The 57,671-nt window shown below is 45.0% G+C and carries 52 protein-coding genes, 1 tRNA gene and 3 pseudogenes (2 of these 56 only partly in view); 21 read left to right on the forward strand and 35 right to left on the reverse strand.

All coding sequences use genetic code 11. The annotated features are described in order from the left end of the window. A protein-coding gene (locus tag ACYZ97_RS08590; RefSeq protein ID WP_473298154.1) for a hypothetical protein crosses the window boundary here: on the forward strand, positions 1–1,041 show its 3' portion. 144 nt of this gene lie to the left of the window's left edge; 1,041 of the gene's 1,185 nt are visible here — the last part of the coding sequence; the start codon falls outside the window, past its left edge; the stop codon is at positions 1,039–1,041. 92 nt (positions 1,042–1,133) lie between these two features. Here ACYZ97_RS08590 and ACYZ97_RS08595 read toward each other — a convergent pair whose 3' ends face one another. The 6 genes from ACYZ97_RS08595 to ACYZ97_RS08620 all read right to left on the reverse strand — a co-directional run bounded on the left by ACYZ97_RS08595 (position 1,134) and on the right by ACYZ97_RS08620 (position 9,989). Further along, complete coding sequence (locus ACYZ97_RS08595; RefSeq protein WP_473298155.1) at positions 1,134–1,895, reverse strand: pyrroline-5-carboxylate reductase; 762 nt, start codon at positions 1,893–1,895, stop codon at positions 1,134–1,136. After that, complete coding sequence (locus ACYZ97_RS08600) at positions 1,895–3,376, reverse strand: SMI1/KNR4 family protein (RefSeq protein WP_473298156.1); 1,482 nt, start codon at positions 3,374–3,376, stop codon at positions 1,895–1,897. The genes ACYZ97_RS08595 and ACYZ97_RS08600 overlap by 1 nt, the downstream gene beginning before the upstream one ends. Positions 3,377–3,385: 9 nt before the next feature. Next, positions 3,386–7,123: a methionine synthase gene (metH, locus tag ACYZ97_RS08605; RefSeq protein WP_473300669.1), complete on the reverse strand. Its 3,738-nt coding sequence runs from the start codon at positions 7,121–7,123 to the stop codon at positions 3,386–3,388. A gap of 126 nt (positions 7,124–7,249) precedes the next feature. Beyond that, entirely contained in the window at positions 7,250–7,495 is a 246-nt protein-coding gene (locus ACYZ97_RS08610; protein WP_473298157.1) for a hypothetical protein, read from the reverse strand. Between the two features lie 195 nt (positions 7,496–7,690). Further along, on the reverse strand, positions 7,691–8,596 hold the full coding sequence (locus ACYZ97_RS08615) for a hydroxymethylglutaryl-CoA lyase (protein WP_473298158.1): 906 nt from the start codon (positions 8,594–8,596) through the stop codon (positions 7,691–7,693). 16 nt (positions 8,597–8,612) lie between these two features. Further along, positions 8,613–9,989 carry an aminotransferase-like domain-containing protein gene (locus ACYZ97_RS08620; protein WP_473298160.1) on the reverse strand — a complete coding sequence of 459 codons (1,377 nt, stop codon included), beginning with the start codon at positions 9,987–9,989 and terminating at the stop codon, positions 8,613–8,615. A 111-nt stretch (positions 9,990–10,100) separates the two neighbouring features. On the opposite strand from ACYZ97_RS08620, the gene ACYZ97_RS08625 reads away from it, so the two are divergent. Genes ACYZ97_RS08625 through ACYZ97_RS08635 form a run of 3 tightly spaced genes read left to right on the forward strand, consistent with a single transcriptional unit; the run spans position 10,101 to position 13,283 of the window. Then, positions 10,101–11,405, forward strand: a complete 1,305-nt coding sequence (locus ACYZ97_RS08625; protein WP_473298161.1) for a hydroxymethylglutaryl-CoA reductase, degradative — start codon at positions 10,101–10,103, stop codon at positions 11,403–11,405. 18 nt (positions 11,406–11,423) lie between these two features. Then, on the forward strand, positions 11,424–11,897 hold the full coding sequence (locus ACYZ97_RS08630; protein ID WP_473298162.1) for a hypothetical protein: 474 nt from the start codon (positions 11,424–11,426) through the stop codon (positions 11,895–11,897). After that, the gene (locus ACYZ97_RS08635) at positions 11,898–13,283 is read left to right on the forward strand and encodes a tripartite tricarboxylate transporter permease (RefSeq protein ID WP_473298163.1); all 1,386 of its coding nucleotides are present in this window, start codon (positions 11,898–11,900) and stop codon (positions 13,281–13,283) included. It abuts the gene before it with no gap. 100 nt (positions 13,284–13,383) lie between these two features. Here ACYZ97_RS08635 and ACYZ97_RS08640 read toward each other — a convergent pair whose 3' ends face one another. The 12 genes from ACYZ97_RS08640 to ACYZ97_RS08695 form a co-directional block, all read right to left on the reverse strand. Continuing rightward, positions 13,384–13,890, reverse strand: a complete 507-nt coding sequence (locus tag ACYZ97_RS08640; RefSeq protein ID WP_473298164.1) for a DUF934 domain-containing protein — start codon at positions 13,888–13,890, stop codon at positions 13,384–13,386. 11 nt (positions 13,891–13,901) lie between these two features. Continuing rightward, entirely contained in the window at positions 13,902–15,572 is a 1,671-nt protein-coding gene (locus ACYZ97_RS08645) for a nitrite/sulfite reductase (protein ID WP_473298165.1), read from the reverse strand. Continuing rightward, positions 15,559–15,867, reverse strand: coding sequence for a DUF2849 domain-containing protein (locus tag ACYZ97_RS08650; protein WP_473298166.1), 309 nt, complete (start codon positions 15,865–15,867; stop codon positions 15,559–15,561). Before ACYZ97_RS08650 ends, ACYZ97_RS08645 begins: the two co-directional genes overlap by 14 nt. A gap of 11 nt (positions 15,868–15,878) precedes the next feature. Further along, positions 15,879–16,922: a siroheme synthase gene (locus tag ACYZ97_RS08655; RefSeq protein ID WP_473298167.1), complete on the reverse strand. Its 1,044-nt coding sequence runs from the start codon at positions 16,920–16,922 to the stop codon at positions 15,879–15,881. A gap of 127 nt (positions 16,923–17,049) precedes the next feature. Then, positions 17,050–17,427: a YraN family protein gene (locus tag ACYZ97_RS08660; RefSeq protein WP_473298169.1), complete on the reverse strand. Its 378-nt coding sequence runs from the start codon at positions 17,425–17,427 to the stop codon at positions 17,050–17,052. Continuing rightward, positions 17,420–18,319 carry a 16S rRNA (cytidine(1402)-2'-O)-methyltransferase gene (gene rsmI, locus ACYZ97_RS08665; RefSeq protein WP_473298171.1) on the reverse strand — a complete coding sequence of 300 codons (900 nt, stop codon included), beginning with the start codon at positions 18,317–18,319 and terminating at the stop codon, positions 17,420–17,422. The genes ACYZ97_RS08660 and rsmI overlap by 8 nt, the downstream gene beginning before the upstream one ends. A gap of 9 nt (positions 18,320–18,328) precedes the next feature. Further along, positions 18,329–19,819: an acetyl-CoA hydrolase/transferase family protein gene (locus tag ACYZ97_RS08670; protein WP_473298173.1), complete on the reverse strand. Its 1,491-nt coding sequence runs from the start codon at positions 19,817–19,819 to the stop codon at positions 18,329–18,331. A 68-nt stretch (positions 19,820–19,887) separates the two neighbouring features. Further along, positions 19,888–20,574 (reverse strand): orotidine-5'-phosphate decarboxylase, encoded by a 687-nt coding sequence (gene pyrF, locus ACYZ97_RS08675; protein ID WP_473300670.1) that lies wholly within the window; start codon positions 20,572–20,574, stop codon positions 19,888–19,890. A gap of 123 nt (positions 20,575–20,697) precedes the next feature. Continuing rightward, complete coding sequence (locus ACYZ97_RS08680) at positions 20,698–21,510, reverse strand: transglycosylase SLT domain-containing protein (RefSeq protein WP_473298175.1); 813 nt, start codon at positions 21,508–21,510, stop codon at positions 20,698–20,700. After that, positions 21,511–21,708, reverse strand: a complete 198-nt coding sequence (locus tag ACYZ97_RS08685; protein WP_473298177.1) for a hypothetical protein — start codon at positions 21,706–21,708, stop codon at positions 21,511–21,513. A gap of 76 nt (positions 21,709–21,784) precedes the next feature. Then, the gene (locus ACYZ97_RS08690; RefSeq protein ID WP_473298179.1) at positions 21,785–22,909 is read right to left on the reverse strand and encodes an Mrp/NBP35 family ATP-binding protein; all 1,125 of its coding nucleotides are present in this window, start codon (positions 22,907–22,909) and stop codon (positions 21,785–21,787) included. Between the two features lie 99 nt (positions 22,910–23,008). Continuing rightward, entirely contained in the window at positions 23,009–23,839 is an 831-nt protein-coding gene (locus ACYZ97_RS08695; RefSeq protein ID WP_473298181.1) for an alpha/beta hydrolase, read from the reverse strand. Between the two features lie 140 nt (positions 23,840–23,979). Between ACYZ97_RS08695 and ACYZ97_RS08700 the strand changes: the two genes are divergently transcribed. From ACYZ97_RS08700 to yihA, 5 genes are all read left to right on the forward strand, one after another. After that, positions 23,980–24,972, forward strand: a complete 993-nt coding sequence (locus ACYZ97_RS08700; protein WP_473298183.1) for an Lnb N-terminal periplasmic domain-containing protein — start codon at positions 23,980–23,982, stop codon at positions 24,970–24,972. Positions 24,973–25,132: 160 nt separating this feature from the next. Beyond that, positions 25,133–25,267 (forward strand): 50S ribosomal protein L34, encoded by a 135-nt coding sequence (gene rpmH / locus ACYZ97_RS08705; RefSeq protein ID WP_026501365.1) that lies wholly within the window; start codon positions 25,133–25,135, stop codon positions 25,265–25,267. Between the two features lie 63 nt (positions 25,268–25,330). Then, positions 25,331–25,714, forward strand: a complete 384-nt coding sequence (gene rnpA, locus ACYZ97_RS08710) for a ribonuclease P protein component (protein ID WP_473298185.1) — start codon at positions 25,331–25,333, stop codon at positions 25,712–25,714. After that, a complete protein-coding gene (gene yidC, locus ACYZ97_RS08715) occupies positions 25,714–27,564 on the forward strand; it encodes a membrane protein insertase YidC (RefSeq protein ID WP_473298186.1) in 1,851 nt (616 codons plus the stop codon). The genes rnpA and yidC overlap by 1 nt, the downstream gene beginning before the upstream one ends. After that, positions 27,565–28,212 (forward strand): ribosome biogenesis GTP-binding protein YihA/YsxC, encoded by a 648-nt coding sequence (gene yihA / locus ACYZ97_RS08720; protein WP_473298187.1) that lies wholly within the window; start codon positions 27,565–27,567, stop codon positions 28,210–28,212. Between the two features lie 4 nt (positions 28,213–28,216). Here the strand turns inward: yihA and ACYZ97_RS08725 are convergent, their stop codons facing one another. Further along, positions 28,217–28,942, reverse strand: a complete 726-nt coding sequence (locus tag ACYZ97_RS08725) for an acid phosphatase (protein WP_473298189.1) — start codon at positions 28,940–28,942, stop codon at positions 28,217–28,219. 59 nt (positions 28,943–29,001) lie between these two features. After that, entirely contained in the window at positions 29,002–29,808 is an 807-nt protein-coding gene (locus ACYZ97_RS08730) for an undecaprenyl-diphosphate phosphatase (protein ID WP_473298190.1), read from the reverse strand. A 140-nt stretch (positions 29,809–29,948) separates the two neighbouring features. Here ACYZ97_RS08730 and ACYZ97_RS08735 point away from each other — a divergent pair, with 140 nt between their 5' ends. The 7 genes from ACYZ97_RS08735 (at position 29,949) to ACYZ97_RS08765 (ending at position 35,268) form a co-directional block, all read left to right on the forward strand. After that, positions 29,949–30,641 carry a glutathione S-transferase family protein gene (locus tag ACYZ97_RS08735; RefSeq protein WP_473298191.1) on the forward strand — a complete coding sequence of 231 codons (693 nt, stop codon included), beginning with the start codon at positions 29,949–29,951 and terminating at the stop codon, positions 30,639–30,641. Next, a complete protein-coding gene (gene queG / locus ACYZ97_RS08740; RefSeq protein WP_473298192.1) occupies positions 30,622–31,758 on the forward strand; it encodes a tRNA epoxyqueuosine(34) reductase QueG in 1,137 nt (378 codons plus the stop codon). The genes ACYZ97_RS08735 and queG overlap by 20 nt, the downstream gene beginning before the upstream one ends. Beyond that, a complete protein-coding gene (locus ACYZ97_RS08745) occupies positions 31,755–32,609 on the forward strand; it encodes an SDR family oxidoreductase (RefSeq protein ID WP_473298194.1) in 855 nt (284 codons plus the stop codon). Before queG ends, ACYZ97_RS08745 begins: the two co-directional genes overlap by 4 nt. Positions 32,610–32,634: 25 nt before the next feature. Next, positions 32,635–33,522 (forward strand): penicillin-insensitive murein endopeptidase, encoded by an 888-nt coding sequence (gene mepA, locus ACYZ97_RS08750; protein ID WP_473298195.1) that lies wholly within the window; start codon positions 32,635–32,637, stop codon positions 33,520–33,522. An 87-nt stretch (positions 33,523–33,609) separates the two neighbouring features. Beyond that, complete coding sequence (gene dapB / locus ACYZ97_RS08755; protein ID WP_473298196.1) at positions 33,610–34,416, forward strand: 4-hydroxy-tetrahydrodipicolinate reductase; 807 nt, start codon at positions 33,610–33,612, stop codon at positions 34,414–34,416. A gap of 32 nt (positions 34,417–34,448) precedes the next feature. Then, complete coding sequence (locus tag ACYZ97_RS08760) at positions 34,449–35,069, forward strand: 2,3-bisphosphoglycerate-dependent phosphoglycerate mutase (RefSeq protein ID WP_473298197.1); 621 nt, start codon at positions 34,449–34,451, stop codon at positions 35,067–35,069. Positions 35,070–35,183: 114 nt separating this feature from the next. Continuing rightward, positions 35,184–35,268, forward strand: a tRNA-Leu gene (locus tag ACYZ97_RS08765). A 100-nt stretch (positions 35,269–35,368) separates the two neighbouring features. Here the strand turns inward: ACYZ97_RS08765 and ACYZ97_RS08770 are convergent. The 3 genes and pseudogenes from ACYZ97_RS08770 to ACYZ97_RS08780 form a co-directional block, all read right to left on the reverse strand. Further along, positions 35,369–35,551, reverse strand: a pseudogene (locus tag ACYZ97_RS08770) (hypothetical protein); the annotation flags it as partial. A gap of 213 nt (positions 35,552–35,764) precedes the next feature. Continuing rightward, positions 35,765–36,190: a hypothetical protein gene (locus tag ACYZ97_RS08775; protein WP_473298198.1), complete on the reverse strand. Its 426-nt coding sequence runs from the start codon at positions 36,188–36,190 to the stop codon at positions 35,765–35,767. Between the two features lie 82 nt (positions 36,191–36,272). After that, a pseudogene (locus ACYZ97_RS08780) lies at positions 36,273–36,866 on the reverse strand (IS3 family transposase); the annotation flags it as partial. Positions 36,867–36,919: 53 nt separating this feature from the next. On the opposite strand from ACYZ97_RS08780, the gene ACYZ97_RS08785 reads away from it, so the two are divergent. Continuing rightward, positions 36,920–38,076, forward strand: a protein-coding gene (locus tag ACYZ97_RS08785; RefSeq protein ID WP_473297831.1) for an IS3 family transposase whose coding sequence is annotated in 2 segments (ribosomal slippage) — positions 36,920–37,181 and positions 37,181–38,076 — 1,158 coding nt in all. Because the reading frame shifts where the segments join, the coding sequence is not laid out codon by codon here. Between the two features lie 101 nt (positions 38,077–38,177). On the opposite strand, the gene ACYZ97_RS08790 is transcribed toward ACYZ97_RS08785, so the two are convergent. Beyond that, on the reverse strand, positions 38,178–39,506 hold the full coding sequence (locus ACYZ97_RS08790) for an MFS transporter (RefSeq protein ID WP_473298200.1): 1,329 nt from the start codon (positions 39,504–39,506) through the stop codon (positions 38,178–38,180). A 100-nt stretch (positions 39,507–39,606) separates the two neighbouring features. On the opposite strand from ACYZ97_RS08790, the gene ACYZ97_RS08795 reads away from it, so the two are divergent. Then, a complete protein-coding gene (locus ACYZ97_RS08795) occupies positions 39,607–40,470 on the forward strand; it encodes a LysR family transcriptional regulator (protein ID WP_473298201.1) in 864 nt (287 codons plus the stop codon). Between the two features lie 239 nt (positions 40,471–40,709). Here ACYZ97_RS08795 and ACYZ97_RS08800 read toward each other — a convergent pair. Continuing rightward, positions 40,710–42,108: pseudogene (locus tag ACYZ97_RS08800) on the reverse strand (IS3 family transposase). Between the two features lie 166 nt (positions 42,109–42,274). On the opposite strand from ACYZ97_RS08800, the gene ACYZ97_RS08805 reads away from it, so the two are divergent. From ACYZ97_RS08805 to ACYZ97_RS08815, 3 genes are all read left to right on the forward strand, one after another. Beyond that, positions 42,275–43,705 carry an SLC13 family permease gene (locus ACYZ97_RS08805; RefSeq protein ID WP_473298203.1) on the forward strand — a complete coding sequence of 477 codons (1,431 nt, stop codon included), beginning with the start codon at positions 42,275–42,277 and terminating at the stop codon, positions 43,703–43,705. Positions 43,706–43,795: 90 nt separating this feature from the next. Then, a complete protein-coding gene (locus ACYZ97_RS08810; protein WP_473298204.1) occupies positions 43,796–44,485 on the forward strand; it encodes an RraA family protein in 690 nt (229 codons plus the stop codon). A 339-nt stretch (positions 44,486–44,824) separates the two neighbouring features. Beyond that, positions 44,825–45,757 carry a LysR family transcriptional regulator gene (locus ACYZ97_RS08815; protein ID WP_473298205.1) on the forward strand — a complete coding sequence of 311 codons (933 nt, stop codon included), beginning with the start codon at positions 44,825–44,827 and terminating at the stop codon, positions 45,755–45,757. 195 nt (positions 45,758–45,952) lie between these two features. Here ACYZ97_RS08815 and ACYZ97_RS08820 read toward each other — a convergent pair whose 3' ends face one another. The 10 genes from ACYZ97_RS08820 to ACYZ97_RS08865 form a co-directional block, all read right to left on the reverse strand. Beyond that, positions 45,953–47,611, reverse strand: coding sequence for an electron transfer flavoprotein-ubiquinone oxidoreductase (locus tag ACYZ97_RS08820; protein ID WP_473298206.1), 1,659 nt, complete (start codon positions 47,609–47,611; stop codon positions 45,953–45,955). 43 nt (positions 47,612–47,654) lie between these two features. Next, entirely contained in the window at positions 47,655–49,145 is a 1,491-nt protein-coding gene (locus tag ACYZ97_RS08825; protein WP_473298208.1) for an aldehyde dehydrogenase, read from the reverse strand. A gap of 54 nt (positions 49,146–49,199) precedes the next feature. Next, positions 49,200–50,129, reverse strand: a complete 930-nt coding sequence (locus ACYZ97_RS08830) for an electron transfer flavoprotein subunit alpha/FixB family protein (protein ID WP_473298209.1) — start codon at positions 50,127–50,129, stop codon at positions 49,200–49,202. Between the two features lie 12 nt (positions 50,130–50,141). Then, positions 50,142–50,891 carry an electron transfer flavoprotein subunit beta/FixA family protein gene (locus ACYZ97_RS08835; RefSeq protein ID WP_473298211.1) on the reverse strand — a complete coding sequence of 250 codons (750 nt, stop codon included), beginning with the start codon at positions 50,889–50,891 and terminating at the stop codon, positions 50,142–50,144. Positions 50,892–51,260: 369 nt separating this feature from the next. Further along, positions 51,261–52,886, reverse strand: a complete 1,626-nt coding sequence (locus tag ACYZ97_RS08840) for an amidohydrolase (protein WP_473298212.1) — start codon at positions 52,884–52,886, stop codon at positions 51,261–51,263. 47 nt (positions 52,887–52,933) lie between these two features. Further along, positions 52,934–53,971 carry an extracellular solute-binding protein gene (locus tag ACYZ97_RS08845; RefSeq protein ID WP_473298213.1) on the reverse strand — a complete coding sequence of 346 codons (1,038 nt, stop codon included), beginning with the start codon at positions 53,969–53,971 and terminating at the stop codon, positions 52,934–52,936. 2 nt (positions 53,972–53,973) lie between these two features. Beyond that, positions 53,974–54,798 (reverse strand): ABC transporter permease, encoded by an 825-nt coding sequence (locus tag ACYZ97_RS08850; protein ID WP_473298214.1) that lies wholly within the window; start codon positions 54,796–54,798, stop codon positions 53,974–53,976. Further along, the gene (locus ACYZ97_RS08855; protein ID WP_473298215.1) at positions 54,798–55,712 is read right to left on the reverse strand and encodes an ABC transporter permease; all 915 of its coding nucleotides are present in this window, start codon (positions 55,710–55,712) and stop codon (positions 54,798–54,800) included. Before ACYZ97_RS08855 ends, ACYZ97_RS08850 begins: the two co-directional genes overlap by 1 nt. Positions 55,713–55,714: 2 nt before the next feature. Continuing rightward, complete coding sequence (locus ACYZ97_RS08860; protein WP_473298216.1) at positions 55,715–56,809, reverse strand: ABC transporter ATP-binding protein; 1,095 nt, start codon at positions 56,807–56,809, stop codon at positions 55,715–55,717. An 89-nt stretch (positions 56,810–56,898) separates the two neighbouring features. Next, a protein-coding gene (locus ACYZ97_RS08865; protein ID WP_473298217.1) for an oxidoreductase crosses the window boundary here: on the reverse strand, positions 56,899–57,671 show its end. 1,294 nt of this gene lie beyond the right edge of the window; 773 of the gene's 2,067 nt are visible here — the last part of the coding sequence; its start codon lies beyond the right edge, outside the window; it ends in the stop codon at positions 56,899–56,901.

Consider the following 57,671-nt stretch of genomic DNA (forward strand, 5'->3'; position numbering starts at 1 on the left):
CTTGAAAATGCACATGACCATTTTCCCGAAATTATAAAACAGCGAAAACAAGCAGAAGCCAACCATAAACCGGACACCCCTTTTCCGGTCGATATAGATAGCGCATCTATCTCGATAAAAGGCGTCTATTTTTCTCCACTTGATAAAACCGAAAAGGCCTATCGCCAATCAATTTATATAAACCTACCCAATTTTACTTCTGTTCGTGACTTTGTTTCAGCGCTTGACAAGCGCTATCACGGCAAGGTCAAGACGTGCAGCCGTAGTGACAGCTATGCCTACCGTATTTCCAGCCTATGGACTTTACGGCTCGACTTTCAAGATGATATTTATAGAATGCTCGATATCGTCCCCGCTGAATCGCTTGATCTCCTATCGCAGCACCTTGATCAAGACGATACTTTAACACTATCGCTGATACTGCTTGAGGGCGGACTTTCTGATGATTGTGATCTCTCGACTCTAACGAAAAGCGAATATATATCACCCGCTATCCTTGACACGCTCGTCAAAACATTCGTCGCCTACCCGCATGATGTAGACAAATTGAAAACCACATTCTCACGCTTTGGCAAGCTCAAGCAAGAGGATAGTGACTGCGAAACCACGTTGGCGATCGAAATCACCCCGACTTTTAGCACAGCTTTAAGCATCGCCAAACCAAAGTGCCAAGATAAAAATGATACGATATTATCAATCTACTACGTTGTACCACACGATGAAAATGGCCATGGCTATTTCTATGATATCAGTCAGGATCCATTCATGGCTGTCAAATGGATCAAAGCCATGGAAAAGAACCTGCCATCCGAGCGCGTTGACAATCTCTTTTTCAGCCTATGGAAGAAAGGCGATATGATCGGTATTATCAGTGATCCAAAACCCGATGAAAATCTCTCTTTTTCGATAGGCATTTATCATCAGGAAGACAGCCAATTGATCAAACAGATATATGAAAACGGAAATCTACCACTCGCCAAACAATGGGAACAATTGATGCCCGATCCTTCTCATCCCTTGATGGATGAACTACCCGATTAAAACCTGCCACGATTATATCGAATCGATATTCTAAATGTCATTTCATTATCTATTCAAACAACAAGCGGCAATCTACTTATGCTGGACATGCTCTAGCCACTGATTTTTTTATATCCGGCTTCAATAGCTTGGATGAGAATATCTTCCCCGCCCTGTTGACCGAATGTATTGGCAATCAGCTCATTGGTTCCGCCTTGTGTCGAATATTCTCGCTCCAATTTTTTAAAGTCGGGTTTTTGCTGATTGCGCATTTCATCCGACAAATTAGCATAAAGAGATGAAAGATAAGAATTGACGGTTTCCTCGTCCATACCCTGACCTTTCAACCAGTTAGCTGTCGTACCGACAAAACGGTAATAAACCCCCATGAAAGATCCCGCGGTCATAAAAAGATTAAACTGGCTTTCCTCATGCACCACAACTGCCCCACCCAATGCATCAAACATAGTGTGTAAAAACGGATTGTCAGGATAGATCGGGGTCATCATCTTGCGCTCGGCAACAAAGGGCAAAGGTACAGCACGGCATACCGGACGGCCGATCCAGCTTTCAACCTGCGCGCTGGACGCCATTGCCAGAACACTGATGACCTGTTTGATCTTTGAAAAATCAAGACCGCGCAGAACCTCTTCGGCAATCTGGCTGCGCAGACAGATAAAGACATGATCACATGCATCAATCACAGACTGATTATCATCGGCTATGTTGACCAATGAGTGTCGCTTGGCAAGATTGGCCGCCATTTCGGCATTGCGTGGCGAAATAGTAATTTGACGGACATCCAGATCGCTTGCCATCAAACCTTCAATCATGGCGGCTGCAATATCACCCGTGCCGATAAAACCGATTTTCATCACGATACTCCATCCCAGATAAGATCATCGATCTTTGTTTTTTTGATTTCTTTGCCGAAAAGCCCCAAGGTTAACTGGTGATCCTCATCATAACATGTATCGACAACCATGATTATATCACCTTTACGAGTGATGTAGAGCTGCAGTTTTTTGATCAGTTTTTCCCAGATTTCACCGGGCTTATTAACGGTGGGAAAAAGGTCTTTATTTTCATCCCGCTCATCTTTGTCAAACGCCAGATAATCGGGATAAATATCGGTGGTATAGAGATTGAAGATGTAAGTCTCAAAAATTGCATTCAAATCCTGTCGTTTCATCAGATCCTTGGCGACATCAAGCAATTCCTTGGTCAAGCCGTCTTCCATGACAACAATGAAAAGACTGGCGGTCAAAGGCGACCAAGCCGGTTTGGTACGCCTTTTCAGCGACCAATGATCTTTATCCGTGTAAAACAAAGTGCCCAAACCATTGATCTTGATATCCTCAATGGTTGAATTGCTGCGCCGGATCAGCATCCAGTTATCAACTGCTTTTTTAAAGAAGCCGGTTTTTTCCCCCTTTGTCTTACGCAACAGAAATGTTTCTGTCATCGTCAATTGCGGCTCAAGCGTACTGCTAACCGAAAACTCATAAAGACCATCTTGGAACTTGATAGCGGCAATATTGCCGAAATAGATATTTTGACGTTTGAGCTGCGGCAGCGGATTGATTTTATGATTAATCGCCTCATCGCGGTACCAATTGACTGTTTTTTCAAAACTTTCATAATTCTTAAAGAAATTAAGCCGCCCCAAAATGCTGCCAACACCGTCGAGCTTGAAATTTTTACGGTCTTCAAAGGCCATTCGCATCAACTCTTCAGGGCTATCAGTAGTTGTAGGTGTATTTTCAGGATTGGCTTCGTAGCGGCCCCAATAACGCGCAAAAAGCTCTCTTTGCACGGCATTGGCTTTACTACTCAAGTCCCAATAAGGCCCCAGCATTTGCATGAAAACAGTGAGCGATGGGGCGACATAAATGTCTTCAAAAATCTCTTTCGACAGATCGGTATTTGGCGATTTATTTTTATATAAGTTTCGGATCGCATGGATAGCCCCATAACCATCCTCGTTGAAATCCATCAAATATTCATATATATCACCCGATATAATCGGGAGATAAAGTCGCGGATCACCTTTAAAAACGCCCTTTGGCAACCTTTCCGTTGTCTCTTTCCAATCGTTCATAATGCTATATTCAGGTGTAAAATATTTGACACGCAAGGCCATTATCGCATCGCCATCTCTCACGGTATAACCGTTATCATCAATGCTGCTTGAGCCATAGGTTAGCAAACAATATTTAAGATCGTCCGGTATCGCTTTCCCAAGAGCCTCTTCAAGCTCAACGATTTTTTTCGGCTTATAGGCCGGGTTATAGACCTTCGGATTCGTAATCGGCTGAAATGAAATCCTATCTATAATCTCTTTATAATCGACCATCTTATCCTCTTACCGGGGAATATAATTTAAAACCGGGCCGAGCCAACGCTCAAGCTCGCTGATATCCATCCCCTTTCGAGCCGAATAATCCTCAACCTGATCGCGCTCCACCTTTGCCACACCGAAATAGTAACTATCAGGATGGGAGAAATAAAGCCCCGAGACAGACGAACCGGGCCACATGGCATAACTTTCAGTCAATTCCACACCGGTAAAACGCGTTGCGTCAAGAAGGTCGAAAAGTGTCCGTTTTTCAGTATGGTCAGGCTGTGCCGGATAGCCGGGGGCCGGACGGATACCGGCATATTTTTCCAAGATTAGATCCTCGGGTGAACAATTCTCATCGCGCGCATATCCCCAGTGGACTTTACGCACTTCCTCATGCATCCGTTCGGCAAAAGCTTCAGCAAAACGGTCAGACAATGCTTTGACAATAATGGCCGAATAATCATCATGGGCCGCTTCAAACTGCTTGACATAACGTTCCTCTCCCGGACCTGCAGTTACGACAAATCCGCCAAGATAATCCGGCACACCAATTGGAGCAACAAAATCGGCCAGCGCCAAATTGGCAACATTGTCACGACGAGCCAGTTGCTGGCGCAAGGTATAGAATGTGGCTAGTTTTTCCTTACGTGTTTCATCGGTATAGAGCGCAACATCATCACCCACCCGATTGGCAGGCCAGAAACCAATTACCGCTTTGGGTTCAAACCACTTACCAGCGATAATCTTGTCAAGCATACGGCGTGCATCATCATAAAGCTGGCGCGCAGCCTCGCCCTGCTTTTCATCCTGCAAAATAGCCGGATAGCGCCCACGTAATTCCCAACTCTGGAAAAACGGAGTCCAATCAAAATAATGGGCAAGATCGGCAAGATCCCAGCTATCAAAGTTTTTAGTACCCAAAAATGTCGGTTTAGGCGGAGTATAATTCTTCCAGTCCAATTGAAGCGCATTGGCACGGGCTTCTGCCAGCGGTAGACGCTTTTTAACAGCCTCGTTCTTTTCATGTGCTTCAGCAACCTTTTTATACTCTTCACGTATATCGGCAATCGTCTTGTCTTTGAGTTCATCCGATAATAAGGACGACACCACACCAACTGCACGGCTGGCATCAAGCACATAAACCGCCTGCCCACGCTTATATGCAGGATGGATTTTCACAGCCGTATGAACACGGCTTGTTGTCGCCCCGCCAATCAACAAAGGAATAGAAAAACCCTGTTTTTCCATTTCAGCTGCAACATTGACCATTTCATCAAGAGAAGGCGTAATCAGACCCGAAAGGCCGATTGCATCCGCATCATGCTCTTTGGCAGCATCCAGAATTTTCTGTGCCGGCACCATAACGCCAAGATCGATGATTTCATAATTGTTGCACGCCAAAACAACACCGACAATATTCTTGCCAATATCATGGACATCACCCTTGACCGTTGCCATAATGATTTTGCCTGCACTTTGACGGCCTTCACCGCCATTAAGACGTTTTTCTTCTTCCATATAGGGCAGAAGAACAGCAACAGCCTGTTTCATGACACGCGCCGATTTGACCACTTGTGGTAAGAACATCTTACCCGCACCGAAAAGATCACCAACAACATTCATACCGGCCATCAACGGGCCTTCGATGACATGCAGCGGTTTATCAGCCGCAAGACGCGCTTCTTCCGTATCAGCATCAATATATTCGGTAATACCGTTGACAAGCGCATGTTCAAGGCGCTTTTCTACCGGCAATTCACGCCAGCTCAAATCCTTTTCACGCTTTTCGCCACCACCCTGTCCGCGATATTCTTCGGCCAATTCCAACAAGCGTTCGGTCGCACCAGCATCACGATTCAAGACAACATCTTCACAGGTCTCGCGCAATTTTGGATCAATCTGGTCGTAAACAGCCAATTGTCCGGCATTGACAATGCCCATATCCATACCGTTCTGGATTGCACGATAAAGAAAGACCGAATGCATTGCTTCGCGTACCGGTTCATTACCACGGAATGAAAAAGACAAATTCGACACACCGCCCGATATATGACAATAGGGCAAAGTATCCCGGATTTCCTTTGTCGCCTCGATAAAGTCGACACCGTAATTATTGTGCTCTTCAATACCGGTCGCAACGGCAAAAATATTCGGATCAAAAATGATATCCTGTGGCGGAAAACCAACTTTTTGCGTGAGTATATTATAAGCACGCGTACAGATTTCGACCTTGCGCTCTTTCGTATCGGCCTGTCCGGTTTCATCAAAAGCCATCACAACAACAGCTGCGCCATAAGCAAGCGCCAATTTTGCCTGTGCAATGAAATTCTCTTCGCCTTCTTTTAGTGAAATGGAGTTAATAACCGACTTGCCCTGTACACATTTGAGCCCTTCTTCAATGACTTCCCATTTCGAGGAATCGATCATGATCGGCACTTTGGCAATATCAGGCTCGGCTGCCAGCAGATTGAGATAATCCTTCATGACCGCTTTGGAATCAATCAAGCCCTCATCCATATTAATATCGATAATCTGGGCGCCGTTTTCCACCTGATCACGGGCCACATCCAGGGCTGTTGTATAATCGCCACCGGTGATCAGCTTTTTAAAACGCGCCGAACCCGTCACATTGGTCCGCTCGCCGACATTGACGAAAGGAATATCATCCGTCAGCGTGAAAGGCTCAAGACCGGCAAGGCGCAAACGCGGCTCAACCTTCGGCAATGGACGTGGTTTATAGGGTTTGACAATTTCAGCAATGGCACGGATGTGCTCAGGTGTTGTACCACAACAGCCACCGATAATATTGATCAGACCATCACGGGCAAATTGCTCGATCTGGCTTGCCATGGTATCGGCATCCTCGTCATATTCACCAAAAGCATTAGGCAGACCCGCATTGGGATAGACACAGATAAAGCTTTCCGACACTTGTGCCATTTCACGCACCATCGGCAGCATGGCATTGGCACCCAATGCACAATTCAACCCCACAGAAAAGGGACGCGCATGTGCTACCGAATAAAGAAAAGCGGTCGGAGTCTGGCCAGAAAGTGTACGCCCTGACATATCGGTAATCGTACCGGAAATCATCACAGGCAGACGCTTACCTTTTTCAATAAAGATTTCTTCAGCAGCAAAAATTGCCGCTTTAGCATTTAATGTATCAAAGATTGTCTCGATCAATAGCAGATCAGAGCCGCCATCCATCAAACCGCGTATTTGCTCGCCATAGGCAATCCGTAATTCATCAAAAGTAACGGCCCGAAAGCCCGGATTGTTAACATCTGGAGAAATCGATGCGGTACGGTTGGTCGGCCCGATGGCACCAGCAACAAAACGGGGTTTGCCATCTTCCTTTTCAGCCCGCTCTGCCGCACGACGTGCAAGTCTTGCACCATCACGGTTCAATTCATAGACCATTTCTTCCATCTGATAATCAGCTTGCGCAATCGAAGTAGAAGAAAAGGTGTTTGTTTCCAGAATATCGGCACCGGCCATCGCATATTTGAAGTGGATTTCTTCAATATCTTTAGGCTGGGTCAGAGTCAGCAGGTCATTATTACCCTGCAATGAACATTCACATGAAATAAAGCGATGTCCGCGAAAATGCTCCTCGGTGAAATGCAGTCCCTGAATCTGCGTTCCCATCGCCCCATCCAGAATCAGGATTCGCTCGTTTGCCGCTTGTATAAGCTGCGCAACACGATCCTTGTTTGGTTCCAAATCACCAAAAAGAGATAAAGCGGGATGGGCCATAACAATACCTTTCAAACAAGGCATTTTCAGTGACATAAAGATTTCTTTATGTCAACAAAACCTGTATTCTACACAATAAAAAACGCCGGATAAGTCCGGCGTTGATCGAAAATATAATAGAACGTATCAACGCACGTAAAAGCCAATGGAAACAGCCACACAAAGAACGGCCAGAACAATCATGCCAAGATAGGCACGCGGCTTGTCAAAAAGCACTGCAAAAGCGGAAAACCAACCAATTACACCACCGGCCAGTGCAAATAAAAAGCCCGGCTTGTTCATGATAGCAATGTGCATCGCCATCAAGCCGCCAATAATCAGCGCACCGAATACGATCAAAAGACCGGTCGCAAATTTCTCATAATCGTCCATTATCGAACCTCTATTATAACAATCCTAAAGCAAACACATCATTTTGACATTATTTGGCCGGAACCGAATTTCATGATCGTAGCTTGCGAAACCTATCATACCCCCTTCTAGCAAAGAAGGCTCAAAAACAAAAACGCTTTTTACCGGTTGTGGTTAAAGCCCGAATATAAGTGCCAAAAAAAGGTACAACACGTATTAAGTAACCTGATTCCAGCGCAACCGGCCGAGATGGGAAGCCGGTGGCTTGCCAATGATCCGACTAATCATAATACCGGCATCAATCAACCTATCGAGATCAATCCCCGTTTCGATACCCATACCGTGCAACATATAAACAAGATCTTCAGATGCGACATTTCCTGTTGCACCTTTTGCATAGGGACAACCGCCTAAACCGGCGATCGACGAATCAAGTACTGAAATGCCAAGAGGAAGACAGGCAACAATATTGGCCAAGGCCTGGCCATAAGTATCATGAAAGTGTAAGGCTAACGCCTCAATCGGTATATCACCCATCACAGCTTCCAGCATCGCAGCCGCCTGTAATGGTGTGCCAACACCGATTGTATCACCCAGAGAAACTTCATAACAGCCGGCCTCAAAAAGACGTCGTGCAACATGAACAACCGAGGTTAATGCAACATCACCCTGCCAAGGGCAACCCAGAACGCAAGAGACATACCCCCTGATACGGATGTTCTCTCGTGAGGCCGTTTCAATCACCGGTAAAAATCGTTCGAAACTCTCATCAATCGAACAATTGAGATTTTTTTGCGAAAACGCTTCGGACGCGGAAGCAAAAACCGCTATTTCCTCGGCACCCGCAGCCATTGCCGCTTCAAACCCTTTAATATTCGGCACCAGAACGGGATAGCGAACACCATCATAGCGCTTAATACGACGCAGAATATCCCCGCTATCAGCCATTTTAGGTACCCATTTTGGTGAAACAAAACTACCGCTTTCAATTGTTTGGCAACCGGCAGCCGATAATGCATTGATCAAATGTATCTTGTCATTCGTCGACGGTGCATTGCTTTCATTCTGCAGACCATCACGCGGACCGACTTCAACAATTCGAATTTTTGCTGGAACATTCATGATCGACATCCTTGTCTCATTGGCAGCATTCAAGTTGCTGCGCGAGAAAACCGATAAATTTCGGATGGTTTCCATAAGCAACGTTCACCCGAATCGCTGGCACTGTTTCACGCTGATCCACCCTGAAAAACCGCCCCGGAGCAATAAAAATACTCTGTTCGGCAGCCTGTCTAGCGATTTCTGCTTCCTGACAGTATTGCGGCAACTCTGCCCATAAATAGAATCCGTTCTTGACGTTATTTTGCATCTTTATCCCGAGTTTACCCAACGCATTCATCGAAAGGACGGCGGCTTCATCAACACGCTGCTCAAGCCGCTTCAGGTGTCGGCTATAATGCCCGCTATTGATCAAACGGTCGACAAACCGCTCAACATAATCTGAACCAGACAGCGTTGTAAGCATTTTCAACTGGCACAATTTGCGCACTAGATCCGGATCTCCAGCAAGATAACCCAGGCGCAAATTGGCCGACAGCGTTTTAGAAAATGTGCCGATATAGATTACGCGTCCCGGTTCGGCCAATGCAGCAAGGCGCGTTATCATTGGTGATAGCAGATCGCCAAACGCATCATTTTCGATAATAACAAATCCCGCATCCTCAGCCGCTTTCAATAAAGAAAATGCTTTTGTGGGGCTAAGCATGCCACCCGTCGGATTATGCAAATGGGATTGAGTAAAGAATAGTTTCGGGCGGTAAAGGGATAGCTTTTCCTGCAAATCATCCAAATCTGGCCCATCGACAAGACGTCTAATTCCAACAATACGGACCCTTGTCAGTGTGAGCTTGGCAAAAAGCGGATAATATCCCGGATCATCAACAAAGACAGTATCATCCGGTGAAAGGTAATAACGTACAATCAGATCCATTGCATGATTGGCGCCACTGGTGAGCATAAGACCATCAGGAGCAACTGCAATCGAGCGTTCCTGTAACCGTCCCTGCAATGTTTCACGCAATGGCCCGTAACCCCAAGGGGTTCCGTAACCAAAATCAATCCAATCCTTACTCGTTATACGAAACTGCGCAAATTGTTTTTTAAGCTCAGAATGCTCCATCCATTCAGCCGGTGGCCGACCATCACCGGGCCTGACGTCATAATGATGATCTAACTGTTCGCGCAGCAATGAAGCAATATCGATCGCCATATGAACGTGGGGCCGCACAACACTGGCATTTATAGCCATATGACGCTGCACATAATAGCCCGACCCTTGACGTGCCTTGACCATGCCCAAAGCAACCAATCGGTCGTAAGCTTCCGCCATCGTGTTCTTTGAAACCCCAAACTGTCGCGCCGCCATACGCACAGAAGGCAGACGTTGCCCTGCCGAGAACTGTCCATCACGAATACGTGCCACGGTTGCAGTTACAATTTCATCGACTCTGCTCATTCAATCACGCCAAACTGTCCCAGTAATTTCCATGACAATTGTCCCTTGATTGTCCCATGTATTTAATATGACATTCAATAAAAACTTCAAGCCATTTCAGGAGGACAGGTTATGAATGATAAAAGCCATCATACAAAGACGATTAATTCCCGTATAGAAAATATGCGCAATATGACACCGGATGAACGCCTTGACGCCTTGTCTAAAGCGACCGGACTCGACGCAGAAAATAAGGGGTACCTCAAAGGCAATGCATTACCGCTAGATCTTGCCAATGGCATGATCGAAAATGTTATTGGCAAATTCGAACTGCCTTTGGCTATCGCCACCAATTTTACTATTAATGGCCGCGATCATCTCATTCCCATGGCCGTAGAAGAACCTTCTATTGTTGCAGCCGCGTCCTATATGGCCAAAATTGTGCGCGAAAATGGCGGTTTTGAAACCTCAACTACGGCACCGATCATGCGTGCCCAAATCCAAATTTTGGGAATTTCCGATCCCTATGGCGCACGCAGTAAAATCCTGTCACAAAAACAACGTCTGATCGAGGCTGCCAATGCGCGCGATGCGATGTTGATCAAGCTTGGCGGAGGGTGTCGCGATCTGGAAGTACATGTCTTTGCCGATACACGACGCGGCTCCATGACTGTTGTTCATCTACTGGTTGATGTCTGTGATGCAATGGGGGCTAATACGGTCAACACGATGGCTGAAACTGTTGCTCCACTTCTAGAAGAATTGACCGGCGGCTATGTCCGCTTGCGTATTCTATCCAATCTGGCTGACCTACGACTGTCACGGGCTCGTATCCACCTATCGCCTCAATCGCTCGCAACAAAGGCCTATGCAGGCGAACGGATCATCGAAGGTATGTTAGATGCCTATGAACTGGCAGCAATTGATCCCTATCGCGCAGCCACCCATAATAAAGGGATTATGAACGGCATTGATCCGGTCATTGTCGCGACCGGCAATGACTGGCGTGCGATCGAAGCAGGTGCCCACGCCTACGCCGCTCAAAAAGGCCGCTACACATCACTATCGCACTGGGAAAAAGACAAAGACGGATATCTTGTCGGCACGCTTGAAATGCCAATGGCCGTCGGGCTGGTTGGCGGGGCGACAAAAACCCATCCGGCAGCTCAAGCGGCGCTCAAGGTTCTTAATGTTGTCAAGGCTCAAGAATTGGCCGAAATCATTGTTGCGGTCGGACTGGCTCAAAATATGGCTGCTATGCGCGCTTTGGCAACAGAAGGGATCCAGCGCGGACATATGGCACTCCACGCACGCAACATTGCCATTGTCGCTGGTGCAATTGGCTCAGAAATTGATATTGTTGCCAAGGAAATGGCTGAAAACCACGACGTGCGGGCTGATCGTGCCAATGAAATATTAAAACGCTTAAGACATTAAAAAACGGAGGGAGGAGCTATGTCGGACAATTTTTCAAAAGCGATCGAGGCACCGTATGAACCGTCTGGTCGGTTAGCAGAGGTCTGGGGCGATGTTGTCGATCTACGGCAATTGATCATGGCCATTATCATTGGTGCAGTAATCAGTCTTAGTGCCTATCTGATTGCCGGACGGCTTTTTCAGTCCGTAGTCTCGACGCCTGCACTCGCCCATGCTTATGCTATGCTGGTTGGTCTCATAGGCTGCATCGCATCCGGTGCAATTTGCGCAATTCTTTTTAAGCCAAAACGCATCGTCACAGAATTATATGATGAAATAGACGAACGCCAAAATGTGATCGGAGCGCTTGTAACCGAATACGGTACAATCGGTACATCCGCCGACCTGCCTGATGCTACGGTGCATGAAATGAAGGACATAGACCTGTACGAGCTTTTTGCACGTCAAGAACGTGAAGAAGCGGCAAACAAGGCTAAAAAACGGGAGGTGTAAATGGAATTCCTATTAATCGATATCGGTATTGCCATCGGCATGGGATTGCTGGGAGCAATTCTATTTTCAGCCATCGGGCTCGTTTCCGGCACGGATGAAACCACAACCATTGCACCCGTAACATTATTGGTGGTTCTCATCGGCGTGCCCCCCGTCGGAGTCTTTACCTTCTGGATGGCCGCTGCCATTTCCAAACATATGACTCATGCTGTCCCCACAGCTCTTCTTGGGATACCGGGAGATACGTTGGCTGTTCCCCTGATGCCGCAAGCCTCGGCCATGCGCAACCTCGGCGCACCACACATAGCCCTGCGCAAAATGATATCGGGAGGCATTGTCTCGGCCTTTATTGCTGTGCCAATGGCTGTTCTTTTTGCGCTTATTCTCGCACCGGTCGGTAGTTACATAACGGCAGCGGCACCGTGGCTTTTTCTGATCGCTGCCATTCTCATTGCCTATTTTTCAGCTGGACGTCTGGCCTCGGTCGCATTGCTGTTGCCCTTTATCATGCTCATCATCGGACTTCAGGCCTTTACAGCTCAATTCAATATCAAGCTGGGGGTCAGCTATTTTCTCGGCATTGCTATTGGCCCATTGATAGCCTCATTGTTTACGGTTCTGTCTCCGATGGAACGCAAGCAGATGTTGCGCAGTGGTCCGCGCCATTTTTCTCTGGCAGCCGACGTCAAAGGCTGGACCGGTTACTTCCCAAACCCGCTCAAAGTATTAGATAAAAAACAAATCGGTTGGACAGCCTTGGCCGCGGTCATTTCAAGTGCAACCTTTGTATTCAGCCCAGTAGCCATGACCGTTATTCTGGGCGAAGCAGTCGGGTCACGGATCAAACATGCCTATCACCGACTGACCACCGTGCTAAGCGTACGCAATGGCGTTTCTGAATCAACCTACATCGCCGAGGCCCTCATTCCATTGATCGCCTTTGGTTTGCCTTTAAGTCCGGTTGCCGCGGGGCCGGCGGCGCCGCTTTTCAATGCACCGCCACGATTCACGGTTGATACAATCACTGGCTCCATTAATAATCTTCATAACATGATGTCAGCCGGTGAATTTCTTGGCTACGGCTTATTGTCAGTTGTACTGGCAGCGTTGATTGCCTACCCTTTTGCCATGAATTATGCGCGTGTTGCAGCACTGTTCGTTTCACGCAAAATCAGCCACGAGGCCATTATAGCAACCTTTGTTGGTCTAGTGTTGGTCATCAGTATTTGGGAAGGTGGCCTGATCGGGCTTCTGGTCGTTCTAACCGTGGGCCTTTTTGGCGGGCTGCTTTACCGCATTTTTGGTTTCAATACCGGTGTACAATTCATGGGCTACTATACTGCGCTCTTAACCGTGCCCTCACTGATCAATTTGATAACCGGATAGCTCTATATCCCTGCCAGCACAAAACTATATCGTTCTGGCAGGGCCGGTTCAGCAACAGCAGTCATAAAAAACAGCGCTTGGATATGTCCATTCAGTGTTTTCACGCACGCCAGCGGCGCTGGGATTCTGTACGTTTCAAACCATTTCCCGGCTGATAATAACCGGAAAAAACAGCCATATTATTTTCGGCCAAGCGCTGCTGTGTCAAAGCATGGGTCACGACAAGCGTATCAAAGCCAGCGCGCAACATATGCGACACCTGATCAATCAATATATCGCCGACCGCTCGGATTTCTCCCTGATATTGATAACGACTTTTCAACCGTGCTGCCTTGGAATAGGCACGACCATCATTATAAATAGGAATATCAAGTGCAATAACAGGTAACTGCCCAAGATAGGGCAGTATGTCTTCAACATTTTCATCAGCAGCAATCAAAACGCCACAATCTGCAACACTTTGCGCACCTTTTTCTTCAATCTGTTGCAGATAGAGAGCCAAGGGCAAAATCGCACGGCGATTGCCAATGCCATCCAAAGTATCCGTCAACGCATATTGATCATCGATAAAACCGTTTTTGCTCCAAAGCTTTTGCGTATTTGTCATCTTGTTTCACCTCACGCAGCTTTATTCTTTTCGCCATAAAGGGCAAGTTTAAACGGCGCCATACCAACACGGCGATAAGCATCAATAAAACGCTCCTGTGAATCAATGCGTAATTTCAAATAGGTATCTACTACAGTCTCAACCGCATCGACCACCTGATCGGGTGCAAAACCGGGACCGGTAATTTCACCGATCGTTGTCAAATTTTCAGCAGCTCCACCCAATGTCAGTTGATAAAGTTCCTCACCTTTTTTCTCCACGCCCAAAATACCGATATGGCCGACATGGTGATGGCCACAGGCATTGATACAGCCCGATATATTAAGCCGCAATTCACCAATATCATTTTGCCGTTCAATATCGGCAAACCGGGTTGATATACCTTGAGCAATCGGTATGGAACGGGCATTCGCCAAGGCACAATAATCAAGTCCGGGACAGGCAATCATATCACTGATCTGCCCGATATTACCGGTTGCCAGATCATGGGCAACCAATACCTCATAAACCGTTTCAAGATCGGCTAAGGCAACATGAGGCAATACAATGTTTTGGTAATAAGAAATACGCAGTTCGTTATCACTATAACGCTCGGCAAGATCAGCCACCACATCCATCTGGTCGGCTGTTGCATCACCAGGAATACCGCCGACAGGTTTAAGTGAAATCGAGACAATGGCATAATCATCACGCTTATGCGCCATGACATTCTGATTAACCCACTGGTTGAATGCAACATTGCTGGCGCGCGCTTTTTTGACCTTTTCAGCGCCTTCCGGCCGGGGCTTCAAATCCGGCTCGGCAAAATAGGCGCGTATTGCCGCAATATCGGCTTCCGGTAATTTCAAAACACTGTCTTTAAGGATTGCAAATTCTGCCTCGATCTCCTCACGCAGCTTTTCAATACCTGTCTCATGGACAAGTATCTTGATACGTGCCTTATATTTATTATCGCGGCGGCCATGCAAATTATAAACACGAATAACAGCTGTTGAATAACTGAGCAGATCCTCTTCCGGCACAAATTCATTGATTAATCGGCCAACCATCGGTGTACGTCCCTGACCACCACCGACATAAAAAGCAAAACCGAGTTGCCCCTTATCATTACGCTTCAATTGCAAACCGATATCATGGACCTGAATGGCCGCACGATCACGCTCGGCACCAATGATTGCGAATTTGAACTTACGTGGCAGATAGGTAAATTCCGGATGAATTGACGACCACTGGCGCAAAATTTCGGCATACGGGCGTGGATCAGCAACTTCATCAGCAGCAGCACCAGCAAAATGATCCGATGTAACATTGCGGATACAATTGCCGGATGTCTGGATAGCATGCATCTCAACCTCGGCCAGATCTTTCAAAATAGCCGGAACATCAGAAAGCTTAGGCCAATTGAATTGGATATTCTGGCGTGTCGTGAAATGGCCATACCCGCGATCATAAGTGCGGGCAATATGGGCAAGCTTATGCATTTGGCGTGGAGACAATGTTCCATAAGGAATAGCAACGCGCAGCATATAGGCATGAAGTTGCAAGTAAACACCATTCATCAAACGCAAAGGTTTGAACTGGTCTTCTGTGATTTCACCTTTCAAGCGACGTTCAACCTGATCGGAAAATTCATTAACACGCGCATGAACAAAATCACGGTCAAATTCATCATAACGATACATGTGCCGCTCCCTTTATCGCCATACCATATTCAACCGTCGGCCCCTCTGCGCGAATGCGCTCACGCAAACGGATCGGCGCATATTGGCCATCGCGCAACTCCAGATCAATCAGATTGGCATCAACCACCAGGTTAGCCGTAAGGGCGGCATCAGCTGCCGCCTTCAATTCTGCTTCCAATGCGTCATCTAAAACAATCAACGCCTGTTCAATCGACGTATGCCAAAGCCCGTCCTTGCCATACCAGACGCTTAATCCATCACTCAACCGATTCGCTGTCAAAGCCTTGCCGCGCATAATCTTCCCTATTAAGCTGCCAATGTCTTACGTGCACTCATTTTAATGCGTCGTGCCGAAATCGCAGGATCATTTTCATCGCTAACGCTGGCAATAATATCAAACGCCGCACAAGATTCGCTTAAAATCACAATCTCTTCGGCCATGATATAATCGGATGCATAAAGCCGCACCACCTGACGGCCCTGACGTGCCTGAGAGCGACTTTGCCAAACACTTTCACGTACGTTACGTGGTGCAATACGCCGTTCGGCATCACGACGGCCCAGCTTAACAATATCTTCATTGACATTGTCGTCATAAATAATGAGATCGGCCTCCATCAAAGCCCGCTGACCGCGCAATGTTAACTGGTCAGCCTTCGCATGGGAAACCGACATCAAAAAAACATGCCCGTCAAGGCCGCGCTTGCCATCCAACAAGGCTTCAGCCGCATCCATCGCAGCCTTCTCATCACCTGTTTCGATAGCACGCGCTACCGAGCCATTAAAAAAAGATGCCCAGAATGAGCGCCGTTCCGCACCATTGGGGATAGCTTTGGCCCGCCCGCGGAATATTTGGGCAAACCGTGCTAAGCGCCCTAAAGATGGGCATAAAAGCGCATCAATGCGAGCTCGGATAAGCTGGGTCAGCACAGGGCCGGTTCCTTCAGACCCAATAGCAACGGCAATCGGCGCACGATTGACAATAGCCGGCGTATAAAAATCACAAAGCTCCGGCCGATCGACAACATTAAGTGGGATTCTGGCTGCCCGCGCCGCATCGGCCACACGTTGATCTGCATCAATGTCACCCTCAGCCGCAAAAATAAGAGCTGCATCCTGTAACTGGCTTTCATGGAAAGGCACATTTAACCAAGAAATAGTCTTTTTCTCAATAAAGGATTGCAGTGCTGCATCAGGGGCTGGCGCCACGGCTACCAGATCGGCATCAGTCTCTTCAAGTAGACGCAATTTATTTAAAGCTTCCACACCATTGCCAACAACAACAACACGTTGACCCTTAACTTTAAAAAAAGCGGGAAAAACAGATAACTTATTTTCAAGATCAGCCATAGAGAACACCTTTTATTCTAAACCATTATCGCCAGAATAAGCGTGCAAGATAAGAGATAGTCTCATTGTGCAATGAACACAGCGAGCATATTTTTTTCAATTTGAACAATAAAGACAGAAAATTGTCCTATAAGTTGCCAATACGGCTGCTAAAGCAGGCTGGAATATGCACAGGCCAGCGTTTTGGTATAATCGCAATCAAGTCAAACCGGAGCGAAAGCTTTTCATAAGAGTGCTGACGCGACAACCAATAATCGGCGGCTGCCTCAATACGCTGCTCACTCAAACGCCCCAGCGCCTCCATTGCCTGTTGAAGGCTATCACGTGCCTTAACCTCAACAATCAACACAAGGTTACCACGCCGCGCAATCAAATCAATCTCGCCATACCTTGTTTTATATCGTCTGACGACGATACGAAATCCCTTGAAACGCAGATACCATGCGGCATAAGTTTCAGCCCTTATGCCACGTTTAAAAGCAGCCTGTTTGGTAGATTTAACCACTCTGCCTATCCTGTAACGCAACCAAACGCTGATAAAGAATATTCTTTCGTCTGCCCGTCATTCTTGCTGCCTCGCCTGCTGCTTTTGCCGCAGACATGGAGCGGCTCAACTCCAACAGAAGCCGATCAACATCCTCTTCCGAGAAATAGGGACTATCGTCACTGCGACCATGAACAACAAGTACAATCTCACCACGTATACGATCTTGCTCACGATAACGCTGTGCGAGATCATCCAAACGTGCAACATCAACTGTCTCAAATGTTTTTGTCAGTTCTCGGCATAAAGCTGCTTGTCGCTCTGCCCCAAAAACCTCAACCATATCATCAAGGCACTCGACAACACGATGAGGTGATTCATAGAAAACAATCGTCATCACAAAAGACACCATTTCTTCCAGTTTTTTTATTCTCTGGCTCTTTTTAGCTGGCAAGAAACCATGAAATAGAAAACTGTCGGTTGGCAAACCGGTGGCCACCAACGCTGCGAGCAAAGCAGAAGCACCGGGAATGGGAATAACCTTATGACCGGCAAGACGCGCTTCCTCCACCAGCTTAAACCCCGGATCTGATAAAAGCGGTGTACCGGCATCTGAAATCAGAGCCACACTTTGCCCCTGATCCATTTGTTCTATCAATTTACGACCGGCAATTTGCGCATTATGTTCCTGATAGACAAAAGGTCTTTGCCGGATAGCATAGCGTTCCAACAATATCCGGCTGACCCGCGTATCCTCACAAGCAACAATATCGGCACCAGCCAACACTTCCAAGGCACGGATTGTTATATCCTTTAAATTGCCAATTGGCGTTGAAACCAGATAGAGCGCTGGCTCAAGACGCGGTGCTATATAGGCATGGGCTCCAATAATAAAATTCTTGTCGTCACCCATGCACCATTCCTATTTCATACTACCGGTCTCTTGTGCCCGACGATGCCACGAAAAGGCCTCATCAAGCAAGTGCGGGGTTTGCCCTTGTTGTGTTTTAGCAGCGCGCTCATAATAATCCCACAACATCGGACGGTAGTCTGGATGGGCACAATTCTCGATAATCTGCTTGGCCCTTTCACGCGGGGCCAAGCCGCGCAAATCGGCAAGACCGGTTTCTGTCACCAGAATACAAACATCATGTTCTGTATGATCGACATGGGTAACCATTGGCACGATCGACGAAATTTTGCCGCCCTTGGCGACCGATTTTGTGACAAAAACAGACATATAGGCATTACGGGCAAAATCACCCGACCCACCGATTCCATTCATCATATGGGTACCATTGACATGGGTCGAATTGACATTGCCATAAATATCAAACTCAAGAGCCGTATTAATAGCAATAATACCCAAACGCCGAATTACTTCCGGATGATTGGATATTTCCTGCGGACGCAGAATAAGACGGCTTTTATATTTATCAATATTGGGGAAAACCCGCGCGGCGCAAGCTTGACTAAGCGTAATTGATGAGGCTGAAGCAAAATTAAGTTTGCCCGCATCAAAAAGATCGAAGGTTGAATCCTGTAAGACCTCACTATACATGGTCAAATTATGAAAAGGACTGTCGACCAGCCCCGTCAGAACCGCATTGGCAATAGTGCCGATACCAGCCTGAATAGGATGTAAACTAAGTGGCAGACGGCCCTTCTTAACCTCGTGATTAAAGAATTCGATCAAATGGCCGGCAATGGAATTGGTCTCATGATCAGCAGGCAATACCGATGACGGACTATCTTCCTGATTGGTGATAACAATAGCAGCAATTTTATCCAGCGGAACGGGAACATATTCAGTGCCAACACGGCTATCAACCTGCATTACCGGTATCGGTTCACGCGATGGACGCTTAGTTGGAATATAAATATCATGCAGCCCTTCCAGAGCCATATTTGTAGATGTATTGATCTCGACGATAATCTTATCGGCCAAAATTGCAAAAGATGCGGAATTACCAATAGAGGTAGTCGGAATAATACCGCCATCTTCGCGGATTGCCAAAGCCTCAATCACTGCATAATCGATATTGGGCAACTGATGAGAGCGCAATAGCTCGACCGTCTGCGACAAATGTTGATCAATAAACATCACCTCGCCACGGTTAATCGCAGCACGCAGAGTTGCATCAACCTGAAAAGGCATACGGCGCGCGGTAACACCCGCTTCGCATAATATTTTATCAACATCATGTCCTAAAGATGCACCCGTAATCAAGGTAATCTTGAACGGATCGGTTGCCGCCCGTTTCGCCATGGCAATCGGTACTTCTTTCACATCACCGGCACGGGTAAAACCGCTCATGCCGATTGTCATGCCATCCTTGATCAGGCAAGCGGCATCATCCGCCGACATGATTTTGTTTTTCAGGGCACTGTTACGGATACGATCTTCATACATGATAGTTTCCACTTCTTACAAAGTTGGTCTTTGTTCCTCCCAAAACATGACCAGATAATAAAAGCTTTTTATGCAGCCTGCGCCATCTGCGCCAGAATACTTTTTGCCGCAGTCAATGGATCATCTGCCTTGATGATAGGACGGGCAACAACCAGATGGCTGGCTCCCGCTTCAATCGCTAACCGAGGCGTCATAACACGCTTCTGATCGCCATGATCAGAGCCTTCAGGACGAATCCCCGGTGTAACAATCGCCATGTCAGGACCAACAAGCGCACGGATTTCTTTTGCCTCATGAGCTGAGGCCACAACTCCCCCCATGCAGGTTGCTTTAGCCTGCTCTGCCCGCTTCATTACCAGACTGCGCGCATCCATAGCATAACCGGCCGCTTGCAGATCTGCATTATCCATAGATGTTAAAACCGTTACACCAAGCAGACAGAGATCACTTCCTTGCGCTGCCTTGACGGCTGCAGTCATAGCTTTGGGATAGGCATGAAGCGTCAACATAGATACACCGAGCTTGATAATATTCTCGACAGCAGAAGCAATCGTATTATCAATATCCAGCAGTTTCATATCAAGAAAAACATGTTTTTTCTGTTCGACAAGCTCACGGGCAAATTCAAGGCCTCCGGCAAAAGTCAGTTGATAGCCGATCTTGTAATATGAAGCCGTATCGCCCAAAGCTGAAACAATTTTTTCTGCCTGCTGGACATTCGCAACATCAAGTCCGACGATCAGCCGATCACGCATGTTAGCACTCATTATCATCTCCCTTTTCTCACCGCCGAAAGCAGAAGAGTTATGTCCGCTGTGACACACATCATAACCGATTTAAAGGACAAAGCGCAGCTTTACACCACAATTAAGAGTAAATCAGTCCATTGGCTTGGCCGCAGGCACCGGTACACCGCCAAGCATAACCGGCGTTTGATCATCGGCCGTTTTCGATGCAACAGCATTAACCGCTTCATAGGCCGTTTGTGGAGAATTGGGACCCGGCTTCAAACCCGTCTGCTCCAACAGCCCTTTGGCCTTGGCGTCATAATAATAACCGCGCGCATAAAGCCGGACAGCCTGTGTATCATTACCATCAGCAACCTGATAAGCACCTGCAAGATATTTGACAGCATATCTTAAATTGGTTTCGGCATCGAGCAGCCCTTCCGGCTTACCATCATATCCCATACCTTTAGCTGTAGGATGAGAAATCTGCATCAATCCCCAATAAGGCCCGTTTTTAGCTTGCGGATCACCGTCACTTTCACGCTTAACCACGCGCCGCACTAATGCTTCAGGCACATTATAGGCTGTGGAATACTTACGGATAAGATCTTCAATCATCGGCGTTGCATGCGCAAGAACAACCGCTGAGGATTTTGATGACGATGGCTGCCCAACACTCTTATTCCCTTCGGAAACCATAGCATCCGACACCCCCCCAGCATATTTTTGTGGGTTCTCAAGTGCCTGATTTCCGGCAAAAGCACTTTCTTTAAGAACAGGTACCGGTACTTTATCCGTATTATCAAAAGCCAGTGACAAAGGAGAGCCTTTGGCCCCTTCAATTGCCGTCTGCTGCAATCGGCTGGATGATGCCAATGACAGATTTGACGCACTGTCATTGGTTGTACAACCACTTATCAGAAGCACTGCGGCTATAATCGAAAAAACAACAAACCGACGCAATCAGGCACCTCGGCGATCAAGATCACGATCCAGCTTTTTCTCGAGCTCAACCAGATCATCAGGTAAAACTAGGCCTTCGGCGCGCATTATATTGAGCTTTTCTCGCAAAACCATTTCGATTTCATGCACATCATGCGGCTGATTGACCATTTCTTCAAGCAACAAGGCAATTTCCGCTTTGATATCTTCAAAAGCCATCAGACATCCTCAAATCATTGATAACATGATCCTAGCACAATAAGCGCCTCTATCATAGCGCCCACTATCAAAACCATCAAATTTTTAATGCTTTACGGATCAAAACAGCGATTTCCCTATACTTTTTGCTGTGTACACTTTCAGGTTCGCTAATCAATATTGGTTTACCGGCATCCGATAAAGAACGAATTTGCGGATCAAGCGGTATTTCACCCAAAAAGGCAACCTGTCGCTTTTCCGCTTCTTCACGCGCACCACCATGACCGAATATATCATAACGCTTGCCGGTATCAGGCGCGATAAAATAGCTCATATTTTCGACAATACCCAAAATAGGTACACCAACTTTGGAAAACATCTCGATTCCTTTGCGGGCATCGACAAGCGCCAAATCTTGCGGTGTGGAAACAATCACAGCACCAGCAAGAGAAACCTGCTGGGCAAGGGTCAGTTGTGCATCACCCGTGCCTGGCGGCATATCAACCACCAGCACATCAAGCGGCCCCCATAGAACATCACGCAACATCTGGCTGACAGCCGACATCACCATTGGTCCACGCCACACCATAGGCCGCTCTTCATCCACCAAAAATCCCATCGACATCAACTGTAAGCCGAATTTTTCCAAAGGCTTCAACTTTTTACCATCAACCGCTTCAGGCTTCTGGTCGACAAGACCTGTCAAACGAGGCAGCGAGGGGCCGTAAACATCGGCATCCATCAATCCGACATTCAGTCCCTCTGCCATCAAGGCCAAAGCAAGATTGATTGCCGTTGTCGACTTGCCAACGCCACCTTTGCCGGATGCAACGGCGATGATATGGTGCACACCTTCAACCGGCGTCTTTTCCGGTATGCCAGCGCGCGCCCGTCCTGCTTGTGAAGCGGAAGAACCAGACTGTGCAACAATTTTTTTTGCCTCTTCCCGCGGCATAGCACCCGCAGAAGCCTTATGTTCGGCTGTCAAAGTTACCATAGCCGAACGCACACCGGGAATCGCCAGCACTACTTTTTCAGCAGCCTGCCGCAAAGGCTCCAATACATCAGCCTGAGCTGCCGATACGGTAATTGAAAAAAACACCTTGCCATCAGCAATAAAAATTTCTGAGACTAGGCCAAGGTCGACAATATTACTCTCAAAATCAGGGCCTTTAACCTTGCGCAATTCATCTAAAATCTGAGTCTTGGAGACATAGGCCATACTTGTTTTTCCTGATTTTCAGTCATATTGGCTTAAGGACCATATACAATAAACCGATATTTGGACCTATACACAAGGCTTTATCAAGAAAAATTTAAATCACTCCCGACTTTGCCCCGTAAGCGGCTTTGCCGCCGAAACCCGATCCGATTGTTGCAAACCAATCCAACGCTCAATGATCTTTTGATCATCATCACCAATCATATGATCGCCCGGCACAGTATAACTTTCCACCCTGGCGCCCTGCTGTTTCAAAAGTGCGGCCAATGTTGGAGCGTAAGGTGAATAGAGAACATCTTTCTTGCCGGCAATCGTCAAAACTTGTGTCTTGGAAAGATTGCCATCAGGCATATCATCCAGTACCGGCATGGAGCGCATCAATATAGCACGACGCACCAAATCAGGGTGATCCATCATAATAACAGCCAGCAGATTGGCGCCATTAGAATAGCCGACAAAGGTGACTTGCGACAACTCATAATTGCTATTTTTGCCAAGGCGGATTAAAAATCGCACAAAAGCATCGGCTTCCTTATGGACATCATTTTGATCAAACGTTGTCGGAGTCAGCTTGCGAAACCAACGCGTTTCACCATTTTGAACAAGACGCCCACGCACACCGAGCAAAGCCGCACGCGGCCATATTTTTCGAGCGAAAGAAACCAGAGTGGTCTCATCACCGCCCGAACCATGCAGCAGAACAACCAGCTCGCCTGAAGGCTGCTTGGGCTTGTCAAGAATATAGTGGAAATGTTCATGATGGACAAATTGTGCAGATGCGTCATCAGTATCAGTCACGGGCAGTCTTTCTGTCATAGTTTGCGGTGCAGGACGGGAGGCGGATGAATCCACGGCGTTCTGGCTGCACACTGTAAATGGCAGCAACACCACAATCCAAAATCCGACAAAGGCAACAGCAAAACTTCTCATACCCCGTCCTTAACCGAAAAGAAGTTTACGAATAGTCAAAATAGCACAAGCAATCATGCGTATTTATCAATTTTGTGCGACTTCGACAAAATATCATCTTGTCGATTGACCTTGCACCGGTTTTGCAACACATAGACATAATGAAATGGCTTCTCTATCTCTTGCGTTTTATTCTCTGTGTTCTGCTTTTCAGTGTGCTGCTCTGGTCTCTGGCCGCATTCTGGTTTCAGCTTCCCGGCGGGCTACCTATCTTTATTCTGATTGCCCCCATATGGTTTTTCATGGGCTGTATTGCAATTGCTGGCGAATGGTATCGTCATCCACCCCTACTACGCTGGAAAACACGATTAAGCGCTATTATCATGTTTGCCATCTTTGCCCTTTTCTGGTCAAATATCAAACCGTCGCTCTATCGTGACTGGGATGCATCATTGGCCCACACGGTCGAAGGCACCATAAAAGACGATACGGCCTATCTAAAAAACATACGCGATTTCAACTGGACAACCCCAGATCAAGGCGAAGTGCACTGGCGAGATGAAAGCTATAATCTCAACCAGATTACCGGCATTAACCTCTATCTTTCCTACTGGATGGGCCCTTATATCGCTCATACGCTAGTCGGATTCAATTTTGCCGATGGCCGACATCTGGTTTTTTCATCCGAAATACGGCGCGAAAAACACGAACAATTTTCAGCCATTGGCGGATTTTTCCGCCAATTCGAGCTAGCGATGATTGCCGCAACCGAAGAAGATATTATCAAACTGCGCAGCGATATACGACGAGAACAAGTCTTTCGTTACCCTCTGGATGTTACACCGGAAAAAGCCCGCGAGCTTTTCACAATCTATATCAAAACAGCCGACCAGCTTGCTAAAACTCCCCGTTTCTACAATACACTGACAACCAATTGTACTACGGTTGTATTCGATATGGCACGGCTTTTTGATCCCGGTATTCCTATGGATTTGCGTATTGTATTTTCAGGCCAGCTACCGGCCTATCTTTATGACCACCAATTGATTGACACGTCCCGCCCTCTGATCGATCTCGTCAAATCGGCCCATCTTGAACCGCGAAATCATATGCCACGACAAGATTATTCAAAAGCCATTCGCAACGGCCTATAAACCACGTCGTTTTCCGGCGTTGACTCTCGACCACTCTGGCTATATAAGCCCGCAATCCATGCTTTTGCATCATTGCATTGGCCGATAACACAATAACAAACGTTCCTGATGTCATATGGCACAGAACCAAGAAGGGCCGCACGCCGCGGTAATTAAATAAATGAAACGTACATACCAACCGTCTAAACTCGTCCGTAAACGCCGCCACGGTTTTCGTGCCCGTATGGCTACAACTGGTGGTCGTAAAGTAATCGCAGCACGCCGTGCACGTGGTCGCAAGCGTCTTTCCGCCTAAAACAGATGATCGCCTATTAGCGGCGTGAATACACCGCTTTTCAAAAAATGGCGCGAGGTTTCCATGTCGAACAAACATCCACTCCGCCTTCGCAAGAGAGCGGAGTTTTTGGCCGTACGACAAGGCGAAAAACGACGCGGACCGCTTTTTCTTCTCGAAATACGCCACCGGAATGATGCCGAGAAACCAGGCCCCGAAGATCCTGACCGCTTCGGTTTTACCGTCAGCAAAAAAAACGGTAATGCTGTCAAGCGCAACCGTATTAAAAGACGCCTACGTGAAGCTGTTCGTTTGCGATTAGGGCGTGACATCGGGCAAGGAACCGATTATGTGATTGTGGCGCGTCCTGATCTGATCAATGCGCCTTTTCAAAAGATCGGTGATGAGCTCCAACACCGGATGAAGACTAACAACAAGATTTTAAAAGATAAAACAGGGCAAAACTGATGGAATATAACCGTAATTTCTTTATCGCAATCTTTTTGTCCTTTGGCCTGATCTTTGCATGGCAATATTTTTATGTCTGGCCCAAAAATGCCGACCTTCAGAAAGCACAAGAAATTACACGTCAGCTGGAAGAGGCTAAAAAAGCTGAAAATGCAGCTGCCAATCACATTCCAACATCGACAGAGACCAGTGCACCACCGCAAAGCGCTGCAACAGCTACCGACTCGATTGAAATGACACCCGAGGCACGTAAGACCGTACTCGATAAAAACCCGCGCATCGAAATTGATACGCCTGAACTTAAAGGTTCGATCAACCTTGTTGGCGCACAATTTGATGATCTGCTGCTCAAAAACTATCGCATGACAGTCGACAAGAATTCGCCCGAAATCGCTCTGCTCAATCCAGAAGGTTTCAATGCCACCTATTTTGCCGAATTCGGCTTCACCGGCGGAACAAACAATGCTGGTACATTGCCACAATACAACACACAATGGAAAATCGAAGGCAATACCAATCAGCTTACACCGAAAACACCGGTAACGCTGATCTATGAAGCCAACAACGGCGTTACATTCCGCCGTAAAATTGCAGTCGATGAACATTATATGTTCACGATTACAGATTCTGTTACCAACAATGGCGGGGAAACAGTTTCTTTTGCCCCTTATGCCCGCGTTGCCCGCGCCGCACCGCCGGAACATGTTAGTACAACCTATCTGTTGCATGAAGGCATGGTCGGCGTGATCGGCGACAATGGTGTCCAAAGCGAGAAATATTCCAAACTTAAAGACCTGTCTTTTGATGATAAAAATGAAAAGAAAATGGCTTTTGGTGCAACTACAGGCGGTTGGATCGGCATTACAGACAAATATTGGGCTGTGACAGCCATTCCACCACAAGACGAAGAATATACCAGCCGTTTTATCTATTTTGACCAATTCGATGCCCATTACCAGTCTGACTTGACCGGCAAAAGTCTGTCTGTAGCACCGGGTGCCACACAGACAATCACCAACCATCTTTTTGCCGGTGCCAAGCGTGTTGAAGTTATCAATAAATATGAATCAAGTCTTAATATCCTAAAGTTTGACCAGTTGATCGACTGGGGCTGGTTCAAAATTATTACTCGGCCGATGTTCTCGCTGATTGATATACTCTACAAGCTGACCAGTAATTTCGGCATCGCTATTCTGCTCGTGACAGTCCTGCTGAAAGCCGCTCTGTTTCCACTGGCCAACAAGTCCTATAAATCCATGGCAAAAATGAAAGTTTTACAGCCTAAAATGCTGGAAATTCGGGAAAAATATGCTGATGACCGAGTCAAACAGCAACAGGCCACCATGGAACTTTATAAAACAGAAAAGATCAATCCTTTAGCCGGTTGTTGGCCGCTCCTGATCCAGATGCCTATATTCTTTGCCCTTTACAAGGTGCTGTATATTACCATTGAAATGCGCCATGCCCCTTTCTTTGGCTGGATTCAGGATTTGGCTGCACCCGATCCAACTTCGCTTTTCAATCTGTTCGGTCTCTTACCTTATCATGTTCCTGCCTTCCTAATGATCGGTGTCTGGCCATTGATCATGGGCATTACCATGTTCTTACAAATGCGTATGAATCCGACACCACCAGATCCTACACAGGCAATGATCTTCACATGGATGCCAATTGTCTTCACATACATGCTGTCATCATTTCCTGCCGGTCTGGTTATATACTGGGCATGGAATAATACCCTATCGATCATCCAACAGGGTATCATTATGAAACGCCAAGGCGCAAAAATCGAATTGTGGGGCAACCTCAAATCGACCTTCAAGAAAAAACCGAAAGGAGAGGCCAAATAAATGGCCTCCCAACCGGAAAGTCCGATGTTGTTTGCACGCAATTGGGTGTTTATCCGTTCAGTACCGTCTATGCGCTTTCTACCGCCGGAAGGCCCGCCGGAGATCGCTTTTGCCGGACGCTCCAACGTCGGCAAATCGTCATTGATCAATGCCTTGACCATTCACAACGGATTAGCGCGCACATCCAACACACCGGGGCGCACACAGGAACTTAATTACTTTGTACCTGAAGGTTATAGCGGCGAAAAAGACGACATGCCTCCCATGGCCCTTGTCGACATGCCCGGCTACGGTTTTGCCGAAGCACCCAAAGAGCAGGTAGATCAGTGGACACGCCTTGTTTTTGACTATCTGCGCGGACGCACAACCCTCAAGCGTGTCTATGTCCTGATCGACTCGCGTCATGGCATTAAAAAAAATGATGCTGAAGTACTCGATTTGCTTGATAAAGCTGCTGTTTCCTATCAGCTTGTCCTGACAAAGACCGATAAAATCAAAGAGGCCGCATTAGAAAAATTGATGACAGCCACACGTCAGGCTATTTCTAAACGCCCCGCCGCTTTCCCATTGTTGCTTGCCACTTCATCAGAAAAAGGGCGCGGTCTTGATGAATTACGCACCGCCATTATTCAGGCTGTCACGCAATAAAAAGCTATTCTTCCGCATTCATTTTCAAGATTTCGATTTCTTGACGAGCCTTGATAAAATCAGCCTGATAGTCTTCTTCCTCAACCAGCCTTTTAAAAATATCTCTGGCATATTTTTGTGCTGCCTCAACGGCACTTATCGAATGCACACCACAAACAACGCGACTATAGGCATAGTCATTGGCGACAGCCAGAATATCGTTCTTATATTCAGGAAAGAGCTTTATCAGAATAAACCCGACCGTAAAAATACGGGTCGAATGTCCAGAAGGATAGTCATAACTTTTAGGCGCCTTGTCTGTGCATATCGGACCATCCAAATACTGAAACGGCCGCGGACGATCAAAAACATTTTTAGCTTTTCCTACAAGTCGATCAACATCGGCTTCAACATGCATTTCAAATTTTACCAGCGCAGGTACATTTTGAGGGGTCAGTGTTATAGGTAGAACGGCAGAAAAACGTTTAAGGATATAATCAAAATTCTCGTTTGCATCCTTACGGGCGAGTTCCCATCGTGCGGTTCCCTGAAGCGCTCTGGTCTGTCGAAAAAACTCTTCATCACGTTCATGGCCATCCGTTCCGACGACCGGAGGATGGCGATCAAGAGTTATAAAACTCTCTTCCAAACGGCTGAGATAGCCGGAACTCGTCAAATCATCAAAAAAATAGCCGCCAGCTGCCAATATCACGACAACCGATAAAATATTCTTCAGCCTACCTTTGCTCAAACGAAAACTTCACCTTATCCGTTAAGTAATAATCATATATCAATAATGAAACCGCATCCTTACCCGACAAGCCATAGTCCGGCAAGCCCTGCAAGACCGACTATAATACGCCACCAGGCAAAAAACACATATCCATGACTTGAAACATAATCCAACAGCTTACGCACCACAAAGACACCAGAAATAAAAGCGACAATAAAGCCTACAGCAATCGATAAACCATTATCCAAAGACAAATCGCGATAATGCTTGAATAATGTAAACGTAAAAGCACCAAGCATGGTCGGCATGGCCAGAAAAAACGAAAACTCGGCAGCCGAGCGTTTATCTGCACCCAACAATAAGGCACCGACGATAGTCGAACCGGAGCGTGACACCCCTGGAATCATCGCCAGACATTGGCAGAAACCGACACAAAGACAGAGCCAGAGAGGATAACGCATCGCATTGTCATAACGTGGCCTGACGGCCAAACGATCAACAAAAAGCAAAACAAAACCACCGATGATCAAGGACACACAAATAGTCATTGGTGATTCGAGCAATACACCTTCAATAAAATCATGTGCCAACGCACCGATAACGGCTGCCGGTATAAAAGCGATCAAAACACTTGCAACAAAACGGCGCGAGGAAGGATCATATGGCAATGAAAAAACAATTTTTGTCAATTTTGCCGCATAGACAGTCAAAATAGCAAGAATAGCACCGAGTTGAATAAGAATTTCAAAAACTTTTTTGGGCGATTCAAACCCTATAAAGTGACCGGCTAAGATAATATGTCCTGTTGAGGATACCGGAATAAATTCTGTCAGGCCTTCAAGTAGCCCCAGAAATGCCGATTGGATGAATGTCACAATATCCATATTATTATGCCTTGTGATAGATGCATTAATATTTGATTAAGCACAAATCAGCATGAAAGACACACCAATCCGGCATTGCTTGTTCTTATCTCGATTGATGTTTATAAGATGTTAAATTGCTTTCTAAAATCGGACTTTCCATGCTGACACTATTCCATCATCCGATGTCTTCAGCCTCGCGCACCGTCCGTCTTATTCTCAATGAATTCGGCGTCGACACCAATTTGATCGAGGAATTCGAATGGGCAAGACGACGTGAATATCTGGCGCTCAATCCTGCCGGTTCGGTACCGCTTCTTCTAGCCGAACGTGAAATACCAATTCCTGGAATCTATGCTATTATCGAATATCTGGATGAAACGCGTGGCGGCTTGCGCCATGACCATCGCCTATTCCCGGAAAATCCGTTACAACGTGCAGAAGTCCGCCGTTTATTGGACTGGTTTTTGCAAAAATTCGAAAGCGAAGCAACACGCCATATTGTACGCGAACGCGTCTATAAACGAGAAATGCCTCTTGCCATGGGCGGCGGGGCACCCGATTCAGCGGTACTACGCAATGCTCGTGCCAATATTCGTCCGCATCTGCAATATCTCAATTGGCTGGCAGCCAGTCGTGATTGGCTGGCTGGTCCATCCATTTCCTATGCCGATCTAGCCGCTTCTGCCGCCTTATCAATTCTCGATTATATGGGCGAAATTGACTGGACCAGTTTTCCGGCAGTTCGTGACTGGTATATGCGGATGAAATCACGCCCTTCTTTCCGCCCGCTTCTCAATGACCGGATACGCGGCCTGCCACCGGCAACCCATTATGTCGACCTCGACTTTTAAGAACAAACAAAAGCTGAAAGACTTTCTTCTTGAAGAAGCAAAGCTACACGGCTTTGATGCTCTGGCCATTACCCATACACATCCCTTGAGTGCCGGTAATAGGCTGCGCGAGGCCATAGACAAAAAATATCATGCGACCATGACATGGATGGAAGAAACACTCGAGCGACGTGCCGATGTGCGCACGCTCTGGCCCGAAGCCCGTTCTGTAATCATGCTTGCTATCAATTATGGCCCCGAGAAAAACCCGCGCGATACGCTGATACCGCCGAATTGCGGTAATATATCTGTCTACGCCCGACATCGTGACTATCACGATCTGGTCAAAGGGCGGTTGAAACAGATTGCCTCGCGCTTTGCTGCCCGCAGCGGTGCCGATGTCAAAGTTTTTGTCGACACGGCCCCCTTGATGGAAAAACCTTTGGCCGAAGCCGCTGGTATCGGCTGGCAAGGCAAACATACCAATCTTGTCAATCGGAACTTTGGTTCATGGCTGTTTTTAGGCTCTATCATCACCGATATCACATTGCCTTATGATAAAGGCGAAGTGGACCGTTGCGGCTCGTGTCAAGCCTGTCTTAATGCTTGCCCGACAGCTGCATTTCCAGCCCCCTACCAGCTTGATGCGTCACGCTGTATTTCCTATCTCACGATCGAACTTAAAGAACAGATCCCGATAGAGTTTCGCGAAAAAATTGGCAACCGTATCTATGGCTGCGATGATTGTCTGGCTGCTTGTCCATGGAATAAATTTGCCTGTATCACCCACGAGATCAAATTGCAGCCACGCGCAGACCTGATGGCACCACCGCTTGCCCAGTTCCTCGCTATGGATGACCCGACATTTCGCACTTTCTTTTCCGGCTCGCCAGTTAAGCGTATAGGTCTTGGCCGGTTCATCCGTAATTGTCTGATTGCTGCTGGCAACAGCAAAGATAAAAATTTAATTGATCGTGTCATGAAACATATCGACAGTAGCGATAAGATTATACGCGGAGCCGCAATCTGGGCCTTGGGCTGCTTAATGACACGTCATGACTTTAACATCATTAAACAGCAGCGTATAAAGAATGAGAACGAACCGGATCTGGTTGCCGAATGGGAGCAATTCACATGACATATCTAATTATGGGGGCAGGATTGAGCGGACGGGCCTTTGCCCGAATTGCTGATCAACATATTTATGGGACAACGCGCAATGAAAAGAACTTTCCTTTCTTAAAAGCCGCCCATATCCAGCCATTGCTTTTTCCCGATCTGGCCAATCCTGATTCCATGCGCAAGCTGTTAAAGGAAATTACCCATCTGATCATATCAATTGCACCGGATGAAGAAGGCGATATCCTGTTACGTGACAAAACACTCTTTGCCGATATGCCAAAATTACAATGGATCGGCTATCTTTCTACTGTCGGTGTCTATAGCAACCATCAAGGTGCATGGATTGATGAAAATGCAGATTGCAAGCCTTCACTGGCCCGTAATAAAGGCCGATTGAAAGCTGAAAATGCATGGCAAGACTTTGCCAAAAACCATGACGTACCTTTGGCCATTTTGCGTCTTGCCGGCATTTATGGCCCCGGTCGCAATGCTTTTCTCAAATTACAACAGGGGACCGCCCATCGCATCATCAAAGCGGGTCAGGTTTTCAATCGCATCCACACTGATGATATAGCTGGTGCGCTTGACCATTTTGTGTACCACAACATAAGCGGTATCTTTAATCTTGCCGATGATGAACCAGCCCCGCCTCAGGATGTCATTACTTATGCGGCTAAATTGATGGGGATCACACCACCACCGGAAACCCCTTTTGATGAAGCGCATTTAAGTCCTATGGCAAAGAGTTTTTATGGTGATAATAAACGCATTACCAATGCCAAACTCAAATCGACCGGATACCGGTTAAAAATGGCTGATTATCGTCAAGCACTTGATATAATGTGGCAAAATAATCGCTGGCAGTAACCGATTTCAAAAGAAAGATCCTTGAATGCGTCCTTTTTCTCTCTGTCTCAAAACACTTGGCCTTTTTCTGCTTTTATCAAGTCTTTCAGCTGCTAATGCCGATGAGCCGGCAAAACAGGCTTTTGGTGCTATGACACGTCCCTCACAAGGCATGGCACAATCAATTGGTTTTTATTCCAAAGGTTGCCTTGCTGGCGCTGTCGAGTTACCGATTGACGGCCCGAACTGGCAGGTTATGCGCTTATCACGCAACCGCAACTGGGGTCATCCCAATCTAATTCAACTCATTGAAGAACTGGCAGCGCAATCAAAAAAAGACGGCTGGAACGGTTTACTGGTTGGTGATCTTTCTCAACCACGTGGCGGCCCAATGCTTGATGGACATGCATCACACCAAATCGGACTTGATGCCGATATCTGGCTGACTCCAATGCCCGATAAACGGCTCTCGCGTGAAGAGCGCGAAACCATGAAGGGCATTTCAATGCTCAAGTCCAAATCACTTTATGCCGATCCTAAAAAATGGACTTCTGTCCATACAGCCCTTATCCGCAATGCAGCTAGCAACAGTCAGGTTGAGCGTATCTTTGTGCATCCGGGGATCAAGAAACAGATGTGTGATACCGTTAAAGGTGACCGGTCATGGCTTGGCAAAGTACGACCCTATTGGGGGCATTACTGGCATTTTCATATCCGCATGAAATGCCAGCCCGGATCTCCAAATTGCACACCGCAAAGTGCTGTCTCCAAAGGTGACGGTTGTGATAAATCACTAGCATGGTGGTTTACCGACGAACCATGGGCGCCCGCCAAACCCAAAGATTCGAACAAGCCGACACCAAAGCCTAAAATCATGATGGTTTCACAATTGCCAAAAGCCTGTGCCGCTCTTTTAAAGGCTCCGGCGAAATAATAACAAAAATCATGCGCACCTTTATGGATTGGGTCTGCTTTTTGTTCTAGAGTTATATCGAATGATGATTTTGAAAAAGGAAAGTCCATGCGTCTCGCTGTTGTAGGAGCCAATGGCCATATGGGGCAAGAGCTGATCAAAGCTGTTGACCGCAATCAGAAAGCAGAACTAACAGCTGCATTCGTCAGGCAAGGGTCCCCCCTTGTCGGTCAAAAGGTTACATCCTTGACCACAATAGCCAATCCCAATTTGCTATTGAGCGACAATTTTGAAGACATGGCAGGACAAATCGACGGTATTCTTGATTTCACCCTACCTGAAGCCAGCGTACAATACGCTGAATTCGCGGCGCAAAAAGGACTCGTTCATATTATCGGCACAACAGGTTTTACCGATACACAGAACAAACAGATTCATGATGCTGCCCGTTATGCAACAATTGTTAAGTCCGGCAACATGAGCCTTGGGGTCAATCTACTGGCCAATCTTGTTGAACGCGCAGCACGTGCTTTAAGTGCCGAAGACTTCGATATCGAAATTGTCGAAATGCATCATCGCCGCAAGGTCGATGCACCATCCGGCACAGCCTTACTGCTTGGCGAGGCCGCAGCAAAAGGGAGAAATATCAATTTAAACAATGCACGTGTCAGCGGACGCGATGGCCATACCGGAGCACGGGAAACCGGCACTATCGGTTTTGCAGCTTTACGGGGTGGTACCGTCATTGGTGACCATTCAGTCATTCTGGCCGGAGATAACGAACGCATTGTGCTTTCACATATGGCGCAGGATCGTTCTATTTTCGCCAATGGCGCTGTCAAAGCGGCTCTATGGGCGCAGAAAAAAGACAAAGGCCTTTATTCAATGTTTGATGTTCTCGGACTTAATGATTAAATAAGATCAATGCCATTCTAATGGAGAAACAAATGCTAAGAACACTCGTCCTTGTTCGCCACGGTCAAAGCGAATGGAATCTGAAAAATCTTTTTACTGGATGGCGTGATCCGGATCTGACTGAAAAGGGACATGAAGAAGCAATCTCTGCCGGCAAAAAACTGAAAGCCGAAGGTTTGAAGTTCGATATCGCCTATACCTCAAGTTTGCAGCGTGCCCAGCATACCTGCCAACATATTCTGGATGAAATGGGCCAATCCGCTTTAAAAACCATCCGCAACCAAGCCCTGAACGAACGTGATTACGGCGACCTCTCTGGCCTTAACAAAGACGATGCACGTGAAAAATGGGGCGAAGAACAGGTCCATATCTGGCGTCGCTCCTATGATGTGCCGCCACCGGGCGGTGAAAGCCTGCGCGACACAGGTGCACGCGTCTGGCCCTATTATATGTTCAACATCCAACCGCATGTATTGCGTGGCGAAACCGTCCTTGTTGCCGCCCATGGCAATTCATTGCGCGCCTTGATTATGGCTCTTGAAGGTATGAGTGGCGAAGCCATTGTCAAACAGGAACTCGCGACAGGCATTCCGATCATCTATCAGTTGAATGCCGATTCTACTGTTGCTTCCAAGAAGGTCCTGGAAGGCTGAGTTCCTCGTTTTTAGCATTAATACCGGAGCGGTTAAACTGTTCCGGTATTTTTTTTGGCTTTCATTGCGAATATAATTGACACAAGCCCATGATCGGCTTAGATGAACTCCGCTGCCCAGATGGCGGAATTGGTAGACGCGCAGGTTTCAGGTATCTGTGCCGCGAGGCGTGGAGGTTCGAGTCCTCTTCTGGGCACCATTTTATTCCTAAAAATACAATGAAAAAAAATATGTTAGGAAATTTAATTTTCTTTCAGTCCACCCCGCAGCCCACCTTTCGGCGGACGCTTGCAATGGTGTTAAATATCCAGTTTCGGCAAATTGCGAACAATTTTCATCGTTTCAAGTGAACCAGTGATGATTCTTAAAAGCAGTTCCAACGGATAGGCTGGGTTGTACATGGTTTCAATTGCCCAGTCATTGGCATCGTTGACAATGCCGCTGGCTTTATCGGTACGCACGCCCGGACGCTCCACTACCCAATAATCGCCGGTTTGACATTGCCACAATGATCTTATTCAGACGATCCCCCCGTCAGCGCCGGAATCTACTGATAGCTTCTGTTAAAATGTAGCAACAGAAGTAATAAAATTGAAACGACAAGATTTGCAAATTATTCAACCGATCTTCCGATAACGCAAAGCTCTTTCTACAATACCTCAAACTGAACGTGCCAATTAGGCAAGAACCTTTATTTAACATCTGTAAAATCGGATAGGATTTTGTATATGTTTTAAATCAGGATTGCTAATGCGCTTACCTCGTTCGCCAATATATTCAAACCATATATCGCTATCCGCTGGTTCGCCGACAAACCCTATACGATGGCTTTCATCTCGTTCTAAAGCATAGGGGATGTCGGGAAAGTTTTTTGGTGTTGCATACATCCATTTCTTTGGTTTAAAAACACCGATAGCGACACCGCGAACAACAGCGATTACATAGTCAGCTTTGCTTGCACGATGAATAGAGGTCCGCCAACAATAACGTACTAAATTATAAATTGCGTCTCGGTCTGATCGATCTTGTAATTTTGCAATGTTAATCAAAAGCAAAGAATGCTTTATATAGGTTGGAAATTCAGGGAGGTTGTATTTATCAATAAGCTCTTTGTGATTCATCGGGCCACGGTCGCTGCTAGCATGACCGCCTTGAACGTTAGTTAAGCCGGGATAAGTGACCTTGCCCCTAACTTATCCCCATTTATAAGTTAGCAATGTTCACATTTTGATCTTTTTTATGCATTTTAGTAAATTCTATGGGGGTTAAACCCTTCAGGCTTGTATGTGGTCTTTTATGGTTGTAGTCATTCCTCCATTCTTCGATAAGGTGGCGTGCATATGTCAAACCAGTAAAAAGATGCTCATTGAGGCATTCGTCACGTAACCTGCCATTGAAGCTTTCAATAAAACCGTTCTGCATTGGCTTTCCCGATGCAATGTAATGCCATTCGACATTTTTATGCTTTTCCTGCCATTCAAGCATAGCATTGGATGTGAACTCGCTGCCATTGTCACTGACAATCATATTGGGTGCTCCATGGTATTCACAAAGCCTGTCAAGTTCGCGCGCAACACGCTTGCCTGATAGGGAATAATCGATAATCATTGTCAGACATTGCCGGTTGAAGTCATCAATCACATTCAAAAGTCGGAAGCGTCGACCATCAATCAGAGCATCCGAGACAAAGTCGAGGCTCCAACGTTGATTGACATCCTGTGGAATGGTCATTGGTGAACGTGTTCCCAAAGCACGCTTTCGGCCGCCACGTTTGCGCACCTTAAGCTCCTTGGACTTGCCCTGTAAAAGTGGAGAGCTTCTGTTAAAATATAGCGACAGGAGTAAGAGCATTGAAACGACGAGCATTTAGTGAAGATTTCAAACGCGAGGCCATAAGGATTGTTTCGACCAGTGGTCGCAGTGTTTGTGTTGTTGCAGATGAGCTAGGAATAGGCAAATCAACCCTTGAACGCTGGCGTCGTGTTTTCAGGGAGGAAAGCCTTCTTGCTGGCCCGCACGAAGATATGGGGTTAGAACTTGCGCGTTTGCGTAAAGAAAATGAAATCCTGCGACAGGAACGCGATCTTTTAAAAAAAGCAACGGCCTTCTTTGCACGGGAGACAAATCGATGAAGTTTGCCTTTATTGATCGCGAGAAGGCCGTTATGTCTCTGCCGCGTTTATGTCGACTGGCCGGTGTCAGTGTCAGCGGTTATTATGCATGGAAACACCGCGTTCCCAGCCGCCGGCAATTTGATGATATGATTGTGTTGGCGCATATTCGCGATTGTTTTTCACTCTCGCGTCAAAGCTATGGCAGCCCGCGTATATATGCTCAACTATGCGATGATGGCATCGTTGTCTGTCGCCATCGCGTAGCACGATTGATGCGGGAAAATGGCTTGAAGGCACGCCAGAAAACACGCTTCAAACGGACGACGGATAGTCATCACGATCATCCGATTGCCCCCAATCTTCTGGATCAAGACTTCACATGCGAGGGGCCAGACCAGAAATGGGGTGCTGATATCAGTTATATCTGGACGACTGAGGGCTGGTTATATCTTGCTATTGTTGTTGACTTATATTCACGCCGGATTATCGGCTGGGATATAGGGGAACGAATGACAAAGGAATTGCCAATTCGGGCTTTGAAGAAAGCTATTGCTCTGCGCAATCCGGCTTTGGATCTTATCCATCACAGTGACAGGGGCAGCCAATATGCCAGCCATGATTATCGCAAGGTGCTTGAAGATAACGCTATTGTGGCATCAATGAGCGGCAAGGGAAACTGCTATGACAATGCCATGGTTGAGACGGTCTTCAAGACAATCAAATCGGAACTCATCTGGATGACGGTCTTCCAGACACGCAAACAGGCCATAAAAGCTATTGGCGAATATATAAACGGGTTTTATAATCCAATCAGAAAACATTCCGCTCTTGGATATAAATCACCTATTCAATTCGAAACCGAAAAACAAAAAATGAAAGAATTGGCTCTCTAATAAATACGGGCAAGTCCAGCCAATACGGATGAGGTCAAGGTGCTGCTGTCCGTCTTCAAATGCTTTGAGACAATTGTAAACCCTATTCATCACTTACGCCTTTATGAATTACAGTTATAATCGGAATTTGGCTTTTCGAATAAACAGTAGGCTATGGCGCAAATAACGGCCATTATTGCCCAAACACCAACCCAAGAGAGTTTAATCAATAGCCATGGTATTACTGTTGGTGTGGCAAAAAGGATGAAAAAAACTGCTGAATTACCCATGGCTAGGGCAGTTGCCACACTCTTCTGCCCCGCAGCTGTAGCTAACTCTGTGTACCCCACTCCATGCCAGGCAGAAATCGATATGCCGCATGTAAGGACAACGAAACTGAGTAGGTAGGAAAAGTGATGTGCATTGGACTTATAAGAAATATAAGTGAGAACCGTAAGGGACACAAATAAAATAAATGAAAACGCAGTGATAACCTTCAGAAAGGTTCTTCTATTCCCTTTTTTATCCGTATAAATTCCACTTCCAATACGTGTAGGTATTGAACTAATCTGAATAAGGAATAAAATAATACTAATATATCCGATATTTAGTCCAGCGAAATCATGCAAAAAAAGCATCGAAAATGTCATCAGTGCAAACTGAGGAGCACATAAAATGCCCACAGCTGCAACTATACGCCATACTCTCGCAGATTTTAGAGGGGGCGTTGATTTTCTAGTGTTTAATTCGGTTGCTTTGGATGTCCTTTGTCCAATCGTAGCATCAGGATCCACAATCCATAGATAGCTAAAAAATGTCGCTAAGGCACAAACAATTGCTGATATAACTAATGCTGTCGAAAACCCATAATGAATCGAAATGTATGGATATAATATAGCACCTAAAGCATAACCTAGCGGTACAGCTGTCTGCCTTATACTCATAGCCAAGCCACGTTCCTGGGGTTTAAACCATTGCATGATGGCTCTACCGCTGGAACCATTTACACTACTACCCAGAAGTCCAACTGCTAATAAACCTACACATAAGACAGAGCTTATCGAATTAAGCGATGATGTGTCTGTGAAATAGGCCAAAGCGAATAGTGCGATCGCAGTTGAGGACAGCCCCACTATCAATATTGGTCTATCACCAAAGCGATCTGTTGCAATGCCCCAAGGTATTTCACTTATCGCGATACCAAAACCCACAATACCCATCAACAGCCCCAACACAGCTGTTTGTATATTGTAATTGTCGCGAAGGATAATTGAAGCAGCAGGCACTCCACCTATAACAAATGTAAAACATGTGTTGGCAAGCGCACCTGTAAATAGAACCTTCCATTTATGACCATCAGAAAAAGCTCCTCTATTGTTATCTAAAATACCACCTGGATCTGTTGACATAAATAAACTCCCATATTTCAAGAGGAGGGATACATCAATCATAATCCATCTGTAAAACCGGATATAACAATTGACATATAACGGAAAAACCGATAATAATTAAAAAAGGTTGACATAACAGCTAGATAGGGAAGAACGGGCCATGGAAGCACTTGACTTAGATATTCTTCACACATTCGTTATCGTTACTGAAATGGGAAGCTACACGAATGCTTCGAATGTTCTTTTTAAATCTCAATCGGCTATCAGTGAGCAAATACAGAAGCTTGAAGCATTTTGTGACACCCAACTGATGTCTCGCGGTAGGCACGGTGCGAAGCCGACAGCTGTCGGTGAAAGGATGTACAAACATGCAAAAAAGATATTGTCTTTAAACAAGAATATTATTGCCGATATAAAAAGTTGTGATCCCGTATGCGAGCTAACACTATCTATTACAGATTATTTTATGCCAAATAAACTAGCGTCAGTATTGCGGGGATTACGATATCAATATCAAAACATTCAATTTAATGTCTCGATCCAAAGCGGTTCTAAGCTCTTTCGTGAGCATACGTTAGATCAATATGACGTTGCATTGTTTGTTAATCTGAGTGGGCAGCAATTACCAAAATACGATAATTTTATAGTCGTTGGACAAGAACCATTGTGTTGGGCTGGATCGAAGGATGTTAGTATAAATAGAGAGAATCCACTGCCTATCATAACCTTACCAAAAGGCTGTATGTTGCAAAAGGCGGCAATAGAAAAACTAGAAAATAATAAAAAATCTTATACTTTATCGCATTATGCTTCCAGTGTCATAGGCATGCAATCTGCTGTTGAAGCTCAATTGGGTATAGGATGTTTAAATAAGTCCTCTATGTCTAAAAACTTGATAGACTACACAGATATTTTAGAACTGCCAAAACTCCCCAATATTGATTATATCATGCATTATAAGTCTGAAAAACTTCAATTTATAGAAAATATAAAGGACTTAATTGAGGAACTGACAGGCCATTAAAAAAGGATGAAAGAAAATGACTATCGTCGTAATGCCAAGTTACAATACGGCATTTCACGGCTATATTCTTGAAGTGTTCATTATCACTTGTTCACATCCGCCGGTATCTCATCTTTGAAATGTTTTCCCTGTTGCAGGTGTTTTGCGAGCGTAATGGTGAAGCCTGTCCGTCTTCAAATGCTTTGAGACAATTTGTGTTTTAAAACAAGAGAGGAATCTGCCTGTTTTTGGTTGTTTGATTATGCTGCGTTTTTACGATAAATCAAGCGACGGTTTTCCAATGTTCTGAACTTGATTATTGTTTGTTGTTTTAAGATTTTTTCTCCTCTTTCATGATACACATCTGCTGGTGTCAGATTATTGAGACTTTCGTGATATCGGTGGTTGTTACGTTGAGCGCGTTTTGGTTGGAAACCAAATAAGCAGACGAAAAACGCAAGAAAGTAATCCACGAAAGCGGCAATCTGCTGTTCAAGGTCTTCCGGATAGAAATAGTTTTCAAGCAAAATGCGATTCTTCATCGTCTGATGCCAACGTTCGATTTTACCCTGTGTCTGCGGATGAAGTGGTGCGCCGTGAAGCTGGGTGATGCCGCGCTTTTTAAGCCACTTCTCTAAATCATCCGCAATATAGGCTGGCCCATTATCCGATAATAGACGTGGTGGCTGTTTGACCTTGGGATCATTGCAGCCCGATGCGTCAATGGCAAGCTGAACCGTATCCGTGACATCCTCAACCCGCATTGTGGAACACAGCTTCCATGCAATTAACGCGAGAAGTCATCGAGAATAGTGGAGAGATAAAATCAGCCATAGCCGATCACCTTCAGATAGGTAAAATCGGTTTGCCACATTTCATTGGGTCTGACAGTCTTGTCTTTGTATTCATCATTGGCTTTGACCACGACATAGGCAGGACTGGTGACCAGGTCTTGTTCTTTGAGAATGCGATAAACACTGGCTTCCGAGATAAAATACTGCTTTGTGTCGGTAAACTTCACTGCCAGTTCCCTTGGGCTGAGATGGGCGTCATCAAGGGCTGCTTCTATCACTTGCTCGCGCACATTATCGGGAATACGATTCCAGATACGGGACGGCGCAGACGATTTATCTTCCAGTCCCTCAATACCATGTTCTAACCATCGATTATACCAGCGATAGAAAGTAGGCTTTGAGACACCCAGCTTTTGCAATGTCTGGCTAACAGGCAAATGGGATTGTTCGACCAGGCGGATGATTTCCTGTTTTTCTGAAGCTTTATATCTCATATATCGTCGTCCCCAGCCGCAATCATGCTTTTTTTTAGCAACCGATTTTCCAAGGTAAGATCGGCAACAGCTTCCTTGAGATGACGGCTTTCATGACGAAGCGCCTTAACCTCATCCGTATTGGCTGCGCGCTCCGTATCACCTGCTAGCCGCTTCTTTCCAGCTTCTAGAAAGTCCTTCGACCATTTGTAATAAAGCGCCTCTGCAATGCCTTCACACCGACATAATGCAGCAATGCTTTCTTCGCCTCGCAATCCGGCTAAAACAATACGGTTTTTTTCTTCTGCTGAATACTGTTTGCGTGTTACACGACGTATTGTTCTGATCGTCGCTTCCGCTTCTTGCTTCGATGTCAATTTCTTTATTCTCATTGTGCCTTCTCCTTCGGCTAGAATGAGACAGAAATCCTCTCTTATCAATTAACCCAATTTTGTCTCAAAGGCGCTGATGTGAGGCAATAATCATAAACAGAACCTTTTCTTATCTCATATTTTATAATAAATTCACCTTGGGAGGGTAAAAAAATGGAGACCTCCTATGGCGGAGAAAAAAGTAAAAACTCAAAAAGCTAGGCTTATTGGCATTAGCATTGCTGCACTTGTTGTCCTTATTATTAGCCTTCTTCCAAATCCAGAAGGATTAACCCCAGACGGGCAGAAAGCTTTGGCATTGTTTGCAGGCATCATCGTCTTATGGGCATTAGAACCGGTACCGCTGGCTATTAGCAGTCTTATTATGGCGATTGTGGTTGTTAGCCTACAATTAATGACAGTTGGAAAGGCGTTAAATAATTTTTCTACGCCTTCCATTTTCCTGATTGTAGCAGCTTTGTTAATGGCGCCAGCAATGTCCAAATCTGGCTTTTCTGAGCGCTTGATTTATTGGCTATTGTCGAAAATTGGTTGCACCTCTATTCGCATCACGCTTGGCATAACATTTGCCAATATTCTATTGGCATTTTTGATTCCATCCACTGCAGCCAGAACAGCAGCATTGTTACCAATCTGCATGGCTATTATCGAGATTTATCGAAAGAATACCCAACAAGAGGGCCGCAGTAGATTTGCAGTCAGCCTCTTGTTGACACTCGCCTTCACCAATTCAATTATCAGTGCTGGTATTCTAACAGCAACCGTACCAAATCCTGTGACTGCCGACTTTATTGCTAAAGCGACAGGTCACCAAATATCTTACGTAGAATGGCTGATATATGGTTTTCCGCCCGCATTCATTATGACATTTTTTGCATGGTGGTTTATCAAAACTGTCTTTAAAGCAGAGCTCAATGAAATCCCTGGTGGGAAGGAGCTCATCCTTGAAAAATACAGCAGTCTTGGCAAAATGAGCATTGCCGAATGGAAAACCGGCATGATTTTCCTCTTCGTTGTTATTCTCTGGTTGACTGGCAGCGTCACGGGTATCAACACAACAATAGCGGCTCTGCTGGGCGTTTGCTTAATGTTCTTATTTGGTGTTGTAACCTGGGCAGATGCTTCCAAATCCTCTGCTTTTCAATTCATGCTCATCATGGGTGGCGGTTTTATCGTTGCCGATCTATTAATCTCAACCAATGCTGCCAATTGGCTTGTGACAACTTTATTCAGTATGCTGAATGTCAGTCATATTTCAGTGCTCATGCTTTTGCTTATCGTCATTTTTATCATCCAGTATTTGCACATTCCGTTTATGGGCACGACCAAGATGACCACAATGATGATTCCTATTGTGATTAGTATTGCACAAGCGGCCAATATCGATCCAATAGTACTCGCAATGCCGGCCGGCATGATCATTGGCGGATTCCCACTCTTTTTGTTCTACAATACAATTTCCAACTTGCTGGTCTTTGGTACCGGAGAACTCAAAATGAGCGATTTTCCAAAGGTAGGCGTTCCTATCTGTACGGTAGCGGTTATTGTTTATAGCCTATGTGCTGTCACTTATTGGCGTTGGCTCGGCTTGTTCTAAGCTCAATTGGGGCGCCTGATTTGAAAGACGCCCCTTAATTTATATCAACAATATTTTTCTACCCACAGTTTAACATAAAAGGATTTTAACATGACTAATATCGGATTTCGTATTTATACAAAAATCAACCGCCCCGCCCCTGAACTGATTGAAGGATTTCGTGGTATTCCCGTCGCCAATATCGCTGATATGATGAACCGCACCTGCGTTCTTGATGCACGCATACAAAAAATCAGCAATCCAAATCTTTTAGGCTGCGCTTTTACTGTAAAAGTAAGAGCGGGTGATAATTTGATGTTGCATAAAGCATTACATATGGCTCAACCCGGCGATATTATTATTGTTGATGCCCATGGTGACGTTACCAATTCAATCACGGGTGAGATTATGATGCAAACGGCCATTACTAAAAAAATAGGCGGCATTATTATCGACGGTGCTATCCGCGATGTTGCAACATTATCTGAAATGGACTTACCTATCTATGCAGCGGGGGTTACTGCCGCAGGGCCCTATAAAGAAGGTCCTGGTGAAATTGGAACACCGATCCATGTAGGAAGTGTTGTTGTTAATCCCGGTGACATCGTCATTGGAGATGATGACGGCGTTGTCATTGTTTCTCCTAAAGATGCACCAGAACTCATCGAAAAAGCACGTAAAAAACACGCTGATGAAGAGGCTATTATCAAAGCAATTAAAGAAAACAAACGTGATAATTCATGGATTGAGCGTGAACTCGAAAAAAGAGGCTGTGAAGTTATTGATGATTATTGCAAATAATCAATAAAGTCATAATTACGACGGGCATTTTCAAAATAAATTTATAATTTGAGAATGCCCTGATCATTTTAAACCACATACAAGATCCGGTTCCTTTAAAACACAAATTGTCTCAAATCATTTTTGAAGACGGGCCGCCGATACAATTGGTCATAATGACAAGAGATAAAGCAACACATCCAATCCGCTCTGCACTCAATAAAAACGATGTCACCGAAATTAATAGATCCTGAGCCTAGTAAATTAAGGAGCACTCAAACATCTCAAATATTTTATTTCCAATAGGAAACTACGCCGTGTATGGTGCCGAACATACGAGGAGAATGATTGGGATGGATAATGCGCTATACGCTTCGTCAAATTCAATATTTTATTGCTACAGCCGAAACCGGAAGCATCACGCTTGCCTCTGAACGCGTTCATATATCGCAACCTTCTATTTCAACCGCGATTGCAAATCTTGAAGAAGAATTGGATACCCAACTATTCATTCGACGCCATGCACAAGGTTTGACACTCACACCAGCAGGAAAAGCCGTCCTAACACAAGCCAAACTATTAGTCGAGCAGGCTGAAAATCTATATACAATTGCATCGGAGGCAACCAATGGAGCACGAGGGCAACTGACTTTGGGCTGTATGGTTACATTTGCATCCATGATTATGCCGGAGCTTACGCATTCTTTCTGCTCCCGTTACAATGAAGTAACGGTCAATAATGTCGTAGACAATCATGATAGCCTTTTACAAAAATTACAAAATGGCGAGATCGATGTTGCCCTCAGCTATGATCTACTCGTTCCAGAGGGATTTGAATGTGTCGAATTGGCAGAGTTGCCACCCTATGTTGTTTTAGGTGAAAACCACCCATTGGCATCCAAGTCACTATTGCAATTATGTGAAATTGTGAATGAACCTTTGCTATTGCTGGATCTGCCACTAAGCCGAGAATATTTTTTGGCCCTGTATTTCAATCAGGGACTTGATCCCAACATTGGTATGCGTTCACCCCATCAGGATATTTTACGAACAACTGCCGCCAATGGTTATGGTTATACACTTTCAAATGTCCGCCCACGCTCCCATGTTGCAATGGATGGACGAGGCCTTAAATGTATTCCGTTAGATGGCAATCTAAAACCGATGAAGATCGTTCTTATCTCACTTGCCGATACACGCAAAACACGACTGGTTCAGTTGTTTTATGAACATTGCAAAAGCATGATCTCGAACCAATTCATTCCTGGTATGGATCCACCTTATTCCATATAAAAAACATTATTATCAATAATTTACCACAAAAATAGATTTGAATTTCAAGCTTATTTATTTTGTCAAAACAGCACAGTAAAGAATAAGAAAACGCACCCACAAAGTGGGGGCGCAATGATTTCCTATGATCTCAGCGCTTATTCTTAAAAGCACTTGATGATATGAACAGGATCAAACCTGATATTTTATATTGCCTCACATATTTGGATAAACAGGGCCTTCACCACCTTGTGGGCACGTCCAATTAATATTCTGGTTGGGATCCTTAATGTCACATGTTTTACAATGCACACAGTTTTGCGCATTGATTACATAAGTCTCATGACCATCCTTTTCTACCCACTCATAAACACCTGCCGGACAATAGCGCGTTGAAGGACCGGCAAAGGTGGCAAGCTCAGAGGTCTCCTGTACCGCAAGTGATTGTAACTTCAAATGGCTCGGTTGGTTTTCGTCATGATTGGTATTGGAAAGAAAGACCGAAGAAAGACGATCGAATGTCAATACATTATCTGGTTTAGGATATTGGATTGCTTGATGTTTAGATGCCGGTTCAAGACAACTATAATCCGGCTTGCCATGGGGCACTGTACCAAAAAAAGAAAATCCGAACAGTGACTGGCACCACATATCAAAGCCCGCTAATTTAATACCAAATTTGGTGCCATATTTTGACCAAAGCGGTTTAACATTACGCACTTTATACAGATCTTTACCAATAGGACCACTACGCCATGAGGTTTCAACTTCACTGACCTCGTCATGACTGCGATCATTCGCGATAGCTTGCGCTATATGATTAGCGGCAGCAATGCCAGACAACATCGCATTATGCGAACCCTTAATACGTGGCACATTAACAAAACCGGCAGAACATCCAATCAAAGCTCCTCCGGGGAAAACAAGCTTTGGCACCGATTGCCAACCACCTTCAGTAATAGCACGTGCACCATATGCAAGGCGTTTTCCCCCTTTAAAAATAGGAGCAATAGCAGGATGTGTCTTGAAACGTTGAAATTCTTCAAAAGGAGAGAGGTAAGGATTTTTATAATTGAGATGAACAACAAAACCAACAGCAACCTGATTATTGTCGAGATGATAGAGGAAGGAGCCCCCTCCAGTATCATCGCTTAACGGCCAGCCAGAAGAGTGCTGAACGCAACCAAGCCTATGCTGGCTTGGATCAATCTCCCACAATTCCTTAATACCGATACCATATTTTTGCGGCTCACAATCTTTATCAAGTGCAAAACGCTTAATTATCTGCTTGGCAAGAGAACCACGCGCACCCTCACCAATCAGTGTATATTTACCGAGCAACGCCATCCCACGCATATAATTGGGGCCATGGCTTCCATCCTTTTCAATCCCCATATCACCGGTGGCTATACCAATAACAGCCCCCTCATCATTATAAAGGACTTCTGCTGCAGCAAACCCTGGATAGATTTCGACACCAAGACTTTCAGCTTTTCCTGCCAGCCAACGACAGACATTACCAAGGGAAACAATATAATTTCCATGGTTACTCAAAATTTTAGGCATAATAAAACTTGGAAGTTTTGTAGCCTTTGTTTCTTTCAGCTCATAGAAGTGATCTTCTGTCACGGGCACTTTAAAAGGATGATCATCATCCTCCCGCCAGTCTGGCAACAAAGTATCAACGCCAATGGGGTCAACAACGGCGCCTGACAATATATGCGCACCAACTTCCGCACCTTTTTCAACCACCACAACAGAAAGATCAGAGTTGACCTGCTTCAAGCGGATCGCTGCCGATAACCCTGCAGGCCCTGCGCCAACAATCACAACATCAAATTCCATGCTCTCACGTGGTTCGCATACTTCACTCATTTGATCGCCCGCTCTTATATTATTTATTTCAAAAGGATTGACTTTAGTATTTCATCCACACGGTTTTCAAACCAGTAAACTTATCCAATGCATGTAATGAAAGATCACGCCCAAATCCGGATTGTTTAAAACCACCAAAAGGCGTTTTGGCACTTAACGCATCCATTGTGTTAACAGAAACCGTTCCAGCTTTTAACTGATCTGAAACACGATGCGCTCGTGAAAAGTCATCTGTCCAGACAGAGGCTGCCAAACCATAAATACTGTCATTGGCAATCTTAAGTGCTTCCTCTTCTGTTTCAAACGTAATAACAGAAAGAACAGGTCCAAATATTTCTTCCTTGGCAATGAGACTATCCGAAGCGACCTGATCGAAAATTGTCGGTGTAATATAATGGCCTTTGCCATGAACAGTAAGTTTTTCGCCACCCGTCACCAAACGCGATTGCTTTTTGCCGGCCTCAATAAACCCCATCACACGTTCAGCCTGTCGTTGATCAACCATAGCGCCCATTCCGGCATTTGGATCAAGCGGATCACCTGGTTGCATATTCTTTGATAAAGCAACAAGACGGGCAACAAATTCATCACGTATACTGGCTTCCACCAGCAATCTTGAATTGGCAGAGCAAATTTCACCCTGATTAAAGAATATCCCGAAAGCGGCCATTTCTGCCGCTTTATCCAGATTTTTGCAATCAGCAAAAACAATATTAGGACTCTTTCCTCCCGTTTCCAACCATACTTGCTTCATATTGGATTGGCCCGCATATTCCATGAAACGCTTGCCCGTAGCTGTGGATCCGGTGAAAGTCAAACAATCAACATCGCCATGTCTTCCAAGCGCCTGTCCTGCTGTTGCACCAAATCCCGGCACAACATTTAAAACACCTTCAGGCAAACCTGCCTCAATAGCAAGTTCAGCAAGTCTTAAAGCAGAGAGCGGCGATTGTTCAGCAGGCTTAAGCACAACAGAATTTCCTGCAGCCAAAGCAGGAGCGCATTTCCATGTTGCCATATCAAGTGGAAAATTCCACGGCACAACAGCACCTACAACCCCTATAGGTTCGCGCCGAATCATCGCAAGATTACCAGCTTCCGTTGGGGCTATTTCATCATAGATTTTATCAATTGCTTCGCCATACCACTGGAAGATAGCGGCCGATCCAGGCACATCGCCATTGGCAGCATCTATCACGCGCTTTCCCATATCCATTGAATCGAGCAATGCAAACTCTGTTAAATTTTCGCGTAAAAGATTCGCAAGGCGTAAAAGAACTTCCTTACGTTTTTCCGGTTCGGCTCTGGACCAAACACCACTTTCAAACGCACGCCTTGCAGACTTGACCGCACGATCTATATCAGCCGCATTCCCCAAGGCTACTTCTGTAAGCGTCTCTTCGGTTGCCGGATTAATGCACGAAAAAGTCTCACCATTTTGAGCAGATGAAAATTGTCCATCAATAAAAACACCATTACGGAATTTGATTTTTTTTGCTTCATCCTGCCATTGCTTATACGTTTTATCGCACATAACGGTTCATCCTCTGGGGTCTATTATTGCCTATGACGTATAGGCTATTTTTCATCAAATAGATTTTGTAAGCTCTGGAACGAGCTCAAATAAATCACCCACAACTGCATAATCAGCAATCTGCATAATAGGTGCATCTGCATCTTTATTGATAGCAACAATAATACGCGAGTCTTTCATACCGGCCAGATGCTGGATCGCGCCTGAAATACCAATTGCAATATAAAGATCGGGAGCAACCACCTTACCGGTTTGTCCAACCTGCCAATCATTAGAAGCATATCCTGCATCAACAGCCGCACGGCTTGCACCAATGGCAGCATTAAGTTTATCCGCAAGAGGAAAGAGTAATGATTTGAACATCTCTGCTGAACCAAGACCACGACCACCTGAGACAACAACCTTGGCTGAAGTAAGTTCAGGTCTTTCACTTTTTGAAACTTCATCGCGTAAATGTTGGCTTAATGCCGGATTTTTCCCCGGCTGAATATTTTCAACTTCTGCAGCAGCACCCGTTTCCGATAAAGCAAAGGATGACGTACGAATAGTAAGAACTTTTTTCTTGTCAGTAGAACATACTGTTTCTATGACGTTGCCTGCATAAATTGGGTGTTTAAATGTATCAGTATCGACAACTTCAATAACATCTGAAATTTGCATAACATCAAGTTTGGCCGCAACACGTGGCATAATATTTTTGCCTGTCGTTGTCGCTGCAGCAATGAAAACATCATATCCATCTGCCAAAGCCAGCAAAGTTGCGGCAACCGGCTCAGCTAATTGAGCGTCGAGATAATCAGCATCTGCAAGATACACCTTGCGCAAACCAGCCAGCAATGCAGCCTGCTGTGCAACATTGGCAGCATTCTTTCCACATACCAATATATCAATATCCCCACCGATAGAACGGGCGGCTGTCAATGCTTTTGATGTTTGTTCAGATAAAGTTTCGTTATTATGTTCCGCCAATAAAAGAATAGCCATTGTTCGTTCCCTTCAAAGCACAGCTGCATCATTTTTTAATTTTATAACGAGATCATCAATAGTATTAACTTTGATCCCACCACTGCGTTTAGGTGGTTCTTCTACTCGAAGAACCTTTAATCGTGGCCTCAAGTCAATTCCCATATCAGACGCCACTTTTTCTTCAATTGGCTTTTTCTTAGCCTTCATAATATTCGGCAAGGATGCAAACCGGGGTTCATTCAACCGCAAATCAACAGTTACAACAGCAGGACAGCGGACTTCAATAACCTGTAATCCGTTATCGACTTCTCGCGTTGCTTCCAACTTATCGGCTTGAACGGAAAGTACAGATGCAAATGTAGCCTGTCCCCAATCAAGAAGCGAGGCGAGCATCTGCCCCGTCTGATTGCAGTCATCATCAATCGCCTGCTTTCCAAGAAAAACTAGTTCGGGTTTTTCTTCATCAACAATATTCTTAAAAATTTTTGCAACAGCAAGAGGTTCGACACGCTCATCACATTTAACAAGGATGGCACGATCAGCCCCCATAGCTAAGGCTGTTCGTAGAGTATCTTGAGCGGCTTGGGGTCCGACAGATAAAGCGATAACCTCATCAATTTTTCCTGCCTCTTTCAAACGTACAGCTTCCTCAATGGCAACTTCATCAAAAGGGTTCATCGACATTTTGATATTGTCAAGATCAACAGCGCTACCATCGCTTTTAACCCGCGGCTTTACATTGTAGTCAATAACCCGCTTTACGCCCACTAAGACTTTCATTTTATTTCCCCTTTTGGTTTAAAACCGTGTAGATTATGAACGGAACCAATTTTATATTTTCTCGTAAGACATAACATTGGTAATTTTGAAGGAAAAGTCTTGCATCCTACAAAAAAACAAACCAAGGCTTAGGAAAATTATAAAAAATGCCGAAGATATAATTCAATAGTCCATTTTTAAATTATATAAATATAAACAGATAGTTAGGTTTATCCTCTAAAAAGATTCAAAGAAAATATATTGCCGCAGAACATTACGACATTAATATGGGTAAATTTATTTTGAACAATAAAAACTGGACTAAATCTGAACTCAAAAGCAGCCAAAGCTGATTATTACTCGATAAAGTCCAAGTTTTTAAAAATAGCGCTAAAGAGAGCCGTAAACCTGCTTACCTCCCACAAAGGTTGCCAGTACAGCAATATCATTGATTTGCTCGACTTCAACCGTTAATGGGTTATCAGATAAAACGATCATGTCAGCCAGTTTTCCTTCCTGGATAGACCCTTCATCTTTCTCGCGGTGCGCTGCATAAGCAGCGCCTAATGTATAGGCATAAAGTGCTTCTTCTACATCAATACGCTGTTCAGGAACCCACCCTTGTGCTGGCTCTCCATCAAAACTTTGACGCAAAACAGCATTACGGATGCCAACAAGCGGATTCAAATCGACAATCGGCCAATCGGTACCAAAAGCTACAGCAGCGCCATGATCAAGTAGAGTGCGAATAGGAAATGCAAGTGCAAGATTTTCTTTACCGACACGCTTTTCCCATATCCCGACCATACCCATCCATTGATCCTTTGGATAAATCATTGCTGGCTGCACAGATGCAATGGCATTAATTTCCTTGAAGCGATCCAAATCGGAAACGGCAGGTATCTCCACATGTTCAACTCTAGGTCGTAACTTGCGTGAGCGATCTATATCACTGGCATAAGCATCAAGCGCAAAGGTAACTGCGCCACGTCCAATTGTATGAGACCAGACCTGCAAACCTGCCGCCTGAGAACGTCGAACTGCATCTCTATATTCCGCAGAATCCCACAACAGTGTTCCTTTTTCATCCGGCATATCAGCATACCCTTCCGGCATATAGCCGGTATGCGATTCCAAAACACCATCGATAAAGAATTTCATAACTCGCGCATCAAGATAATCATCATGGAATCTTTTAGCTTTGTCCTCGGCAAGCTTCATTACCTCATCAGTCATTTTAGGCGGCGGACAAACTGTTGAAAGCGTATAACGCAGACTCAAATTTCCTTCATCTCGCAGTGTTTCCAGATGAGGCAACATATCCTCGTCAAAGCCAGCACTTTGTACACGCGTAATTCCAAAACGATTTGTTTCTACAATCGCTTTCTTCAGCATTGCCATTGTTTCATCGTCACTCAACCGCGGCACTTTACTATCAACCAGCTTAACGGCCTGTTCAATTAACCATCCTGTTGGCTCCCCGTTACTATCACGCACAATCGTGCCACTTTCAGGATCAGGCGTATTGCGATCAATACCAGCCATTTCTAAAGCTTTTGTATTCGCCCATGCAGCGTGGGCCATACCAGAGTAAAAGAAAACGGGTCGATCCTGAACAATTTCATCCAGCATCGAACGATGGAAATCTTTCCCTTCCATATCAGGATAACCGTAACTGAACTCCAAACCTGTAATCCACTCACGCTCTGGATATTTATTGGCATAGGCTTCAAGCTTCTTTTGCACATCTGCAAATGTCTTGGCATCACGCAACCCAACGACATCAAGATATTGCGATCCCCAAATAAAATGTAGGTGGGCATCAATAAACCCTGGCATCAAAGTCTTTCCGGCCAGATCAACGATCTTTGCATTTCCTGTCGCAGCATCAAGAACTTCTTTTTGGGTTCCTATTTTAACAATCCGGTCATTCTCAACCAAAACAGCCTCAACTACCGGATATTTTTTCTCCATGGTCAAAATATTACCGTTTGTAAAAACAATCTGTTCAGACATCCTCACCTCCTGTTGGAATACCTCTTGCCTAAAGCAAGACTAGATGATCATTTTTGAATTTCAGTCCATATAGCCTTCTGAAAAAGCTGAGATTCAGGCGGACAGGCGCGTAAAAAACCCATATGGTGTTTGACTTCATCGCTCAGTTCAATCTCAGGAGCATTTTTCATTTCATCAGGCATAAAATCTTCTGATCCTTTGATTCCATTTGCATAGCGCGTAAATGTTGAAATCATTCCCGCACTTTCTGGTTCCATCAAAAAATTCTGAAATAATTTTGCATTTTCAATATTTTTTGCTGATTTAAGAACTGCGAATGTATCCATCCAAATTGGAAAACCTTCTTTAGGAAAACCAAAATGTATATCCTTATTGATCATACGTACACGTAAATTCGAGCCATTCCATGTTACACCCGCAAATATGTCACCTTTCGCATAAGTATCGGTAGTACCATAATCAATGGATATCCATTTTTTACGTGCTTTAACCATAAGATCACGTACCTTACGCATAACAGCCTTATCTGTCGAACACGGCTCTCCACCGACATAACGAGTTGCAAGATACATAACCTCATCCATCGTCGGCACTACATTAATTTTGCCTACAAGTTCAGCAGGAGGGTCAAGAAAAATAGCCGATGTATTAATATCACCTTTATAAATCGAAGTATTAACGGCCATGCCTGTAATGCCGATTTCATAAGGAACAGTATATTTTATTCCAGGATCAAAAGGTAGCTCCCTCCACTCCTCCTTAACATTTTTATAGTTTTCCATCTGCGGCGGATTAGTCTCTAGCAAAAGTCCTTCATCAATCCAAATCGGAATATAACTTGAAATAGCGACAACAGCATCAAAACCATGCCCCCCCTGACGCACCTTGACCAAGGCTGCATCACTGGAATCATAATCCGTTAATGTCACTTTGATGTCATATTTTTCTTCAAACTTCTTAATCAATTCCGGTGGGAAAATATCACCCCATGTAAAAATACTTAAACGACCAGAAGCATGAGCCATTAACGTACTGGATAAGAATAATCCAAATGCAACAGTCAACAATGATTTATATTTTTTCATATCTAGTCCCCTTTATACCGCGCGGAACGATTGGCGTATTGTGTGACAATGAAAAATATCGAAACAACAACAATAGATAGAAATAGAAATGCTGTCGCAATCGCATTCATTTCAGGTGTTATAACACGACGCAATTGTCCTAACATATATGTCGGCAATGTATCTTGGCCACTTGATTTAACAAACTCTGTAATAATTACATCATCAAGAGAAATAACAAAAGCCAACATAAGACCGGCAAAAATACCAGGCCACAATTGCGGGAACGTCACATAACGAAATGTTTTCCATCTATCTGCATACAAGTCATAAGCAGCATGTTCTAACGTAATATCCATGCTCATCAATCGTGCTGTTATAGACATGTAAGCAAAGGGTATACAAAAAGCTGTATGGGCTAATACCAAATATCCCATCCCTGAATACCCAGTGGCTATCTTGATGCGCGCAAAAAATACAAGCAAAGCAACAGCCGTAACAATTTCTGGAACCATAAGAGGTTGATTAATCAATATAAATTTAAACGTTAATCCTTTATAAGGTCTCGTACGCGTTGTTGCCAATGCAATCATAGTTGCTAATATTGTAGCTATAATGGAAGATATCAACGCAAGTTGAAAAGATCGCAATGAAGCCTCTACAACAGCTCTATTATGCCAAGCACTGACAAACCACCGGAGCGAAAATCCATCCCAACTTGCCATCGATACGCCAGCATTAAAAGCATATACTACCAAAATAAAAATAGGGGCATACAAAAGAATAAAAATGATAATTGCGATCGCAGAAAACAAACGACGACGACGAATATTAAACTCTTTAGCCATTATCCATTTCCTTCACGATTAGCATTACGCGCGTAGTAGAATAAAGCAATCATTACCAAGGCTAATAGAGATATTGACAAAGCTGAGCCCAATGGCCAATTGCGTCCCTGGCCGAATTGTAATTCGATGAAATTACCAATCATAAGATTGGCGCCACCACCAAGAATACGTGGAACAACATAAGAGCCAAGTGCAGGTATAAAAACGAGAATACCACCTGAAATTATACCTGCTTTTACAGACGGAATAATAACATGAAACAAAACACGCGTTGGCGTTGCATAAAGATCGTAACCAGCTTCGACAAGACGAAAATCTAATTTTTCCATACTACTATATAATGGTAGAACCATTAAGGGCAGATAGACATAGGTGATACCGATAAGAACAGCAAAATCAGTATACATCATCTGAATCGGTTCAGTAATAATTCCCATTTTTAATAATAATAGATTGATAACCCCTTCATTACGGATAACTTCCTGTATCGCGAAAGTACGAATAAGCAAATTTGTCCAAAATGGAATTGTAATCAGAAAAAGCCATAATTCTCTGGTTGTTGTAGGTCTTGTCGCAATAAAATAAGCCGTTGGAAAGCCAAAAACAAACGTCAGAAAAGTTGTCGCAAAAGCTAACCAGACTGAACGCCAAACAATAGACAAGTTCGCATTAGCCAAACTTAAATGACCATCAAAAACATCTCGATCGAATAGCACGCCTATCCAACCGTCGAAAGAAAACTTCCAAACAACATCACCGTAATCCCCAGGGGTAAGAAAGGAATATATTAAAACAATTACTAATGGCCCAGCAGCACCAATGGTAATAACAATTAACGCTGGTAGAGATAAATACCAACGTCGGCGAATATCATCGCGCTCAAAAATACTTGCTATTTCGTTTGTACCAGACATCATCAATCCCTCACAACTCGTGCGGCAGAGGGCGAAACTTGCAAGACAACAACATCCCCCCGTTTATAATGAGTTTCTGAATTTAGACGATTCTGTTCGCGAACAATTATCTTTTGGCCACTATCAAGCGTGGTATAAAAATGAGTATCCGTGCCTAAATAGACAACCGTTTCAACTGTTGCCTTTAATCCTTTGCCATCTTTAGCTAAAGTTATGTGTTCGGGCCTCAAGGCAATGGTAACACACCCTAAAGTATTAAAGCTTTCAGGAAGCGTTATACTTATAACGGCATTTTCACCCAACTTAACCTGTGCAATATTATCATCAACCGAAAGGATATCCCCTTCAAGAAAATTAGTTTCACCAATAAAATCAGCGACAAAACGATCAACAGGTGAGTGATAAATTGTTTTAGGATCACCAACCTGTAAAACTTGCCCCTTATTCATGACCGCAATACGATCTGACATCGATAAGGCTTCTTCCTGATCGTGTGTTACAAAAATAAATGTGATACCTGTATTTTTCTGTAATTCCTTAAGCTCGACTTGCATATCCTTGCGCAATTTATAATCAAGTGCTGAAAGTGGCTCATCCAGCAGCAAAACTTTTGGATGTGGAGCCAAAGCACGTGCTAATGCTACACGTTGTTGCTGCCCACCAGAAATTGCACTTGTCTGTCGATCCGCCATCGATTCCATTTGGACAAGCGCTAGCATTTTATTGACTTGCGTAATAATCTCATCTTTAGGCCTGCCAAGCATTTTTAGCCCAAAAGCAATATTCTCTGCCACTGTCATATGTGGAAACAGTGCATAGCTTTGAAACACAGTATTAACGGGTCTTTTAAAAGGAGGCAAATTAACAATATTTTCGTTCTGAAGTAATATTGTTCCGCTTGTGGGATAATCAAACCCCGCAATCATTCTCAACAGTGTTGTTTTCCCACATCCTGAAGGTCCAAGCAAAGTAAAAAACTCACCACTATAAATATCAAGTGAAATATTTCGCAATGCATGAAAAGCATTATCTCCCACGCCATAGATTTTCTTGATATTGTCAACGTGAATTGCAATATCTTTATCTTTTTCAGTCATATTGTTCCCCACTTTCCAAATCATTCATCTGGAAATGCCATTTTTATATTTTTTTTGGCATACCCCTACTTTTCAGGAGGGGATAATATTCAACCGGCTAAAGCAGTTACTTCACGTCTAAAGGGCAAAGCATCTCCAATATCGGGTTCATCCAATTCACGTGCATAACGATGACCCGCATAAGTTGCCCATGCAATTGGCCCCGGGGCTTCGGCGTCACCAAACACCTTGATTGATCGGATATTGTAATCTCCCCAACGATCCGATGCCGATTTTAATGTTTGCCATACAATATCGTTTTGCAGGCGAGAAGTAACCAACAGAACCTTATCTGCACTAATATCACTTGTCTGCCCTGAATAAACGCATTCTGTAATGACACCACCATTTTTAATCTCGGAAACATTACGGTTAAGAACAATTTCAACGCCAAGATCAACAAGCCGACGATGGATGGCCGTCTGCTCCAATGTATTACGGGTCCAATCCGAAACATAGGCTGACGGTGTTACCAATGTAACCTTACAACCTTGCTGAACCAATAACTCAGCCATGACGCCACCCATATAATAGTGATCATCATCAAAGATCACCACATGGCCTGAAAGCGTCGTACCATTCATCAAGTCATCAGGTGTATATATCGGCATTTGTGAATCAATCGGCATCGGCACAACATGCGCACGGGCCACACCATCACGACGCCATGTAGAACCCGTCGCAAGAGCAATATTCTCAAAACCGAATTCTAAAATATCATCAGCAGACAACATACTATCAAAATAAATATCGACATTAGGCATTTGGCTAATTTGATATTCACGATAATCACGAACACGACCCCATGCAGAAAGCCCGGGCA

It is taken from the genome of Bartonella sp. bp_1 (genome assembly GCF_055808085.1).

Coding starts and splice junctions, on each gene's coding strand:
- ACYZ97_RS08595 (WP_473298155.1), bottom strand. CDS start 1,895: ATGAAAATCGGTTTTATCGGCACGGGTGATATTGCAGCCGCCATGATT.
- ACYZ97_RS08600 (WP_473298156.1), bottom strand. CDS start 3,376: ATGGTCGATTATAAAGAGATTATAGATAGGATTTCATTTCAGCCGATT.
- metH (WP_473300669.1), bottom strand. CDS start 7,123: ATGGCCCATCCCGCTTTATCTCTTTTTGGTGATTTGGAACCAAACAAG.
- ACYZ97_RS08610 (WP_473298157.1), bottom strand. CDS start 7,495: ATGGACGATTATGAGAAATTTGCGACCGGTCTTTTGATCGTATTCGGT.
- ACYZ97_RS08615 (WP_473298158.1), bottom strand. CDS start 8,596: ATGAATGTTCCAGCAAAAATTCGAATTGTTGAAGTCGGTCCGCGTGAT.
- ACYZ97_RS08620 (WP_473298160.1), bottom strand. CDS start 9,989: ATGAGCAGAGTCGATGAAATTGTAACTGCAACCGTGGCACGTATTCGT.
- ACYZ97_RS08625 (WP_473298161.1), top strand. CDS start 10,101: ATGAATGATAAAAGCCATCATACAAAGACGATTAATTCCCGTATAGAA.
- ACYZ97_RS08630 (WP_473298162.1), top strand. CDS start 11,424: ATGTCGGACAATTTTTCAAAAGCGATCGAGGCACCGTATGAACCGTCT.
- ACYZ97_RS08635 (WP_473298163.1), top strand. CDS start 11,898: ATGGAATTCCTATTAATCGATATCGGTATTGCCATCGGCATGGGATTG.
- ACYZ97_RS08640 (WP_473298164.1), bottom strand. CDS start 13,890: ATGACAAATACGCAAAAGCTTTGGAGCAAAAACGGTTTTATCGATGAT.
- ACYZ97_RS08645 (WP_473298165.1), bottom strand. CDS start 15,572: ATGTATCGTTATGATGAATTTGACCGTGATTTTGTTCATGCGCGTGTT.
- ACYZ97_RS08650 (WP_473298166.1), bottom strand. CDS start 15,867: ATGCGCGGCAAGGCTTTGACAGCGAATCGGTTGAGTGATGGATTAAGC.
- ACYZ97_RS08655 (WP_473298167.1), bottom strand. CDS start 16,922: ATGGCTGATCTTGAAAATAAGTTATCTGTTTTTCCCGCTTTTTTTAAA.
- rsmI (WP_473298171.1), bottom strand. CDS start 18,319: ATGGGTGACGACAAGAATTTTATTATTGGAGCCCATGCCTATATAGCA.
- ACYZ97_RS08670 (WP_473298173.1), bottom strand. CDS start 19,819: ATGTATGAAGATCGTATCCGTAACAGTGCCCTGAAAAACAAAATCATG.
- pyrF (WP_473300670.1), bottom strand. CDS start 20,574: ATGCGTGATCGGCTGATCGTCGGACTTGATGTTGCGAATGTCCAGCAG.
- ACYZ97_RS08685 (WP_473298177.1), bottom strand. CDS start 21,708: ATGGCTTTTGAAGATATCAAAGCGGAAATTGCCTTGTTGCTTGAAGAA.
- ACYZ97_RS08690 (WP_473298179.1), bottom strand. CDS start 22,909: ATGGCCTATGTCTCCAAGACTCAGATTTTAGATGAATTGCGCAAGGTT.
- ACYZ97_RS08695 (WP_473298181.1), bottom strand. CDS start 23,839: ATGAGAAGTTTTGCTGTTGCCTTTGTCGGATTTTGGATTGTGGTGTTG.
- ACYZ97_RS08700 (WP_473298183.1), top strand. CDS start 23,980: ATGAAATGGCTTCTCTATCTCTTGCGTTTTATTCTCTGTGTTCTGCTT.
- rpmH (WP_026501365.1), top strand. CDS start 25,133: ATGAAACGTACATACCAACCGTCTAAACTCGTCCGTAAACGCCGCCAC.
- rnpA (WP_473298185.1), top strand. CDS start 25,331: ATGTCGAACAAACATCCACTCCGCCTTCGCAAGAGAGCGGAGTTTTTG.
- yidC (WP_473298186.1), top strand. CDS start 25,714: ATGGAATATAACCGTAATTTCTTTATCGCAATCTTTTTGTCCTTTGGC.
- yihA (WP_473298187.1), top strand. CDS start 27,565: ATGGCCTCCCAACCGGAAAGTCCGATGTTGTTTGCACGCAATTGGGTG.
- ACYZ97_RS08730 (WP_473298190.1), bottom strand. CDS start 29,808: ATGGATATTGTGACATTCATCCAATCGGCATTTCTGGGGCTACTTGAA.
- ACYZ97_RS08735 (WP_473298191.1), top strand. CDS start 29,949: ATGCTGACACTATTCCATCATCCGATGTCTTCAGCCTCGCGCACCGTC.
- queG (WP_473298192.1), top strand. CDS start 30,622: ATGTCGACCTCGACTTTTAAGAACAAACAAAAGCTGAAAGACTTTCTT.
- ACYZ97_RS08745 (WP_473298194.1), top strand. CDS start 31,755: ATGACATATCTAATTATGGGGGCAGGATTGAGCGGACGGGCCTTTGCC.
- mepA (WP_473298195.1), top strand. CDS start 32,635: ATGCGTCCTTTTTCTCTCTGTCTCAAAACACTTGGCCTTTTTCTGCTT.
- dapB (WP_473298196.1), top strand. CDS start 33,610: ATGCGTCTCGCTGTTGTAGGAGCCAATGGCCATATGGGGCAAGAGCTG.
- ACYZ97_RS08760 (WP_473298197.1), top strand. CDS start 34,449: ATGCTAAGAACACTCGTCCTTGTTCGCCACGGTCAAAGCGAATGGAAT.
- ACYZ97_RS08775 (WP_473298198.1), bottom strand. CDS start 36,190: ATGAATCACAAAGAGCTTATTGATAAATACAACCTCCCTGAATTTCCA.
- ACYZ97_RS08790 (WP_473298200.1), bottom strand. CDS start 39,506: ATGATTGATGTATCCCTCCTCTTGAAATATGGGAGTTTATTTATGTCA.
- ACYZ97_RS08795 (WP_473298201.1), top strand. CDS start 39,607: ATGGAAGCACTTGACTTAGATATTCTTCACACATTCGTTATCGTTACT.
- ACYZ97_RS08805 (WP_473298203.1), top strand. CDS start 42,275: ATGGCGGAGAAAAAAGTAAAAACTCAAAAAGCTAGGCTTATTGGCATT.
- ACYZ97_RS08810 (WP_473298204.1), top strand. CDS start 43,796: ATGACTAATATCGGATTTCGTATTTATACAAAAATCAACCGCCCCGCC.
- ACYZ97_RS08815 (WP_473298205.1), top strand. CDS start 44,825: ATGCGCTATACGCTTCGTCAAATTCAATATTTTATTGCTACAGCCGAA.
- ACYZ97_RS08820 (WP_473298206.1), bottom strand. CDS start 47,611: ATGAGTGAAGTATGCGAACCACGTGAGAGCATGGAATTTGATGTTGTG.
- ACYZ97_RS08825 (WP_473298208.1), bottom strand. CDS start 49,145: ATGTGCGATAAAACGTATAAGCAATGGCAGGATGAAGCAAAAAAAATC.
- ACYZ97_RS08830 (WP_473298209.1), bottom strand. CDS start 50,129: ATGGCTATTCTTTTATTGGCGGAACATAATAACGAAACTTTATCTGAA.
- ACYZ97_RS08835 (WP_473298211.1), bottom strand. CDS start 50,891: ATGAAAGTCTTAGTGGGCGTAAAGCGGGTTATTGACTACAATGTAAAG.
- ACYZ97_RS08840 (WP_473298212.1), bottom strand. CDS start 52,886: ATGTCTGAACAGATTGTTTTTACAAACGGTAATATTTTGACCATGGAG.
- ACYZ97_RS08845 (WP_473298213.1), bottom strand. CDS start 53,971: ATGAAAAAATATAAATCATTGTTGACTGTTGCATTTGGATTATTCTTA.
- ACYZ97_RS08850 (WP_473298214.1), bottom strand. CDS start 54,798: ATGGCTAAAGAGTTTAATATTCGTCGTCGTCGTTTGTTTTCTGCGATC.
- ACYZ97_RS08855 (WP_473298215.1), bottom strand. CDS start 55,712: ATGTCTGGTACAAACGAAATAGCAAGTATTTTTGAGCGCGATGATATT.
- ACYZ97_RS08860 (WP_473298216.1), bottom strand. CDS start 56,809: ATGACTGAAAAAGATAAAGATATTGCAATTCACGTTGACAATATCAAG.